Genomic DNA, 57155 nt, shown 5'->3' with positions numbered 1-57155 from the left:
CGCCGCCTGGCTGCTGGTTTTCTTTCCTGCAGAAAAAGTTTCCGAATCGGACTCGCTGATCAAGTTCCTGGAATCTGCCCGCAAAAACATGGCGGGATTAGCCATCGGACTTATCACCATGTTCAGTGCGATCCACTGGGGGGGACTGGATATTGCAGCCCTGGTGGCGGCCGCCCTCTACCTTGCCTTCCGGATTGGCCTGCAACGTGACTGTGCCTTCGCCATTCTGGCTTTTTTGACACTAGGCACAACCATTCTTTGCTACATGACACTCAATCTGGGGCCACGCAACATTCTGGCCTTTCTCGCTTTTTTTGAAATTGTCGGCCACGCCCAAGAGTTTGCCGTAAAGCGGGCCGAAACTTACTTCACTCTTCGCCAGCGCTACGACAATCGCAAAGACGGGAAGGAATCCGCACTACCCAGAAAATGGGTAGGGTGGGATTACGTTGTCAGCCATTTTTTCTCAATTTTCCATTCACCTGAAGACCATCAGTCGAAAGCTCAGCCATGCAAAAAATTGCCTACTTGATCGCCCTCGCCCTGATCACTGCCGTTGCGGCGCCAACCCACGCCGGTGAGTCTGTCAAAGTCACCAAGTTGCGTAGCGCCAAAGTCATCATTTTTGACGCGCCGGAAGGCACGCAGATTGGTGAAGTCTTCCGTGAACAATACACACCGGGCGCCTGGACAGTCCGTAGCGAACCACAGCGCGGCTACGTCCAGATCGCAGGCGATGGCACGACTTTCTGGGTCAAGAATTTCGCCATCGATACTGACCGCCGAATTTCCTCAAGTGCAGAGTGCGGCGTCAAACTGGCCGGCAGTGAGCGCAAGATGGGCGCTACTCGGGGTTTGGGTGAGGAATGCAAATGATTCGCCGCTTGCTGCCCCTACTCGCCGCTGTTTCACTACTCGGCTGCGCAGGAAATGGCGGAGGAAAAATTGAGATTCCGCTGCTTGATTCCCCCGGTAGCAAAGCCCCCATATTCACCCAACTCACCCCTGGCAAACATGAAGCTTCGATCATGGCCATCGGCGGAGACCGTGACCTGGCTCGTGGTCAAAATGGCAGCCATCACACCATGGGCTATATCAATAGCAAGGATATCGAAACCTACCTGAACACCATTCGAAATCGGTTTGTGGCTGTCTCAGGCGTCACCGATGTCCCCGGCAAGGTAAAACTGACAGCTGATCTGACGCATGGGGCCAAAGCAACGGCCGATGGCAACATTTTCATTCCCATTACCTGGCTGCTGGATACGGAATCCGAGGATGCCCTGGCTGCCGTCATTGCGCACGAACTCAGCCATGTCCTGCTAAAGCACCAAAGCACCAATATCGTTGGCAGCATCCAGAAGAAACTGCAGAGCGGCCACGAGATGCTGCTCGGCCTGAAAATGGATGTTCGCAAGACGACGCAGCTTGGCAAAAAAGACAATAAAGCCCTGTTGGCTGCCCAAGTTTCAGTCGCCTTGGTCGACAACCTGATCATGCCCTCCTGGAACCGGCGCCAGGAAACCGAGGCCGACCTCCTTGCCGTCGATTTGATGATCCGCGCCGGTTATACACCGGATGGCATGGATGACATGTTGCAAACCATGAAAACAAGCGAGGAGAAGCAACAAAAATCCAGGGCTGCTATTGAAACCCAACTAAAGGAATTGGCTCTCCAAAATCCTGAACTTGCCGTAAAAAAAGCTCTTAGCACATTGATCGAGGATTTAAGTAACACTCACCCAGAAACCGAGAAGCGGCGCGAGGCAATCACTGACTATCGCGATAAGCATTACGCCGAAGCCCCCATCCCGGACTATTCATCCAGTGCAATAAAAAAACTCAAGGCCATGCGCTCGGTCGGCCCACTACTAAACAATTATCGGCACACACTGAAAGCACGAAACCGTCTCGATGAAGGTAACGTTCAGCAGGCTTACAGTGAGGCCTTACTGGGGGTCAAAGCGCCAACCGCAAAAGACGCGATACCTAACTGGATACTCTGGAAAACCGCTCACGCTGCAGGTAAGGATAGACTCCATCAGGATGCTCTGAGAAATGTCTTAAACAATTCCGAACCAATAAAAGCAGTCTATGAGGAAATTATTACTTCCGAAGAACAGGCTGGGCGGCATCAAATCGCGCTGAATTACGTCATAAAGGCACAGAAGGTTTTCGGTGATGATCCTGAATGGACGCCCCACAAAATACGACTGTTAAGCAAGCTTGGCCGCAAGGATGAAGCAAAACTTGAAACGGCAAAGTGCATTCTTGACACGCCGGAGCAAAAGCACAAGTGTCGTGAAGCAGCCAAATCCTAGACCGCTCAAGATTAGCGCTATCATTCCGCTTCCCTGGTTTTACGACAGTTTCCAATGATGCTCAAACGCACCGTATTTTTCGTTTCCGACGGCACCGGCCTGACCGCCGAGGCCCTTGGTCACAGTCTTCTGACCCAGTTCGAGGAAGTCGAATTCCGGCAAATCCGGATTCCCTTTCTCGACAGCATCGAAAAGGCCCAGGATGCGCTGGCCCGGATCAATGCCCAGAGCGAAGCCGATGGCATGCGCTCCATCGTGTTCACGACACTGGTCAATCCGGAACTGGCCAACATCGTCCATCAGGCCGATGCTTTCTGCCTGTCGTACTTTGAAAGCTTCCTGGCTCCGCTGGAAGCCGAACTCGGGCTGAAGTCGAGCCATACAGTTGGCCGTTCGCATGGCTCGGCCGAAAGCTCCGAGTACAAAAAACGAATCGAGTCGATCAATTACACCCTGGCGCACGATGACGGCATCACCGATCGCGATCTTGAGGAAGCGGATGTCATTCTGGTCGCCGTGTCGCGCTGTGGCAAAACGCCGACCTCTCTCTACCTGGCCATGCAATTCGGTTTGAAAGCGGCTAATTTCCCGCTCATTCCGGAAGACTTCGACCGCGGTCGACTGCCGGGAACGCTCGAAAAGCATCGCACGAAACTGTTCGGCCTGACCATTCAGCCCGAGCGCCTCGCCCAGATTCGCGAAGAACGCCGTGCTGGCAGCAAGTACGCCTCACTGGCCAACTGCCGGTTCGAAATTGCCGAGGCTGAAAAGATGATGCGCCGTGAAGGTATTCGCTGGCTCGACTCCTCAACCAAATCGATCGAAGAGATTTCGACCACGATTTTGCAGGAACTCAATCTGCGCTGATTGTTGGTCGTTGATATGTCAGCCATAACGCCGGCCTTCAGTGCCGGCGTTTTTCATTCGGGCAGTCAGTCAAGCCGGCGGCGCAGAGCCTCGAAAAGACAAATCGCCGCAGCAGCGCCGACATTGAGCGATTCGACGGCACCCGGCATGGGAATCTTGATGCGCAGGTCGGCGGCAGCGATCAGTTCAGGACTGACGCCCTGGCCTTCGGCACCGAAGATCCAGGCCAGAGGCGTTTGCCAGCGAGTTTCGTAGAGAGAAACGGCGCCATCCAGGCAAGTCACGGCAACCGTACCGCGATAATCGCGGACAGTAGCCACAAGATCGGCATCCTCGACGATATCGAGCACAAAGTGAGCCCCTTGCCCGGCACGCAGGACTTTCGGCGACCAGGCTGCGGCGCAGGCACTCGACAGCAGCACTTGCCGGACCCCTGCGGCAGCGGCCGTGCGTAACAGCGTGCCAACATTGCCCGGATCCTGCACACCGTCGAGTAAAACAGCATCATTTTCGAGGTCGACCGCGGCACGCGATTTGGGCTGGGCAACAACAGCCAACAAGCCACTCGGGGTATCGACCAAGCCGATTTCGCGCATCAGGCTATCGGCCAGAACGACGGTGTCACGTCCTGCGGTCAACCGGGAAATCTCATCAGTTTCCAGAGCAGATTCGGCAACCACCAGCGTTTCCACCAGACCACGCGCAGCCTCAAAAGCCTGAACCAGATGTACGCCATCGAGCAACGTCAAGCCAGTTTTGCGTCTTTCCCGACCGGACTCGGCAAGCTTCTTGAGTTGCTTGAAAAAAACGTTGTCGCGTGACTGAATCAGTTTCATAGCAACGACAGTTGTTTGGCGACCGGCCCAAAACTCTTGCGATGTACCGGCGATGCGCCATGCGCTTCGAGCGCAGCAAAATGCGCAGCGGTCGGGTAGCCCATGTGCCGGTCGAAACCGTATTGCGGATATTGCGCGTGCAGAGCCAGCATTTCCCCATCACGAACGGTTTTGGCAAGAATCGAGGCGGCGGCAATCGAGGCAATCTTGCCATCGCCTTTGACGACCGCTTCAGCCGGAATATCGAGGGACGGACACCGATTGCCATCGACCATCGCGCTGCTTGGCCGCACAGTCAAACCCGCCACAGCCCTCTGCATCGCCAGCATGGTCGCATGCAGGATATTAAGGCGGTCGATTTCCTCGACCGAGGCCGAGGCCACACACCAGGCGACGGCACGCTCGCGAATCAGGATAGCCAAAGCTTCGCGCTTTTTCTCGCTGAGCTTTTTAGAGTCGTTCAGTCCAGGGATTGGTTTGGCAGGATCAAGGATCACGGCAGCAGCCACCACCGTCCCGGCAAGCGGCCCGCGCCCGGCCTCGTCAATGCCGCAGACAAGACCGGGTGGAATGATCAGCTCAGGCATGCGATGACGGCATTGGCCGCCTTTTCGGCCGTGTTCTGACGCAACTGGTAGTGAATGTCGGTAAACGCCTCGGCGACGGCTTCGGCATTCTCCTTGTCTTCATACAATTTGATCAGGGCCTCGGCCAGATTTTCCGGTGTTGCCTGGTTCTGAAGGATTTCCGGCACGACTTCACGACCGGCCAGCACATTCGGCAGGCCGACAAAGGGCTGGTAGGCCATGCGCTTCATGATCCAGTAGGAAAGCTTGGCAATTTTGTAGGTAATTACCATGGGCCGCTTGATCAAGGCTGCTTCCAGCGTTGCCGTGCCGCTGGCGACCAGCGAGACATCCGCCGCACCCAGTGCATCCTGAGCATGACCAAAAAGCAGGCGGAATGGCAAATCGCCCGCTTGCAGCTTGTAAATTGCCATTTCAAACTGCAATCGTGTTTCTCGCGTGGTCAACGGCACGACAAACTGTGCATTGGGCAAAAAACGTTCGCGAATGATGCGTGCCGTTTCGACGAAAGTCTCGGCCATTGCCTCAAGTTCGCCGCGACGACTGCCGGGCAGCAAGGCGAAGACCGGCACATCCTGCGGCATCTGCAGCTTTTCGCGGACAGCCCGTTTGTTGGTTTCCATCGGAATGATGTCAGCCAGCGGATGACCGACATAGGTCACAGGAATACGGGCTTTTTCGTAGAGCGGCGGCTCCATGGGAAAGAGCGCCAGGACACGGTTGACCGCACGACCGATTTTCTTGATGCGACCGCCGCGCCAAGCCCAGATCGAGGGACTGACATAATGAACAGTCGGTACCCCGGCAGACTTCAAGCTGCTTTCCAGACCCAAGTTGAAATCAGGCGCATCGACACCGATAAAAATATCCGGCCGCTGGTCGAGCAGACGCTTTTTGAGCTGGCGCCGGATGCCTGAAATTTCGCGATAGTTTTTCAAGGCATCGACATACCCCATGACCGACAGCGACTCCATCGGCCACCAGGCATCAAAGCCCTGCCCCTGCATTTTTGGCCCGCCGATACCGAAGAAAACAGCATTCGGCAGCTTGGCCTTGAGCGCAGCAATCAAATGGCTGGCCAGCAGATCCCCTGAGGGCTCTCCGGCCACCATCGCAATTCTCACTACGCCAGTCATCAGCGAATGATGCCGCGCTTCGACATCTCGAGGAAATCGACAAAACGCTGCACATCGGGCTGAGTCTTGGCATCCTCGAACAACTTGGCCTTGGCCTCTTCAAGCAACAGACCAGATTTGTAGAGCGTCCGGTAAGCCCGCTTCAAGGCAAGCAGTGATTCTGCCGTGAAGCCACGACGCTTGAGCCCTTCAACGTTGATGCCGTATGGCTGGGCGGTATTCCCAGCTGCCATCAGATAGGGCGGGACATCCTGGAGAATGACCGTGCCGACCGCCGTCATGACATGCGCCCCGACGCGACAGAACTGATGCACCCCGGTGTAGCCACCAAGAATCGCCCAGTCTTCGACAGTCACGTGTCCGGCCAGCTGCGCATTGTTGGCAAAAGTGGTTTTGTTGCCGACCTGGCAATCGTGCGCGATATGCACATAGGCCATGATCCAGTTATCGTCACCGATCTTGGTCACGCCTACGTCCTGGATAGTACCCAGGTTGAAGGTGCAAAATTCGCGGATCGTGTTGCGGTCGCCGATTTCCAGACGCGTCGGCTCACCGGCGTATTTTTTGTCCTGCGGCACTTCGCCAAGCGAGCAGAACTGGAAAATACGGTTGTCGCGACCAATCCGGGTATGCCCCTTGATCACGACATGCGAACCGATGACAGTGTTGTCACCGATCTCGACATTCGGACCGATCAGGGAAAAAGGACCGATCTCGACATTGGCGCCGATTTTGGCACCCGGATCGATGATGGCTGTCGGATGGATCATCTCAGACATCCCGCTTGGCGCACATCAAGGTTGCTTCGGCAACAACCTGGCCATCGACACGGGCTTCAGCCTTGTACTTCCAGATACCGCGCATCTGGCGAAGAATGTCGACATGCAGATGCAATTGGTCACCAGGCATGACCGGCTTCTTGAAACGGCATTCATCAATCCCGACGAAGTAGAAAACCGAATTGGGGTCAGGCTTCGACTCCATGGTTTTGAACGACAGGATGCCAGCTGCCTGAGCCAGCGCTTCCATGATCAGAACACCAGGCATGACCGGGTGATGCGGAAAATGGCCGACAAAATACGGCTCATTCATGGTGATATTTTTGTAGGCGTGAATCGATTTGCCGGCTTCCACGTTGACCACACGGTCAACGAGCAGGAAGGGATAACGATGCGGCAGGTGCTCTAAAATTTCATGAATATCCATTTAATCAACCCTCTACATTAATATTTTTAAGTTTTTCTCAAGTTCGGAGACACGCTCGGCCAACTTGGCGAGATGCCTGATCTGGGCTGCGTTGTGCAGCCAGTTGCCATGCTCTTCCAGCGGAAAAACGCTGGTGTATTGCCCAGGCCTGGTGATGTTCTTCATTACCAGGGAACCGCCGGAAATCACCGCACCGGAAGCAATCGTCACGTGCCCTGCAATCATCGCCGCTCCGCCAACGATTACCTTGTCCTGCAAGGTCACACTGCCGGCGATTGCCGCACAGGCAGCGATGACGCAGTGCTTGCCGATGATGCAGTTATGGCCGATCTGAATCTGGTTATCAATCTTGCAACCATCACCGATCACCGTATCGTCAAGCGCACCGCGGTCGACCGTGGTACTGGCCCCGATTTCAACATCATTCCCGATAATCACCCGGCCGATTTGAGGAATCTTGACCCATTCCCCTTTGTCCGGTGCAAAGCCAAATCCATCTGCCCCGATAACGACACCGGAATGGAGAATCGTATTGCATCCGATTTCACATCCCTGATAAATGCTGACATTGGGGTACAGCACACAGCCATCACCGATTTTCACGTCATCGGCAATCACACAACCGGCATGAATCGTCACGTTCTCGCCAAGTACCACACCAAGACCGATACTGACCTGCGGCCCAATGCTCGCCGAAGCCGGCACAGCAGACGCTGCGCATGCACTCGGATGAATGCCAGGCAAAAACGAGGAACGTGGATTAAGCAAGGTGGCAACGCGCGCATAGTAAGCGTACGGATTTGCCGTAACGATACGCGGCCGATCGATAGAATCGGCAAACTCGGGCGCGACAATGACGGCTGAAGCGCGCGTCGTCTGCAATTGGCTTTTGTATTTCAGGTTGGCCAGAAAGCCAATTTCGCCCTCACCGGCAGAGGCCAGTGTAGCAACCTGATGGATCACCGTTTTGGCATCACCAAATACATCGCCGCCCAAAAGGGCGGCGATTTCAGCCAGGGAAAGAGCAACACCCCGGGCTGCCGGCATTACTTGCCTTCAGCAAGTGCCTTGATCACGCGCTCGGTGATGTCCAGCTTGGGGCTAACCCAGACCACATCCTGAAGAATCAGGTCGTATTTATCGGATTCAGCGATCTGCTTGATGGCCTTGTTGGCCTTCTCGATCACCGCAGCGTTCTCTTCGTTCTGACGCAGATTCAGGTCTTCACGGAATTCGCGCTGTTTGCGCTGGAATTCGCGCGACAACTCGCCAAACTCTTTTTCCTTGGCGCGACGATCACTTTCCGCCATGGTGACAGAGTTTTTCTCGAGATTTTCCTGCAGCCCTTGCAATTGCTTGGCCATACGCTGCAAATCCTGATCCCGCTTGGCAAACTCACCTTCGAGCTTCTTGGCTGCCTTCTGTGCAGCTGGTGCATCACGGAAAATGCGCTGAGTATTGACGTAACCAACCTTCAACTCGGCTGCACTCGCACCCGTAACAAACAATGCAGACATCAACGATGCCAGAACAAGGCTTTTAACTTTCAACTTGAGACTCCTGAATCAAAAAGTGGTACCCAACTGGAACTGGAAAGATTCGGTCTTATCCGTATCCTGCTTATTGATGGGCATACCATAACTGAACTTTAACGGACCAATCGGCGAAATCCAAGCTGCAGAAAGACCTGTAGAGTAGCGCAAATCACTGATCGCCATGGTTTCTCCCTTACCGTACACTTGGCCAGCATCAAAGAACCAGCCCATACGGAAACTTTTTTCCATGCCAGGAATTCCCCAGAGCAATTCAGCATTACCAACCAAACGGCGGTTACCACCGATACGATATTGTGACCCATTGGAATCTGTCGTAATTGGACCGAGACTTGATGTCTTGTAGCCACGAACAGAACTGACGCCACCACCATAGAAATTTTTGTAAAACGGCAATCCATCCCCGGCAAACCCATCGGCATACCCGACTTCACCATTAAGCAAAATGGTGAACACCTTGTTCAATGGAATGTACCGCTGTAACTGGTAGTTGGCGCGGTAGTAGGTCAAATCACCACCGGGTACCGAAACCTCGACACCAGCTTTCTGGAAGGTTCCTTTGGTCGGAAAAAAATAACTGTCTTTTCCATCACTGACCCAATTGGCCGTAACCGGAATAGATATATTTGTATCCCCGAACTCCTTGACGAAATCCTTGTAGTACTGAGGACTGTCGCTATAGGTCGTGATTGATGTGGTGTCCAGCCCAACGCCAAAACTCAACGACTCTTTCTCGCCAATCGGAAAACCGAAGCGAAGTCCGCCACCAGTGGATGCTGAGCTGTAATTGGCAATTGCCGTTGATGTCGTATTCACCGTCCGGTGGTACACATCGAAGCCTTGACTGATGCCATCAAGTGTGAAATACGGATTAGTATATGAGAAAACGTAGGTTCTGTAGGATTTAGCTGAGTTAACCTGGATCGATACGTTATTCCCGCTCCCCAGAAAATTATTCTGTGCCACGGAAGCAGAAAGAATAATTTTATCTGTACTTGAGGTACCGAGCCCAAGCATCAGGTTTCCGGTCGGTTTCTCAACCACATTCAAATTGACATCAAGTTGATCAGCCGTTCCCTGAACAGCCGGGGTTTCAACTGCAACCTCGGTAAAGAAGCCAAGTTTATCAAGACGCTGCTTGGATGTGGTTACACGGTCTGAGTCATACCAACCACCTTCCATCTGACGGATTTCACGCCGAATAACTTCGTCGCGTGTTTTTGTATTACCCGTCACATTGATCCGGCGAACATAAACCCGCTTGCCCGGATCAACAAAAATGGTGAAAGCGACCTTGCGCTTTTCCTTGTCGATTTCCGGGGAGGCATTGACATTGGCGAAGGCATAGCCTTCCTTGCCCAGACGATCGGCAATAGCCTTGGTCGAATCATTCAGGCGTTCACGAGAAAAAACATCGCCCGCCTTGACTGTCACCAATTTGCGCAGTTCAGCTTCGCTCAGGGTGAAATCACCCGCCAATTTAACTGACGACACCTGGTAGCGATCGCCTTCGTTCAGATTGGCAGTGATGTATACATCCTGCTTGTCTGGAGAAATGGAAACCTGCGTTGATTCAACAGCAAATTCCAGATACCCCTGATTCATATAGAACGACTTCAGCTTCTCCAGGTCAGCAGAAAGCTTCTGGCGGGAATACTGATCATTCTTCGTGTACCACGTCAGCCAACCCGGCGTGGTCAGTTCAAATTGCTTGAGCAACTCTGTCTCGGTGAACGCCTTGGCACCGACAAAATTGATTTGTTTGATCTTGGCGGCAGCACCTTCTTCGATATTGAAGTTGATACCGACCCGGTTACGCTCAAGCGGCGTCACGGTGGTTGTGATATTCACACCGTACTTGCCGCGAGTCAGGTATTGCCGCTTCAGTTCCTGCTCGGCCTTTTCAAGCAAAGCACGGTCGAAAATTCGCCCTTCGGCAATCCCGGTTTCCTTGAGCGCCTTGACGATGACGTCCTTGTCGAATTCTTTCAGGCCGACAAAATCAAGTTGGGCAATCGCCGGTCGTTCCTGCAGGACGACGACCATAACGCTCCCATCGACCTCGATGCGAACATCCTTGAAAAATCCGGTCGCAAACAGAGCCTTGATCGACTGTGCAGCTTTTTCGTCATCCAGCGTATCGCCAACCTTGACCGGCAAATAGCTGAACACGGTACCAGCTTCGGTACGCTGTATCCCTTCAACACGGATGTCCTTGACCGCAAAGGGTTCGAATGCCAGCGCGGGCATGGCAAAAACGCTGGCGATCAGGACTGACAACAGGGATTTTTTCATCATTCAGCCGAAAAACAGGCGGTTCAGGTCGTTAAAAAATGCGAAAGCCATCAGGATAAAAAGAAGGGACATTCCAACTCGCTGCCCTATCTCCATCGCACGCTCGGATAACGGCCTGCGCCTGACGACTTCGATCATATGATACATCAAATGCCCACCATCAAGCACCGGGACAGGCAGCAGATTCAACACACCAAGACTGATGCTGACCAGCGCCATGAACTTGATGTAATAGTCGAATCCAAGCTTGGCTGACTGACCGGCGTAGTCTGCAATAGTGACCGGCCCGGAAAGGTTCTTCCACGAAACCTCCCCCGTCAACATTTTGCCCATCATAACCAGGCTGAATACAGACTTATCCCAAGTTTCAACCAGCGCCTTGCTTCCCGCCTGGAAGAAATCATAACGGACAAATGCACGCACCTCGCGATGCGCTTCCCCTGTCTCAGCTACACCAATACCAATTTTCCCTACGCTGCGGCCGCGCTCGGAAACCAGCTCCGGCTGGACATCAAGCATCAGTTGACCGGACGGCCGCTGGACTTCGAAATGCAGCAGACGGCCGTCGGAGTCACGAATTTTCACAACCAGTTCATACCAGGTTGAAATTGGCTGACCATCGACAGAGAGAATGCGATCTCCGCTGAGCAGACCGGCCCGCTCAGCAATACCGCCACCGAGCACCTTGCCAATCACCGGCGGCAACTTGGGACGATAAAAGTTAATTCCAAGGCGCTCAAGCGCGTCCCCTTCCCAGCCTTTATCGGAAGCTGCCGACAAGGCAAGACGGCGCACACTGATTTCCTGCTGCTCGTTGATGACTTCAAGTTCTACGCTTTCCTGCTCCACCGCCTTTTGCAGCAAAGCCCAGCGCAAATCATTCCAGGTGGCTACTGGCTGACCATCGAGCGCACGAACCTGATCGCCATTGTTGATGCCGGCCATGGCTGCTGGGGTTCCGACGGCAGGCATCCCGAGAACCGGCAACAACTCCTGGCTCCCGGTCATGAATATCACCCAGTAAAGCAGGATGGCCAGTACAAAATTCGCCAGAGGTCCGGCAACTACAATCAGACTGCGCCGACCGACTGTTTGGCGATTGAACGTACGGTGCAATTCGTCGGCAGGAACATCGCCCTCTCGTTCGTCAAGCATCTTGACGTACCCCCCCAGGGGGAAAATGCTGACAGCCCATTCGGTACGATCAGTCCCGCAGCGCTTTTGCCAGAGAACTTTGCCGAAACCAAGGGAAAAACGAAGAACCTTGACACCACAGAAACGCGCCGCCAGGTAATGGCCCAATTCGTGAACGGCAATCAGAACAGCCAGAACGAGCACAAAGGCAGCAAGATAAAACAGGAAATTACTCACGCGAAACGCTGTTCCAGAACCATTTTCGTTGCCAGCGAACGAGCATTGGCATCAGCCTCCAGCACATCAGCCAGACTTCCCTCCGGACCGGCCGGCAAGGCATTCAGCACAGCCTCATTGAGCCGGGCGATTCCCAGGAAAGGCAATTTCCGGGACAGGAAAGCGTCGACCGCAATCTCGTTGGCGGCATTCAGGATGGCGGATGCTGTTCCACCTTGATTGAGAACATCGTATGCCAGCTGCAAACAACGGAAACGCTGAAAATCGGGTTCGGAGAAATCCAGTCTGCCGATCTTGAATAAATCAAGAGGCTCGACGCCAGCGTCAATCCGCTCGGGGTATGCCAGCGAATAAGCGATCGGAGTCCGCATATCCGGATTCCCCAATTGAGCCAGCACGGAACCGTCGGCATACTCCACCGCCGAATGAATCACACTCTGCGGATGCACCACAACCTGGATGGATGCCGGTGAGGCAGCAAACAACCAATGCGCCTCGATGACCTCCAATCCCTTGTTCATCATCGTTGCCGAGTCGACTGAAATTTTCCGCCCCATCACCCAATTCGGGTGAGCACACGCCTGTTCGGGCGTGACATTCGACAGCGCCTCAAGCGGTGTATTACGGAAAGGCCCTCCCGAGGCGGTCAGCAAAATCCGGCGTACTCCACAAGCGTCCAGTCCTCGTGCAAAATCAGCCGGCAAGGCCTGAAAAATGGCATTGTGTTCGCTGTCGACCGGGAGAAGCGTCGCACCATGTTCGCGCACAGCACGCATGAACAACTCGCCGGCCATGACCAGCACTTCCTTGTTGGCCAGCATGATTTTCTTACCAGCGCGCGCAGCGGCCAGTGTTGGCTCAAGGCCCGCAGCACCGACAATCGCCGCCATGACGGCATCGACTTCGGGCAGCGAAGAAAGCTCGATCAGCGCATCAACACCGTGCAGCACTTCTGTGGCAAGCCCGGCCGCTTGGCAGCGCTGACGCAAGTCACCCGCCAGGGCTGCATCGCGCAATACGGCAAAACGCGGCTTGAACTCCAGACATTGCTCGAACAGCTTATCGACCTGCCTATGCGCACACAGCGCAAAGGCCCGATATCGGTCCGGATGGCGTCGAATGACGTCGAGCGTACTAACGCCGATCGATCCAGTGGCACCAAGTACAGTGATGTTCTGCATTTTCATGATGCGCCGTGACTGATTAGCAGCCAGAGCAATGCAACCACCGGCAACGTTGAAGTCAGGCTGTCAATCCGGTCAAGCACACCGCCATGGCCTGGCAAAACATTGCTGCTGTCCTTGATGCCAGCCTTGCGCTTGAGCAGCGACTCATAAAGATCGCCAATAATACTGATCGTGGTAATGCCGAGAAGGAGCAGAACCCATAGAGGCAGAGCTGGCGATTCGAGCGAAAAGGCAGCACGAACGACCAGACCGTAGATCACGACGCCGACAGCGGCCCCCACAGCCCCTTCCCAGGTTTTCCCCGGACTGATGGTGGGTGCCAGCTTGTGCTTGCCGAAAGCCTTGCCTGAAAAATAAGCAGCAATATCAGCCATCCAGACAACGGCAAAGATTGCCAACAATACCGCCGGGCCGAGAATGCGCAACTGGACCATGGCCAGCCATGTCGGCAACAGCACGACAGCCCCCACCAGCAAGCCGACCACGCCTCCCTGAAGCGCCCATTTGTTGTGCAACCAGAATGGCATGACCAGACACCAGAAGATGGCGGCAAGGCCATAAAACAGGAAAACCCAGGGTTGAGCGACGTCGACCGTAGCCCCCACCCCCATGGCCCCGGGAAAAGCAAACGAAACCGCGGCGCAGATCAGGGCGGTTGCGACGCCTAATGTGCGCCGTGCAGGCTCCTGCCAACCGAGCAAGGCGCCCCACTCCCAAGCAGCGACACCGATAAAGGCAGCAACCAGCAACGCCCAATCCGCCTGCGGCAACATGAAGATGCTCGGCAAAAGAAGCGCCATCAAAACCAGCGCCGTGATCACACGGGTTTTAAGCATTGTTTTTTTCCACCAGCTGCTCGCTGGTTCGACCGAAACGGCGTTCGCGCTGCTGATAGGAAGCTATCGCCTTGTCAAATTCAGCAGTGTTGAAATCCGGCCAGAGTGTCGGCGTGAAATAAAGCTCGGTGTACGCCAATTGCCAGAGGAGAAAATTACTGATTCGCTCTTCGCCGCCAGTGCGAATGAAAAGATCCGGTTCCGGCGCGTAGCTCATCGACAACCAAGGTTCCAGATCAGCCTCTGTCCAGCCAGCGTGTTTTTCCGGCTGCGCCGCAAGCATGCGATTAACTGCCTGCATGATGTCCCAGCGACCACCATAATTGGCCGCAATCGTCAGTTCAAGGCGAGTGTTAACTGCAGTCTTGTCCTGCGCATCGAGAATCAACTGCCGGAGGCGTGCATCAAAGGGCGAAAGATCACCAATAATCCGCAACCGGACACCATTTCGATCCAGCTTCTCGACTTCCTGCTCGAGCGCCTTGACGAAAAGCTGCATCAACAGGGAAACCTCGTCCTGCGGTCGACGCCAGTTTTCAGATGAAAATGCAAACAGGGTCAGGTGCTGGATGCCGCGCTCAAGACAGGCGCGAACCATTTCGCGAACCAGTTCGACGCCTTTGACATGACCGGCAACGCGCGGCAAAAAGCGTTTTTTGGCCCAGCGGCCATTGCCATCCATGATAACGGCGACGTGCCGTGGAACGGCAGCCGCCTCGGGAACCTGACGTGTCGAACTGGAGAATAGTGCCATCAAGTCGAAACCGACTGAGTCAGCAAACGACTCAAACCTGCATCAGCTCGGCCTCTTTCGCGGCGAGCATCTTGTCGACTTCAGCAATGGATTTATCGGTCAGCTTCTGTACGTCGTCCTGAGCGCGACGCTCGTCATCCTCAGGAATTTCGCCCTTCTTCAGCGCATCCTTGAGGTGATTGTTGGCATCGCGACGTAGATTGCGAATCGCCACCTTGGCAGCCTCGCCTTCGGTCTTGACAACCTTGATCAGGTCACGGCGACGCTCTTCGGTCAACGCCGGCATCGGGACGCGTATCAGATCGCCCTGCGATGACGGATTCAGACCCAGATCGGAGTCACGAATGGCCTTCTCGACCTTCTGTGCCATACCTTTTTCCCAAGCCTGTACGCCGATCGTACGTGCATCAACCAGGGTCACGTTGGCGACCTGATTTACCGGCACCATCGAGCCGTAGTAATCGACCTGAACGTGGTCAAGCAGGCCCACATGGGCGCGACCGGTACGGATTTTCTGGAGATCGTTCTTGAGCGACTCCAGGGTTTTGAGCATTTTGCCTTCGGCAGTTTTCTTGAGTTCAGCAATCATCTTGTTCTCCCTCAGCAATAGACCAGCGTACCTTCATCTTCACCGCAGACCACGCGCTTCAGCGCGCCGGACTTGAAAATGGAGAATACATTGATCGGCAATTTTTGATCGCGGCAAAGCGCGAAAGCGGTTGCATCCATCACCGCCAGATTCTTGGAGATCGCCTCATTGAAGCTGATCTTGTCATAACGCGTGGCCGATGGGTCTTTTTTCGGGTCAGCCGAATAAATACCGTCCACCTTGGTGGCCTTGAGCACGATTTCCGCGCCGATTTCCGAGCCGCGCAGTGCTGCAGCGGTATCGGTTGTAAAAAACGGGTTGCCGGTTCCAGCACCGAAGATGACGACCTTACCTTCTTCGAGATAGCGAATCGCCTTGCCGCGGATATAAGGCTCAACTACTTGTTCAATATTTAACGCCGACTGCACGCGGGCGTTCAAACCACCCTGGCGCATGGCATCGGACAAGGCCATGGCATTCATTACCGTGGCCATCATGCCCATGTAATCGGCGGTAGCGCGATCCATCCCGGTGGCCGTACCGGCCATGCCGCGAAAGATGTTGCCGCCGCCAATCACGACGCCAATTTCCACACCCATGTCAGACACCCCCTTGATCTCCGCGACAATACCCGCAATCACTTGCGGATTGATGCCGTAGGCGTCATTGCCCATCAGGGCCTCGCCGGAGAGTTTCAGGAGAATGCGCTTGTACTTGGGTGCGGTCATGGCGTTATTCCTTGATTACTTACTTCTTGGCAGCAGCGGCAGCAGCTTGAGCGGCAACTTCAGCAGCGAAGTCGTCAACCTTCTTTTCGATGCCTTCACCAACCAGGAACAGGCTGAAGCCAGCGACGGAAGCGCCCTTGGCCTTGAGCAGCTGCTCGATGGTTTGCTTGCCGTCTTCAGCCTTGACGAACACTTGACCCAGCAGGGTCACGTCCTTCAGGTACTTCTGAACGGTACCTTCGGCGATCTTTTCGAGCATCGCTTCCGGCTTGCCGGCTTCGCGGGCCTTTTCGATGGCAACGCGACGCTCGGTGTCGAGCAGGTCAGCGGAGACACCGGAGGCATCCAGGGACTTCGGCTTGGATGCAGCGATATGCATCGCCAGATCCTTGCCCAACTGTTCATCACCACCGATCACATCAACCACGACACCAACCTTGGCGCCACCGTGGATGTACGACTGCAGCTTGCCCTTGGCTTCGAAGCGGACAAAACGACGGATCGTCATGTTTTCGCCAATCTTGCCAACCAGAGCGGAACGGGTCGATTCGACCGTGCCTTCGCCCATCGGCAGAGCCGACAAAGCTGCGACGTCAGCCGGATTGTTGCTGGCAACCAGGGCGGCACTGCCGTTGGCCAGCGCGATGAATTCGTCGTTCTTGGCAACGAAATCGGTTTCGCTGTTAACTTCGATCATGGCACCGGTCTTGCCGTCAGCACTGATGCTGACTGCAACGATACCTTCAGCCGCGATACGGGCAGCAGCCTTGGAGGCCTTGTTGCCCAGCTTGACGCGGAGGATCTCTTCAGCCTTGACCATGTCGCCATCAGCTTCGGTCAACGCCTTCTTGCATTCCATCATGGGTGCGTCGGTCTTGCCGCGCAGTTCTGCCACCATGCCTGCGGTAATTGCTGCCATATTATTCTCCTGAGCTTTTAAAACAGGCGGAGCTTAGCGCCCCGCCATTGCAACCTTATTGCGCTGCTTCTTCCTGGACTTCGACGAACTCGTCGTCGCCACCAGCAGCAACAATTTCCTGAACCACCTGGTTACGGCCTTCGAGGATGGCATCAGCCACGCCGCGGGCGTACAACTGGATAGCGCGGGAAGAGTCGTCGTTACCCGGAATAACGTAGGAAACGCCTTCCGGAGAGTGGTTGGTGTCAACCACGCCGATGACCGGGATACCCAGCTTTTCAGCTTCGGTAATGGCAATTTTGTGGTAGCCGACGTCGATAACGAAGATAGCGTCCGGCAGGCCGGCCATATCCTTGATGCCGCCGATAGACTTCTGCAGCTTTTCCATTTCGCGACGGAAGGTCAGCGCTTCCTTCTTCGGCATACGTTCGATTTCACCGGCTTCAACGGCGATTTCCATATCCTTCAGACGCTTGATCGAGGTCTTGACCGTCTTGAAGTTGGTCAGCATGCCGCCGAGCCAACGCTGATCAACGAACGGTGCGCCAGCGCGCTGGGCTTCCTGAGCGAGGATTTCGCGAGCTTGACGCTTGGTGCCAACGAACAGGATGTTGCCGCGATTGGCGGACAGCTTCTTCACGAAAGCCATGGCTTCGTTGTACTTAGCCAGGGTCTTTTCGAGGTTGACGATGTGAATCTTGTTGCGGGCACCGAAGATATACGGGGCCATCTTGGGGGACCAGAAACGGGTTTGGTGACCGAAGTGGACACCGGCTTCCAGCATTTCGCGCATGGTAACGGACATAGTAAAACTCCTTAAGGGTTAAACCTCCACCCGCCAGAAACGCCTGCCAAATCAATAAATTGGCAAACACCCTTAATCGGCGGATGTGTGGATTTGATCGCATGCACCACGCATACGACCTGTTTTTTCGGGCATTCCCGCCCAGAAAAACCTGACGATTATAGCAGCAGAACCGTCGACTTTAAAGCTCAATAACCATTTTGCTTGAGTGCCAGCAACTGCAGCATGCGCGCCAGATAGGGCTGCCAGTCGGGCATCTGCAAGCCAAAGTCGGACTCCAGGCGAGCGCAGTCGAGCCGCGAATTGGCCGGCCGCACGGCTGGCGTCGGATATTCCGGCGTCGTAATCGCACGAATAGCATCCGGTTTGAGGCGCAAAACGAATCCTGGCATCTGCTCGGCCAACTGAAGAATCGTCGTCGCAAACGCATGCCAACTCACCGGATTCGCCGCGGCCAGATGATAAAGACGGTTTTCGCCCTTTTCGAGCCGTTGACCGCAACGCGTCATCGCCAAGGCAATACCAGTGACCGTAGCAATCAGCGCCGCCGGTGTCGGCGAGCCGACCTGGTCATCAACCACACCCAGGGAGTCACGCTCACGGGCGAGACGCAAAATCGTTTTGACGAAATTATTGCCGCGCGCGCCAAATACCCAGCTGGTACGAAAAATAAGTGACTTGCCTCCTGCCGCCCGAATTGCTTCCTCGCCAGCCAGCTTGGTATGTCCATAGACGCTTTGCGGTGCTGTCGGGTCGGACTCGACATAGGCGGAGCTCTTGCGTCCGTCGTACACGTAATCGGTCGAGTAATGGACCAACAACGCATCAAGCCGCAACGCCTCTTCTGCCAGAATAGCCGGCGCTTCGGCATTGATCCGGCGTGCCAGCGCAGGTTCGGACTCAGCCTTGTCGACTGCGGTATAGGCCGTCGCATTGACAATCACTCCCGGACGGACCGCCCGGACAACTGCGCGAATCTGCTCGGGATCTGCCAGATCGCACTCGGCACGACCGCAGGCAACAACCTTGCCGTGCGGCGCGAGCGAGCGCTGTAATTGCCAGCCGACCTGGCCATCCTTGCCGAGCAGCAGAATACTCATCGTCACCACCTGCGTTCTTGAAAGGCCGGAAGTATGCCATTACAAGGCGCCCCTTGCTTTGAGAAACAGGAGGCATCCTTTATCCTTGGGACTTCCCCAAACGTTTGATAGAACAGCCATGAGCATCAGCATCAAGACGCCTGAAGAAATCGAAAAAATGCGCGTCGCCGGGCGCCTCGCCTCCGAAGTTCTCGATTACATCGAGCCTTTCGTCAAGGTCGGCGTCACCACCGAAGAACTCGACCGCCTCTGCCACGACTACATGGTCAATGTGCAGGATTGCATTCCCGCACCACTCAACTACGCACCGTCAGGCTACGACCCTTATCCCAAGTCGATCTGCACCTCGATCAACCAGCAAGTTTGCCACGGTGTGCCGAGCGACCGCGTGCTCAAGAACGGCGACATCGTCAATCTCGACATCACGACGATCAAGAGCGGTTACCACGGCGACACCAGCCGGATGTTCATCGTCGGTGAAGGCTCGATCCAGGCCAAGCGGCTTTGCGAAATCACCTTCGAATGCCTGTGGCTGGGAATTTCGGTTGTCCGGCCCGGCGCCTTCCTGGGCGATATTGGCGCAGTCATCCAGAAGCACGCCGAGAAGAACGGCTACTCAGTCGTTCGCGAATTCTGCGGTCACGGCATCGGGGCCAACTTCCACGAAGACCCGCAGGTCGTGCATTACGGGAAGACCGGTACCGGCCCACGCCTTGAGGCCGGGATGATGTTCACCATCGAACCGATGATCAATGCCGGCAAAGCCGCCATTCGTGAGATGAATGATGGCTGGACCATTGTCACCAAGGATCGCAGCCTTTCGGCACAGTGGGAACACACCCTGCTGGTCACACCCACCGGCTACGAAATCATGACACTGTCGGCTGGCTGCCGCCCGAAACCGGACTGGATCGGCTAATGAGCATCGATGTCGGCGCCCTGCGCGAAGAAGTCAAAGCCTTTCGCAAAACCCTGCAGGAAAACTATGCCAGGGACGGCGACGCGCTCGCCTTGCTGCATGCTCGCAGCAACCAGGTCGATAGCGTACTGACCCGGCTGTGGCAGGCGCAGGATTTTCCGGCTACGCTGACACTGGCTGCCGTTGGCGGCTATGGCCGCGGAGAGCTCTACCCGGCCTCCGACATCGACTTGCTGATCCTGTTGCCGCAGGAACCCAATGCCCAACTCCAGGAAAAACTCGAACGCCTGATTGGCTATTTCTGGGACATCGGCCTGGAAATCGGCCACAGCGTCCGGACCATCCAGGAGTGCCTGGACGAAGCAGGCAACGACATCACCGTCCAGACCGCGCTGCTCGAAGCTCGCTTGCTGACCGGCAACGAAAAGCTGTTCTCGACCTTTCAAAAGCGCCTGCGCGGCAATCTCGATCCGCTGGTGTTCTTCGAAGCCAAGCGTCTTGAGCAGCAGGAGCGCTACCTGCGCTTCAACGAAACCCCCTACAGCCTCGAACCCAACTGCAAGGAGTCGCCCGGCGGTCAACGTGACCTGCAGGTCATTTTCTGGGTTGCTCAAGCCGCCGGTTACGGCACCACTTGGGCTGACCTGGAAAAATACGGCTTCCTGACCGCCGAAGAAATGGCACACGCCGAGCAGTGCGAGGAATATCTCCGCCACCTGCGCATTCACCTGCATTTCACCGTCGGCCGGCGCGAAGATCGCCTGCTCTTCGACTACCAGAATACGCTGGCCACCCAATTCGGCCTGGCTTCCAATGAAGCGCGGCGCGCCTCGGAACAGCTGATGCAGGGCTACTACCGCAATGCCAAGGCGGTCACGCTGCTCAACACCATCCTGCTGCAGAACATCGGTGCCGCCCTCGCGCCGGAAAACGAGCAGATGCCGCAAGGCCTGGACGATGATTTCCAGACCATCGGCAACCTGCTCGATATCCGTGACGAAACCCTGTTTGCCCGCCAGCCGGAATCGATTCTCGATTGTTTCCTGGTCATGCAGGAAAACACCGAACTGCACGGCATGACCGCCCGCACATTGCGCGCCCTGTGGCGTGCCCGCGAGCTGATCACCCCGGAGTTCCGGGCCGACCCGATCAACCGCTCGGCCTTCCTCAAGCTGTTCCAGAGCGAACGCGGCGTCGTGCACGAATTCCGCCGGATGAACCAGCTCGACATCCTCGGCGCCTATCTGCCGAACTTTGGCCGCATCGTCGGCCAGATGCAGCACGACCTGTTCCACGTCTACACCGTCGATCAGCACATTCTGCAAGTCCTGCGCAACATCCGCCGCTTCACGATGAGCGAATTCGCCCACGAATATCCACTCTGTTCGCGCGTCATGAGCGAACTCGACCGTCCCTGGCTGCTCTACATCGCCGCCCTCTTCCACGACATCGCCAAGGGCCGCGGCGGTGACCACTCGCTGCTTGGCACGGTCGACGCCGAAGAGTTCTGCAAATCGCACGGCCTCGACAACGAAGATACCGAACTGGTTGTCTGGCTGGTTCGCAGCCATCTGACGATGTCGCAAGTCGCCCAGAAAGAAGACCTCTCCGACCCGGACGTCATTGCCAATTTTTGCCGCCTGGTCGGCGATGCCCGTCACCTGGCCGCACTCTATCTGCTGACTCACGCCGACATTCGCGGCACCAGCCCGAAAGTCTGGAACCAGTGGAAAGGCAAACTGCTCGCCGATCTCTACTATCAAACGCTGCATCACCTCAGCCAGGGCGAAGCACCGGCACCGCAAGGCATCATCGCCGAACGCCAGGCCGAAGCGATGCGCCTGCTGCGCTACTTTGCCCTCTCGGCAACCGTGCATGAGCGCCTGTGGAAGCAACTCGACACGGTTTATTTCCTGCGCCACTCGGCTGAAGAAATTGCCTGGCACACCCGCGCCCTTCACTACCGGATATTCAACAACCAGCCCGTCGTCCGCGCCCGCCTGCACCAGGAAGGCGAAGGGCTGCAGGTCATGGTGTACACGCAGGATCAGCCTGACCTCTTTGCCCGCGTCGTCGGTTTCTTCGCCCGGGCCGGCTACAGCATCGTCGATGCCAAGATTCACACTACGGCACACGGCTACGCGCTCGACAGCTTCGTCCTGCTCGACATTGAAAAACGCGACAACAACCGCGAAATGCTGGCCTATATCGAGCACGAACTGGAGCAGCGCCTGATTCACCAGACGCCGCCCGAAGCCCCATCAAGCGGCCGGCTGTCGCGCCAGGTGAAGCACTTCCCGATCAAACCGGAAGCCGTCATCCGCAGCGATGAAAAAGGATCGCACTTCATCCTCTCGCTGATGGCTGCCGACCGCCCCGGCCTGCTCTACACCGTGGCCAATGCACTCGCCGCGCATGGTGCAAATCTGCACACCGCCAAAATCATCACGCTCGGCGAACGCGCCGAAGACGTTTTCCTGATCAGCGGCGGCGATCTGCAGGAAAGCGCCAGCCGCATCCGGCTCGAAACCGAACTGATGGAACAACTGAAGGTTTAAGAGGCGGCTGGTTCACGCTGGCGGGCTACTTGCGACAAGCCGCCCGCCAGATCATTCTTAAACCGACAAGCCGAGCGGCGTGCAGTTGTCCTGACAACCGACCAGACGTTCGATCACCGAACGGACGCGGCCCATCGCCTCTTGCAGGACGACTTCGAGGCTTTCGAAATGGATGCCGTTGGCACTGCTGCCGCGACCGGCAGCGTGATTGGCGATGACGTTGATCGCCGCGTAAGGCAGACCGAGTTCGCGGGCCAGCGCCGCTTCCGGCATGCCGGTCATGCCGACCAGATCAGCCCCGTCGCGCTCCAGACGGTTGATCTCGGCCGCGGTTTCAAGGCGTGGCCCCTGGGTGGCGGCATAGACACCGCCGACTTTCATTTCAACCCCCAGTTGCTCGCCAGCTTCGCGGATACGACGACAAAGTTCGCGGTCGTAAGGCTCGGTAAAGTCGATGTGGGTCACCGGCGTACCGACACCATCAAAGTAGGTCGATTTGCGACCCCAGGTGTAGTCGATGATCTGGTGCGGCAGAACGATATCGCCCGGCTCCAGATCACCGCGTATACCGCCGACCGAAGCGACGGAAATGACGCCGGTGGCCTTATGGTGATGCAGCGCCCACAGGTTGGCGCGGTAATTGACCATGTGCGGCGGAATGGTGTGACCATAGCCGTGGCGCGGCAGGAACATCGCCGGCTTGCCGCAGATTTCGCCGAAAACGACAGCCCCGGAGGGTTCGCCATAAGGCGTGCGGACGACTTCGCGATGCGAAACGTCGAGATTGGAAAGGGTCGTCAGACCGCTACCGCCGATAATTGCCAGCATATTATTTCTTCCTTTCAGCCAGCAATGAAGCCAGCACGGGCACCACATTCTTGAATGAAGGGTGCAGATGTCTCTGGGGTGCCAGATCGGTCACCTTATCGCCCAGCTTGCGATAGAGCGCGTTGTTGCGCGTACCGGCCAATGGCAGGTCGAGCAGGGTTTTGCTGCCATGGTAGCTGACCAGTGTATCGCGTCCGATGTCCTTGGCCTGCCAGGCAATTGCGGTGCGATCAACCAGATGCAGCGCCTGCACGCTCGGCAAGGCCGCGGCCAGTTCGGCAACGCTGCGGTGAATTTTTTCACGATAGGCTGCCACGGCCCGCCCGGCATCGCTTGCGCTGGCACCGGTCACATCGGCCGGTGCGCCCATCAGCCAGCAAACCACCGTTTCCGGGGCAAAGCTTTTGATCTGTTCGCATTGTTCGACGCTCAGGGCGGTCAAATCGACCTGCAGCAGCGTTGCCGCCCTGCCCTGTAGCCGGGCTTCGGTCGCGGACAGGCATTCCGGCAGAGAATCAATCGCCAGCACATCCAGCTTGCGGTCGACCAGCGCCTGTGTGCCAAAACCGATGCCGCAGCCAATTTCCAGAACGCGTTGCCCCGGCACCAGCGCGGCCATCCAGGCGTAATCGCCACGCCGGACGTAAGCCTGCCCCTCGCCTTCCCAATAGGCGATGAACTCGGCAACCGTCGCACCGCTCATCAGTCGTCCTTCATGGCGTAAATCGCCGGCAGATTGCGCCAGGCACCATCGACATCCATGCCGTAGCCAAAGACAAAGCGATCCGGCACGGTCAACCCGACAAAATCGGCTGAAATGGGTTTCTGCTTGCCGTTTTCCTTGTCGGCAAATACCGCCAGCATGACTTCGGCCGCACCGAGACGCATCAGGCTTTCCTTGACAGCGGCAAGCGTCACGCCTTCATCGAGAATGTCATCGATCACCAGCACCGAGCGGCCCTTGACCGAGGTCCACGGGGCCATGCGCCAGGAAATCTTGCCGCCCTGCGTTTCCGGGCCGTAGCGCGTCGCGTGGAGGTAGTCGAAATCGAGCGGAAAATCGAGCTTGGGCAGCAGTTGACCGCAAAAGATCACGCCACCGGTCATCACGCAGAGTACCAGCGGATTTTTCTCGGACAAACGCTGGCGAATGGCACCGGCCACCTCGACCAGCGCGCCTTGAATTGCCGCTTCGGAATGAATCAGTTCGGCATTGGCGAGCAGTGCACGGGCTTTGTTCGGCTCCATTTATTTCACCATGTTCTTCAGGTAAGCATCGAAAGCCGGGCCAACTTCTGGGTGGCGCTGGCCGAAAACCATGGTCGCCTGCAGATAGCCGAGCTTGGAGCCGCAGTCATAGCGGGTACCGTCGTAACGATAAGCCAGAACCTGCTCTTCGCTGAGCAGCGAGGCAATGCCGTCGGTCAGCTGGATCTCGCCACCGGAACCCGGCTTGACGTTTTCCAGATGATGGAAAATGCGCGGCGTCAGAATGTAGCGGCCAACAACGGCCAGCGTGGACGGCGCATCTTCCGGCTTCGGCTTTTCGACGATGGCATTGACCTGCTCCAAACGATCGGCGACACGACGCGCATCGACGATACCGTAGCTCTTGGTATCAGCGCGCGGCACATCCTGCACGCCGAGCACCGAGCAGCGGTAGTAATCGTAGGTATCGGTCATCTGCTTCATTACCGGCGTATCGCCATCGAGCAGATCGTCGGCCAGCAGTACGGCAAAAGGCTCGTCGCCGATCACCGGCTTGGCGCACAGCACGGCATGCCCGAGGCCGAGCGCTTCGGCCTGGCGGATGTAGATGCAGTTGATGTTCTTGGGAATCATGTTGCGCACGAAATCGAGCAACTCGCTCTTGCCGCGCGCTTCGAGTTCGCTTTCCAGCTCATAGGCCTTGTCGAAATGGTCTTCGATCGAGCGCTTTGAGCGCCCGGTGACAAAAATCATGTCGGTGATGCCGGCGGCAACCGCTTCTTCAACGGCGAACTGGATCAGCGGCTTGTCTACGATAGGCAACATTTCCTTCGGGCTGGCCTTGGTTGCCGGCAGGAAACGCGTTCCCATGCCAGCCACCGGGAATACCGCTTTGCGGACTTTTTTCATGATTCGACTCCCTCTTCGAGCAATTTCAAAAATTCTTTTTCATCGAGCACCGGAACACCCAGTTCGAGCGCCTTCTCCAGTTTCGAGCCAGCCTCTTCGCCGGCCACGACATAATCTGTTTTCTTCGAGACCGAACCGGCCACTTTGCCGCCGGCCGCTTCGATCATGGCTTTTGCCTGATCGCGCTTGAGCGTCGGCATGGTGCCGGTCAGCACCAAAGTCTTGCCTTCGAGCGGAGCCGCCACAGCCGCCTGGGCGCTTACCGGTGGCAAGGCGGCCAGCAGTTCCTTGCGCCGGTTTGCAACGGCAGCCAGCAACCCGCGATTGCCGCGCGCCAGCAACCAGTCGCCCAGCGCCGTGATCACTTCGCCCGGAATGCCTGCACTGGAGAGCGTTGCTGCGTTGATCCCCTGTGTTGCCAGGGCTTCACCATCAATCACCGAAGCCAGTTGCCTGGCTCGTACCGGCGTCAAGCGCGGCACGCCAAGCACGGCGTAAAGCTCGCTCCAGCCCAGACGATCGGCCAGCGTGGCACGCGGTGCGTGCTCATCAGCCGGTGCCACGCCGATTTCCGGGCAAAGCAACTCGTCGACCGCGAGAACGTTGCGTTCCTCGGCAAAGAAATCGGCAATTGCCGCCGCGACTGTCGCGCCGATATCAGGCAATACGGCAAGCAACGGCGCCGGGGCACGACGCACGCGTTCGACGCTGCCCAGCCAGTCGGCCAGTGTTTTCGCGGTCGACTCGCCGACATGGCGGATTCCCAGCGCAAACAGCAAACGGGCAAGGCTGGGCCGACGGCTGGCAGCAATGCCGTCGAGCAGGTTTTCAGCCCAACGGGTCGGTGCCTGGCCAGCCTTGACCGTTTCCGGCACCGTACCGTCGCGCTCGTCGGCCCGACGCTTCATTTCAAGCAGATCGTCCAGCTTGAGACGGTATAGGTCGGCAATGCCATGCACATAGCCGAACTCAACCAGACGCTCGACATAACGTTCGCCCAGCCCGTCGATATCCATCATCCGCCGCCCGGCAAAATGCAGGATCGCCTGGGTACGCTGCGCACTGCAGGCAAAGCCGCCAGAGCACCGCGTCACCGCCTCGCCCTGCTCACGCACGACATGCGAACCACACACCGGGCAGGCTTCAGGCATCACGAACGCCTGCGCCTCGACCGGCCGACGTTCGGCAACGACGCCAACCACCTCGGGAATGACATCGCCGGCACGGCGCACGATCACCGTATCGCCGACGCAGATACCGCCCTTGCGCTCGACCTCATCGGCATTGTGCAGCGTGGCATTGGTCACCGTCACGCCGCCGACAAAGACCGGCGCCAGACGGGCCACCGGCGTCAGTGCCCCGGTCCGGCCGACCTGGATGTCGATAGCCTCGACCACGGTCAACGCCTCTTGCGGCGGATATTTGTGGGCCACGGCCCAGCGCGGCTCGCGGGTACGAAAACCGAGACGGGCCTGCAAGGCCAGGCTGTTCACCTTGTACACCACACCATCGATATCGAAAGGCAGGCTGTCGCGCAACTCGGCAATCCGGCGGTGAAAACCGGCCAGTGCCTCGCCCCCCTGCAGCACAGCGCGATGCTCGCAGACTGGCAAACCGAAAGCGGCCAGGGCATCGAGCACGCCAGCGTGGGTTTCGGGCATATTCCAACCGTCGACCGCACCCAGGCCATAAGCGAAGAAACACAAGGGCCGGCTGGCGGCAATTGCCGGATCAAGCTGGCGGATACTGCCGGCCGCAGCGTTACGCGGATTAACCAGCGTCTTTTCGCCACGCGCCAAGGCCGCTGCGTTGTAGCGTTCGAGATCGTCGCGCCGCATGTAGGCTTCGCCGCGTACTTCGAGCAAGGGCGGCGCCTCGCCGCTGAGACGCAGGGGAATCTGGCGTAACGTGCGCAAATTCTGCGTCACATCCTCGCCGTTCACGCCATCGCCGCGCGTCGCACCACGCACCAGCACACCGTGCTCGTAGCGCAAGCTGATCGCCAAACCATCGAATTTCAATTCAGCCGCGTAATCGATAGCCGGTGCCGAACCGGGCAATTCGAGCTCGCGTCGGACGCGCGCATCGAAATTCAGCGCGCCGGAAGACTCGGTGTCAGTTTCAGTCTGGATCGACAACATCGGCACGTCATGGCGCACCGAGGCGAACTCAGCCAGCGGCCGACCGCCAACCCGCAGCGTCGGGGAATCGGCGGTCTGCAATTCGGGAAACTGCTGTTCCAGTGCCTGCAATTCGCGAAACAGCTTGTCGTATTCGGCATCCGGAATGCTCGGCGCATCCTGAAGGTAATAGGCCTCGTTGTGACGTTCGATTTCAGCGCGCAGAGCGGCTGCGCGCTGAATATCCTGCTGCACTGCGGACATCAGGAAAACAGCCGGAGCGCCTGGGCCGAACCGGCGGACAGGCCGAAGCTGGCCATCGTCGCCTGCGGTTTGCCAATGAATTCGCGGCGGATGTGTTCGAGCTGCGAATCGGAAAGCGGCTGCCGGTTGTCATCGACCAGCGCACCTTGCAGGGTTTCGGCAAAACGCTTGGCCAGCTCGGTCATCTGCATGAAAACACGTTCGCCGTGGTCAACACGCGGCACATCAAGCAGGAAGGTCAGACCGTGCGTGCTCAGGGTACGCACCGTATCCGGCGTGAACTGGGCTGTTTCGTAATTCTGCAGGCTGAATTGCGGCCGACCTTCGTCGTCATAGCGGGTAAACAGGCCATCAATACCGAGCACCATGCCGGCGGCTTCAGCCAGGGCGCGAATCTTGGTGCCGGAAAAGGCGCTGGCCCGGCTGACCAGATTGATGCCGATTTCGAGGTCGACCGCAGCACAGAAACGATCGATCTCGGCGGCCTGATCGAGCACACGAATATCCGGCATATCGGCCACGGCCATCAGTTCGTCGGCCAGGGCCTGCATGGCGTTGGTGAATAGCGTGAAATCGCCTTCGGAAACCGGCCCCAGGCGATTGACCAGTTGCAGGCCGACGCGCAGACGGCGCACCGGCAAATTGCTGTCCGGCGGCAGGCGCTCCCATTCCCGGGTACGCTCGTTGAAGCCCAGCCAGTGCACCGGCTTGCTCAGACGCTGCAGATACTCGCGCTGCGAATGCAGAATCTGGCTGGCCGAAACGGCTTCGACCATATCCATTGCAACGACAAACTCAAGGCGCGGATCAAGCAACTCGGCCGGTACAGGTACCGACTGCAGGGGCTGTTCTTCCTCGACGACGGGCAGCGGCTCGGGTTCCTGATCGGCCGCAAAGGGCGAGTCAATTTCCGGAGACGGTGCCGGTGCGGGATCAACCGCTGGATAGCGAGGCTCCGACTGAGGTTCCGGTTCCGGCTCGGTTGCTTGTGGCGCATCGACGAACATCGGTTCGATGCGTTCAACAGGCGCCACAGGCTCGTCGACACGAATTTCCGGCTCGTGCCGCACGGCAGCTTCGACCTTGCGTGCCGGCTTCGGTGCATCACCGAGCAGGACATCATCGTGGTGCGGCTGGAAAACCGCTTCCGCCAGCTTGCGATGGCGATATTCCTGCCATTTGTTGTACGCGAACACGCCGACCACGGCGGTGCCCCCCAAAGCGATCAATCCAATCTGAAGCTCGGTCATTTAAGCCGCATCCCTCATTTTCAAGGCTTCCTCAATATCGACTTCCACCACACGGGAAACGCCGGACTCCTGCATCGTAACGCCGACCAGTTGCTCGGCCATTTCCATGGCGATTTTATTATGGGAAATAAATAAGAACTGCGTATTGGCTGACATTTTCTTCACCATGCCGCAAAAACGCTCGGTGTTGGAATCATCCAGCGGCGCATCGACTTCGTCGAGCAGACAGAATGGCGCCGGATTCAACTGGAACATCGAAAAAACCAGCGCAATGGCGGTCAGCGCCTTCTCTCCGCCGGACAGCAAATGGATGGTCGAATTTTTCTTGCCCGGCGGCTGGGCAATGACCTGCACGCCGGAATCGAGAATTTCGTCGCCGGTCATCACCAATTCGGCCCGACCGCCACCGAACAATTCGGGGAAAAGCTGGCCAAAATGGCCGTTGACCGTGTCAAAGGTCGATTTCAGCAAATCGCGGGTTTCACGGTCGATTCGGCGAATGGCGTTTTCCAGCGTTTCCATGGCTTCGGTCAGGTCGGCCGACTGGGCATCGAGATAGCCCTTGCGCTCGGTCGCCGTTTCCAATTCCTGCAAGGCAGCGAGGTTGACCGCGCCAAGCTCGGTGATGGCGTTGCCAAGGCGGGTAATTTCGCCCTGCAGGCTGGCCGGCCGGGCATTGCCCAGTTCGGGCAGCAAGGCAGCTTCGTCAGCCCCGGCCTCAAGCAATTGCTGGGCGTATTGCTCGGTGTTCAGTGCCGCTGCCTGCTCCTTGAGTTTCAAGTCGCCGATCCTGACCCGTAAAGGCTCCAGACCCTGCTCGATTTTCAGACGCTGCTCTTCGAGAGCGCGCAAGGCATTGGTGGCCGCTTCCAGCGCATCACGCTGGTCGGCCAGGGCCTTTTCCTTTTCCTGGCGCAACTCAAGCGCCGCCTGGAGGTTGTCTTCCATGACATCCGGCGGCGCCGCTTCAACCTGCTCGGCGCACTGGCTGCGATCCTTTTCGATGCGGTTCAACTCACGTTGGGCGGTGGCTTGCTGGACGAACACATCCTGCAGCTTGCTGTCGCACTCACGCAGCGAATACTGAGCCTCGCGCAAGGCCCGGTCGAAATCGGAATTGCGCTCACGCTCGGCGCGTACCGCCCGCTCGGCTTCATCCAAACGGGACTGGGCGCCAGCGACCAGCACGCGAATCCGCCCCAGGCCGTCGCGTACTTCGGCGATTTTTTCCTCGGCCGCCATGTCTCGTTCGCGCTCGGTTTCTTCTTCCTCGGCGAGTTCGGCCAGTTGTTCCTGCAAGCGCTCTTTTTGCTCGCGGTAGCGGTCAATCGCCTGACTCAGCTTGAGCACATCGAGTTGAACGGTGTGAATGCGCTGCTGACGGTCAGTGATGTAATGCCGGGTTTCGGTCATTTCCTCACGTTTGTCGTCAAGCTGTTCGTCGAGCATCTGCAACTGTTCGCGGATGCTTTCGGACTTTTCCTCGAAGGCGGCGATGCCTTCAGCCAGCGTTTCGATTTCGCGCTGACGCTCAAGCAAGCCGTGTTCGCCCTTGTCCGGTGCAAAAAAGGTCAGGCTGGAGCGTGTCAGCAGATCGCCGCTCCGCGTTACAACAACGGCGTTCGCCGCCAGCGTCTGGCGCATGGCCAGCGCGGCATCCAGCCCTTCGGCCGTCAGGACATTGCCCAGCCACTCGGCCAGAACACCCTGCAGTGCCGGATTATCCGTCCGTATCCGCCCGGCCAGCGTTGCTGCGGTCGACGTATCGTTTTCGGCCGAAATGCCCCCCGACAGCACAACGCTCAATCGCGCATCCGGCCGATCATGCAGCCATTCTTCAAGCTTGGCCGGATCATCGCAGGCGATGGCACTGAGGCGTTCGCGCAACACCGCTTCGACAGCTGACTCCCAACCTGCGTCGACATGAATTTGCTGCCAGAGCGGTGCCGCACTTTCCAGCCCGTGCCGGCGCAGCCATTCGGGCAGTTTGCCGCTTTGCTGAGTGCGCGCCTGCATTTGCTCAAGCGCCGAGCGCCGCGCCTGTCCGGCAGCCAGTTCGCGTTCGATGAGCTGCAAGTCAGCCTGCACCTGCTTGCGGCTGGTTTCGAGTTGCGGCAATTCCTGCTGCAGTTGCTGCAAATGGTCTTGATCGCCCGCCAGTTCCTCGCGCAGCATGGCGAGTTCTTCTTCCTTCTCGGCCAGGTCCATCGCATCCGGCGCATCAGCCCCACCGCCCTCCTCGCGCAAGCGTTCACGGCGCTGGATTATGGCTTGCAAGGCACGCTGGGCATGCGTCTTGTTGGTCAGTTCGACCTCCAGTCGCTGCTCGCCGTTGGTTGTGCGGGCTTTCAGACGCTGCAGTTCCTCGAGCGCCTGGGCATGGCTTTCCTCGACCTGCGGGGCAATGTTCATTTGCTGGTCGAGCCGCTCTTCAGCCTCCTCGACGCGCATCTTCGCCATTTCCTGCGACTCTTCCCAATGCAGACGATCGGCCGCCAGCTTTTCGGCCATCTCGCTCCAGTGAGCCAACTCACCCTCCAGTTGGGCGAGACGCGACTCAAGCTGACGTTGCGATTCACGGCGATGACGAATCTCGGCCTCCAGCCGCGCCACTTCGGCATTGGCCGCGTACATTTCGCTTTGCGCCTGATGCAGGGCATCACCGGCAGCGAAATGTGCCTCGCGCATTTCTTCGGCCCGTGCTTCCGTTTCACGCAAGGCAGCACTCTGTGCTTCAAGCTCAGTGACCGCCCGCTCAACCTCAAGGGCAACGCGCTGGCGCTCAGCTTCGGCCTCGCGTTTGCGCAACAGCCAAAGAATCTGCTGGCGCTGGACCAGTTGTTCGTTCAAGGCGTGATAGCGCCGGGCAACCTCGGCTTGAGCTTCAAGCTTTTCCATCTGGTTGCCGAGTTCGAGACGAATGTCCTCGACGCGCGTCAGATTTTCACGCGTATCTTCCAGGCGACCCTGCGTTTCCTTGCGGCGCTCCTTGTAGCGGGTAACACCTGCCGCTTCTTCAAGAAAAACCCGCAGATCATCCGGTCGCGCTTCGATGATGCGCGAAATCATGCCCTGCCCGATGATGGCGTAAGCACGCGGCCCCAAGCCGGTACCGAGAAACAGGTCGGTAATATCCTTGCGCCGGACTTTCAGGTTATTGATGAAGTAATCCGACTGTCCCTGGCGGGTCAGCGTGCGCTTGACCGACAACTCGGCATACTGCGACCACTGCCCCAGGGCGCGACCGAGCAGGTTTTCAAAAATAAGTTCGACGGAGGCACGCGATACCGGCTTGCGATTGGATGAGCCATTGAAAATGACGTCCATCATCGACTCGCCACGCAGTTCGGATGCCTTGGATTCGCCCAGCACCCAGCGCACGGCATCCATGATGTTGGATTTGCCGCAGCCATTCGGCCCGACAACACCGACCAGTTGCCCGGGAAGGGAAACAGCGGTGGGGTCGACGAAAGATTTGAAGCCGGCGAGTTTGAGCTTGGTCAGTCGCATGTAAATGATCCGGCAGGCAGGCGCCGCCACTGGCGACATCCCGCGCCGTGACGGGGGTCGTATAATATCACCGACCTACTTTGGTCGATTACTTCGGCATGAACGGCAATCGTACAGGCATGCAAAGGAGGACCCGCACATGGATCACGATCGTTTATTCCTGACTCGTGCAGTCGAGCTTGCCATGCATAACGTTGAAACCTGCCATGGCGGCCCATTTGGCGCCGTCGTCGTGTGCAACGGGAAAATAATCGGTGAAGGATCGAACCTTGTTGTTCCCAGCCATGACCCAACCGCGCATGCCGAGATTCTTGCCATCCGCTCAGCCTGTGCCGCGACAGGACATTTTCATCTGCCGGAAGCAACGCTGTATGCCTCGAGCGAACCCTGCCCCATGTGTCTGTCAGCCGCTTACTGGGCCAAAATCAGTCGGATCGTTTTTGCCAATCCGCGCTGCGATGCGGCAGCCATCGGTTTCTGTGACGCCGAACTCTACGCAGAGTTGAACCTGCCGCTGGCTGCACGCCAGATCAGAATGGAACACCATTCGCTACCCAATGGGAATCTTCCACTGGTGCGCTGGTTTGAACACCCCTGCCGCCAACCCTACTAGAGTTGGCAACGAGCAAGGGCAAAATTCGCTTTACTTCTCTTCTTTTTCCGGCGTGTATTGAAAGCCGGTAAACATGTTGCGCGTCTGGCTCTGCAGCTGATCCTGCATCGACTGGAACATTTTCTTTGACTGATCCATATAGGCAGTCATCATGCTCTGCATGGCAGGTTGCTGAAAGTTCAGGAACTGCGCCCAGAAATCGGCCTGCATGTGAGCGTTGTCACTGCCGGCATACATGCCGCCCGTTTGCTCCTGCAGCTTGGACTGAAAATCAACAAAAGTCTTCATGTTGTTTTCAAGGTATTTACCCAACATACCCTGCATTGCGCTGCCATAGAAACGAATGAAGCCGGAAAGCAACTCGCTCGAGAACATCGGCATGCCACCGGTCTCTTCTTCAAGAATAATTTGGAGCAGAATGCTGCGGGTCAGATCTTCAGAACTCTTGGCATCCAGAACCTTGAAAACCTCGAACTTCAGGACCAGATCCTTGACGTCACCCAGGGTGATGTAGGCGCTTGTCTTGGTATCGTACAGACGACGATTGGGGTATTTCTTGATCAGGCGTACCGGTTCGGTCATGCAGCGATCCTTGAGAAATTTTATGTGCAGTGCAACATTATAGCCAAAAAAACAGGCGCCCGCAGGCGCCCGTTCGTGATGCAGTGCAGAAAGCCCCGATCTTTATGGACTTTCGCGACACATGTTACGGATTACTGGTAGTACAAGCCACCGTTGATGTTCATCGTTGCGCCGGTCATGAAGGCAGCAATGTCAGAAGCCAGGTAAGCACAGGCGCCACCGATTTCTTCCGGCTTGGCCAGACGCTTCATCGGGACGGAGTCAACGATGGTCTGCAGAACTTCCGGCTTGATGGCCATGACCATCTTGGTAGCAACGTAGCCCGGGCAGATGGCGTTAACGGTCACGCCCTTGGCGGCCAGTTCGGCAGCCAGTGCCTTGGTGAAGCCGATCACACCAGCCTTGGCAGCGGAGTAGTTGGTCTGGCCAGCCTGCCCCTTGACGCCGTTGACGGAGGAGATGTTGATAATACGACCCCAGCCACGCTCGGCCATCTTGGCAGAGACTTGCTTGGTCATGTTGAACAGCGAGGTCAGGTTGGTGGCGATAACAGCATCCCAGCCATCCTTTTCCAGCTTGGCAAACATGCGGTCACGGGTGATACCGGCATTGTTCACCAGGATGTCGACCTGACCGAGAGCGGCTTCGGCTTCGGCAACCATTTTTTGACAATCTTCGAGCGAAGAAACGTCGCCCGGAACACAGACGAAATCGCTGAAACCGGCAGCAGCCATTTCCTTCAGCCATTCTTCCTTGTTGTCGAACTGTGGGTGATAAGAGGCAACCACCTTGTGACCAGCCTTGGCCAGTTCCTGGCAAATTGCGGTACCCAGACCGCCCATAGCGCCGGTAACGAGAGCAACACGTTGCGTCATAGTCTTTCCTTCCTTATTGTTGATACTGCTAAAAAAAACACCGGTCAGAACATGTGCTGGCCGCCGTTAATGGAAATATTGGCACCGGTCACGAACGCTGCCTCATCGGAAGACAGGTAAGCCACCAGGCCGGCGATTTCTTCCGGCTTGCCCAGTCGATTGACCGGAATCTGCGGAAGAATTTTTGAATCCAGAATTTCCTGCGGGATAGCCGTCACCATTTTGGTGCCGATATAGCCCGGCGAGATGGTGTTGACCGTGACACCCTGCTTGGCCACTTCCAGCGCCAGAGCCTTGGTAAAACCATGCATCCCGGCTTTGGCCGCAGAATAATTGGTCTGCCCGAAAGCACCTTTCTGGCCATTGACCGAAGAGACATTGATGACGCGGCCCCACTTGCGCTCCAGCATGCCATCCATGACCTGCTTGGTCATATTGAAGACTGAATCGAGATTGGTGTGCATGACGGCATCCCAGTCTCCTTTGGTCATTTTCTTGAAGGTCATGTCGCGGGTGATGCCTGCGTTATTGACCAGAACATCGACCGGCCCGACCTCTGCGGTGACGATCTCGACGCAGGCACGCGCCGAATCGAAATCGGTGACATCGCACGGATATGCCTTGAAACCATAACCCATGCTGTTCATCGACTTGAGCCAGTCATCCACCTTGGTATTGCCCGGCGAATACGTTGTCACCACCTTGTAGCCCAGCGCCGCAAGCTTGATGCAGACCGCTTCCCCCAAGCCACCCATACCACCCGTAACCAGTGCAACTCTCGACATTGTTTTTACCCTCCTCCAGAAGACTTAAACAGCGCGTTCCTTGACGTAGCGACCCGGTGCCGGCTCGATCGGCTTGTACTTTGTATTTCCCGGTTTGCGCGGCGCACGAAGATCGCCAGCCAGCGGCTTGAGCCAGGCAGCCCAGTCATTCCACCAGCTTCCCTTTTGCTCGGCTGCTGCGGTCAACCACCCTTCAGCATCCGATTTGACATCATCGTTGGTCCAGTAGCTGCGCTTGTTCTTGCTGGCCGGATTGATCACGCCGGCGATATGCCCGGAAGCGCCAAGTACAAAACGGATTTTACCGCCGAGAATCCGGGTACTCTGATAAGCCGACTGCCAGGGAACAATGTGGTCTTCACGCGTAGCGAGCAGATAAACCGGCATGTCCAGCGTACCCAGATCGAGCTTGGTGCCGCACATTTCAAGCTTGCCGGCAACACGCAGACTGTTGTCGTTGTACAGATTGCGCATGTACCAACAGGCGAACGGGCCTGGCAGGTTGGTCGAATCGGAATTCCAGTAAAGCAGGTCGAATGCCTGTGGCTTCTGACCCTTGAGGTAATTGCCGGTCACATAATTCCAGACCAGATCATTGGCTCGCAGGAAAGAGAAGGTATTAGCCAGATCACGCGCCGGCAACAGCCCTCCCTGGCCAATCGATGCCTCACGGGCAGCCAGGCCCTGCTCATCGATGAACAGGCCGATTTCACCGGTATCGCTGAAGTCGAGCAAGGTGGTCAGCAGGGTCAAGGAAGCAACGATATCTTCGCCGCGCGCCTTCAGGACACCAAGCGCCGAAGTCAGAATAGTGCCGCCGACGCAGAACCCCAGCGCATTGGCCTGCTTGACCTTGCAGATATCCTGAACGACATGCAAGGCCGCAATCGGGCCATGCTCGAGGTAGTCATCCCAAGTCAAATGACCATGATCCTCCTGAGGATTGCGCCAGGAAACGAGGAATACGGTATTACCCTGCTCGACCATGAAGCGGATCAGCGAATTCTCCGGCTGCAGGTCCATGATGTAGAACTTGTTGATGCACGGCGGAACAACCAGCAGCGGACGCGTTCCCACTTTTGGTGTCAGCGGCGTGTATTGAATCAACTGCATCAATTCATTTTCAAAGACCACCGCACCTTCGGTATTGGCGATATTGCCGCCCACCTCAAAAACCGACTCGTCGGTCATCGAGATACGGCCTTTTTCAAAATCCTTGATCAGATTATTGATGCCGTCGGTAATGCTCTGCCCTTTGGTATCGAGCGCGCGCTGAATGAATTCTGGATTGGTTGCAGCAAAATTCGAAGGTGCCATTGCATCGGCTACCTGACGCGCCAGAAAGCGCATGCGATTCTTTGCCTTGGTATCTTCAGCCGGGATAACCTCAACCAATTCCTTCAGGTATTGGGTATTGAGCAGGTAAGCCTGGTGCAGGTAGTCATAAATCGGGCTATCACGCCACTCCGGCGCAGAAAAACGACGATCGCCGGGTTCCGGGGAAACCTTGAACGACTCCCCCTGCCCTTGCTGCCTGGTCAGCACCGACTGCCACAACGACATCTGCTGATCCATGAACTGCTTCTGCAATGCCGTCAGCGCCTGGGGATCAACGGCGGGAGGAACTGCTGCCGCCGGATTGCCTGCCTTGCCGAGATAATCCATGAACTGCTGCGTCATGTTCTGCCCGGCCTGCATGAACTGCATTGCGGAGCCAAAAAACGCATCGTTACTGTTCGATCCCTGTGCCATGGGCAGTCTCGTTTCTCTGTTGATCGGGGTTTGAGCTTCTGGATTCTGCATACCGACCTGAACGCTGTCAATGTTTAATCGGCATATTGCAAACCTCGCAACGACGCGGTGTTTGGCTGAACTGGCGAATGCGGATTAAAAATTGACGGTCGGTCACCGTCCGAACTGACGACAGTACTACGACTCAACCCCAAAAGACAATCATCATGACAAGCAGCGACACAATGTACGCCAGTGAAACAAAACCATCACCCCGGACAGCGCTGCTTCGGCGCGCATTTACATGCATAATCCGGATTTTTCCGGGCATCAGGCTCAGAAAAACAACGCCCTATTTGCCGGATTACATTTCGCTACCATGTCTTTTGTGCTGATCATTGTCATCGGATGGCTGTACGTAACCATCCTGGTCGCCGCCAACGAACCCACCGCTGTTTCAGGCATCATTTCTTTTCTGTTTTATGGCGCACTACCTTGCAGCGTTTTCATCTGGATGGCGGGAACCAAAGTTCGGCGTCAACGCCAGCGTTACCGGGAAGCAATGGAAAAACGCAATGCGGAAAATCAGGCTGATCAGACGCAGCCCTGAGGACAGAAACTACTCGCCGACCAACGCCCTGGCCAGGGCGATCGAAGCAATCCCAAGACCGATCAACAGCACCTGCTGTACCGTTGCTTTGAGCTCGGTCCGCTTATGCAAGCCGGGAATCAGGTCAGCCACCGCAACATAGATCATGCTGGCAGCAGCCAGGCCGAGCAGATAAGGAATCCACTCCGACAAGCCGGCAAGTGCAAAGTAGGCCAGCATGGCGCCAAGCAAGGTCGCCAGACTGGAAAGCAGATTGAAGACAATTGCCTTGGTCTTGCTGTAGCCGGAATGCAGCAAAATCAGATAGTCGCCGACTTCCTGCGGGATTTCATGCGCGATGATGGCCAGCGCAGTCACGATCCCCAGCTCGGTGCTTTCGAGAAAAGCGGCAGCAATCAGGATGCCGTCGACAAAATTGTGGAAGGTATCGCCGACCAGAATCAGCAAACCTGAGCGGCCATGGTCATGGCCACCTGCGTGTGGCTCATGCGCCTCGCAGTGATCGTGATGACAGTGACGCCACAAAACCAGCTTCTCGAGCACAAAGAAAGCCAGGATGCCAAACAGCACCGTGGCAGCCATTCGATGGGGTTCCCCATGCTCTAGCGCATGCGGCAATATTTCAAGAAAAGCTGCACCAAGCAGCGCACCGATGGCATATGAAATCAGGACATTAACGCGGTTCGTACCGGCAGCAAAGGTCATTGCAGCGGCTGCAAGAACGCTCAATGCACCACCGGCCAGCGAAACGACAATAATCCAGGAAAGAGTGCTCACAAAATTCTGCTGCTCGGAGAAAGGCGCGGATTATACGCCCGAACCCGATGGTGCCAGCCAGATCAGACTTGCCATTCGTCCGGTCACACCATCGCGGCGATAAGAAAAAAACTGCTGCGCGTCACTAACCGTGCACAAGTTGCCGCCACTGATCGACAACACACCTGCCGCATGCAATCGCTGGCGGGCCAAAAGATAAATATCTGCCAGCCACTTGCCGGGCGAACTCACGTTGAATGCTTGCGCCGCCTCGACATGATGCAAAACAAAAGCGGCGCGCACTTCATCACCCACCTCGAAACAGTCAGGGCCAATTGCCGGCCCGAACCAGGCCAGAATCTCAGAAGGGGGCACGGCCATCCTGGCCAGCGTATTTTCCAACACCCCTCCAAGCAACCCGCGCCAGCCGGCATGAGCCGCAGCAACAACGGTTCCGGCCTTGTCGCAAAACAAGACCGGCAGGCAATCGGCCGTCATGACGGCACAAACATATCCTGGCAAACGGGCATAGGCAGCATCGGCTTCGGGCAATTTTGCCCCAAAATCAGTGTCGACCGCAGTTATGCCATGCACCTGCCGCAACCAGAGGGGCTCAGCAGGCAAACGGTTACGCAATATCGCCCGATTTTCGGCGACATGCGCCGGCGCATCACCAACGTGATCGCCAAGATTCAGCGTCATCCAGGGGGCTTCGCTCACCCCACCCAGCCGGGTTGTCTGCAATGCGCAGACATTAACCGGTGCCGGCCAGTCGGGGATTAGAAAATCAGCCATAACGCAGGGTATCGAGCAGATTGCGCATATCTTCAGGCATCGGCACTTCCCATTGCACTTTCAACCCGGTCAGCGGATGCACCAGGCCCAGGCGGGTTGCATGCAAAGCTTGCCGGTGAAACGCCGGCAAGCGTGGATTTGGCTTGCCATAGACCTGATCACCCACCAGCGGATGACCGATGGAGGCCATGTGCACGCGAATCTGGTGCGTCCGGCCCGTTTCAAGCGAGCACTCGACGTAGGTACAGTAAGGGAAGTTTTCCATGACCCGGAACCACGTCAAGGCTGGCTTTCCGCCACGATTCTCGGGCACGACCGCCATTTTGGTCCGTTGCACAGGGTGCCGGCCAATCGATGAGTCGATACCGCCATCACGCTTGATGACGCCTGCAGCAATCGCCTGATACTGCCGACGCACAGTACGTGCCTGAAGCTGCCGCACCAGGTCGGTCTGTGCCTCCAGTGTTTTGGCAACCACCAGCAAACCGCTCGTTTCCTTGTCGAGCCGATGCACGATACCGGCTCGTGGCACCTCGGCCAGCGCGGGCGCATGATGCAGCAAGGCATTCATCATCGTTCCGCTCCAGTTACCGCTTCCCGGATGCACCACCAGCCCGGCGGGCTTGTTGATGACGAGCAGGGTTTCATCTTCGAAAACAATGTTTAAGGGAATATCTTCCGGCTGCTCGGCACTTGTCCGGGCATCATGCGGTTCGTTGATGGTCAGCCGTTCGCCACCGAGCAATTTACGCTTCGGCTCGGCTTCCAGCTTGCCGTCAACTTCGACGCAACCTTCCCGCACCCAAGCCTGCAAGCGGTTACGTGAGTGCTGCGGCAAAAGCTCAGCCAGTACTTGATCGAGACGACGGCCATAAGACGCGTCAGGAACCGTCAGATGGAGCGGCTCAGTTCGGCTATAATCGCCGGAATCTTCAATAGGATCGTTCATGATGCGAAGTTTACCCGCATTCCAGTCATTCCCGGCCCACTTCCGTGGCTTGCTGGCAATTTTCATTGCAATACTGATTTCCGGTTGCGGCCTTCTTCCGGCCGAACAGGACCTGACTACAGGTTGGTCGGCTGCAAAACTCTATGCTGAATCCAAGGAGGCACAATCCGATGGCACTTGGGATAAGGCTGCCAAGTACCTTGAAAAACTTGAGGCGCGCTATCCCTATGGCCGATATGCCCAGCAAGCACAACTGGAATTAGGCTATGTCTATTGGAAAGGCAATGAGCCGGCCTCTGCCCTGGCAGCCTGTGATCGCTTCATCAAGCTGCATCCGAACCATCCATCGGTCGACTACGTGTATTACCTCAAGGGTCTGATTAATTTCAATGAAGATCTCGGCCTGATGGGCTACATCAGCACTCAAGATCCTGCCGAACGCGACCCCAAGGCGGCACGCGAAGCGTTTGATGCCTTGCGCGAACTGGCCACCCGTTTCCCGCAAAGCAAATACACACCGGATGCGCTCAAACGCCTGAATTACCTGGTCAACTCAATGGCAGCCCAGGAAGTCAATGTAGCCCGCTACTACGCCCGCCGCGGTGCGTATATTGCTGCTGCCAACCGGGCGCAACAAGCCATCAAGACTTATCCGCAAGCTCCGTCGATCGAAGAGGCAATGTTCATCCTGGTCACCTCCTACGACAAACTGGCGATGAATGACCTGCGCGACGATGCTGATCGCGTCATGCGCCAGAACTACCCGACCAGCCGCTATTACAAGGATGGCCTGGAACGCAAGGTTCCGTGGTGGCAGCTCTGGTAATCAGCCGCCCTGTTTGATCGCCAGCACAGCCTGGTTACGCAAGGTGCGCAACAGGGACAATTCCTTCTCGGGAATTGAAATCCCGCTAGGCTCATCCCGGTCGGCATAAATCAGTGCCACCGGGCTTCCCTTGATGTTCAGGGGAAGCAGAATAAAAGAATGCGCCGGGACAGCCTTCCGGTACCAATCAGGAATTCGTTCTGCAATTTTTGGGTCGTTGATATCGCTGATCAGGATATCAACCCCTTTCGATGTCGCCGCATGGAAAATATCCGGCGTAAAAGTCAGCGGAAAACGGAATGCCTTGGCAATTTCATTGGCTTCCGGGCCGAAACCGAATCGGCCCTGCATGCAACCGGCCTTGGCATCGCGAATACAAAGCACAACACGCTTGAAGCCCATTGCCCGGTACATCGTCTCCAGAATGATGCGCAGGATATCGTTCAGCTTGTAGCCTTCGACCAAGGTATTGCTGATGTCCTGGATGCCTGCGGTCAACACGGCCTGGGCATCGATTTTCGGCACGCCATCAGCGTCGACGCTCTCCACCATGGCAGCCAGCGGGTCACTTTCACCTAGCAGTGTCCCGATCATCGAATCAGTGCCGACATCGGCCTTCACCGGAGCGGCGCCGCTCTGGGCGAACAGGCGCATTTGCTTGCCGAAAGTGGTTTGCCCAAGATTCAAGTGAATGATGCGAGCAAAATCGGCAGCCTCTTCAACCGCACGCCGAACCGTCTGCTCGATTTCACGCTGATCGAGCGACACGGCATTGGCGAAACGGGCCATCAGCTTCTTCATTTCCCGGTCACGCGCATCGGGTGTCGCCTGGGCAATCACCGAACACAATTCATTGGACATGCTCGACAGGACACGCAAGCGATCTTCCTGGCTGACCGGCTTTTTCAGTTCGCCATCAGGCAAGCGCCGCAGGGTACCGACGATCAACGGCGGAAAGCCCCACTGCCGGGCAATGGCAATGCCCATATCCTCATATGAAATCCCCAGCACCTGCAAAGCGGCCTTGTCCTCACTGCAGTTCTTCTGGGCCATCACCCGCCGGACTTCGTCACTTTCTTCCGGGAAATAAAACTGCGAAAGCAACCGTCCAAGACTGTGGAACAGGGAGCAGATAAACGTCTGCTCCAGATCGCGCATCTGGGCAACGGCGCTGATATCCTTGGCCAGGATGCCGGCCAGGTTGGCGCGCAGAAAATCTTCTTTCAGTTGATTGGCATTTGCCTTGTTCTGCAAGTGCTCGAACAGCAGGACGGTGATGGCGATATTGCGCACGGCCTCAAAACCCAGGACGACAACTGCGCGCGAAACTGTGCTGATATTGCCTCCCCCTGCCGGCCGAAAGTAAGCCGAATTGACCAAGCGCAACAATTTGTTGGTCAGGGCAAAATCCTTGAGGATGGAATTTGAAAGCTTGTTGATGCTTTCCGTTTCACTGTTGGCGATCTTGTTGATCGCGCTGACCGATTCCGACAAGGCTGGGAAATCGCTCTTGTGGCGCATCCGGCGCAACAGGAAATCGAGCGTTGCCTGCTTTCCCTCCCCCAGCCTGGAAGCATCCTCTTCGGGCGAAAGATAGTTGTCGAGCGCCTCGGCCAGTTGCTGTGCAGTCTGATAGCGCACCGCCGGATCGCGGGTCAATGCTTTGTACAAAACGCTGGTCAAACGCTCGTCGACCGCGACATTGCCGGGCAAGCGGAGATCGTCGTTGGCAATCCGGTGCATCACTTGGAAAAGATTGTCTCCCGCCACCGCCCGCTGGCCGGTCAGCATTTCGAAAAGCACCAGGCCGGCTGCAAAAACATCGGAACGCTCGCTAATCTCGCGCCGTTCGATATATTCGGGCGCCATGTAGGCCGGCGTCCCGGTGTATTCCCCCGCCACATCGCTCGGGCCGTCAATGCGCGCCGCGATACCGAAATCCATGACCCGCGGCACGCCGTTTTCATCGAGCAGGATATTGGACGGCTTCAGATCGCGGTGAATGATGCCTTGCTGATGCGCCTGCGACACGGCATCAAGAATCGGCCGGATGATGCTGACCGCCTTGACCGGCGAAAGCGCACCGCTATCGCGCAGGAACTCAGCCAGATTCTTGCCCGGCACATATTCAAAAACCAGATAGAGATCGCCCCCCTCTTCCCCGGCTTCAAAAATAGGCACGATATTCGGATGGTGCAGATTACTGACCATCCTTGCCTCATCCAGCAGCACTTTGTTCTGCACCGGATCGGGCCGGCTGAAATGCAGTGTCTTGATCGCAACCTGACGTTGCAACTGCGGATCGAAGCCGAGATAGACCACACTCTGGGCGCCACGCCCGAGTTCGCCGCGAACTTCAAAACGGCCGATTTTCTTGTTCATTGTGCTGTTGGTTCAATCCAGAGCAAATGTGCCACGGCATCAGAGCCACCGACTACGACTGCATTCTGCCCGTATTCCTCGCCAAGCGCACAGGCATCTTCCGGCGCGATATCGGGAATGAAACAGGTTTCCTCAGCCAGCCATGCCGGATCGTCAGCCAGATTCTCGCCGGCATAAGGTTCGTAATTGCCTTCCAGCAAATCACACTCCAGTTGTGCCTGACGTTCGGCATTCAACGTCGGATCCAGTTTTTGCGAACCGGGGTTGTAAGCTGTCACGATGGCAAATTCGCGGCAGCCATTTTCCTCCATCCAGCCCGCCAGGACCGGGCAAGGCTGCCCCAGCCGCAAGCGGACCACGCCGCCGGGCAGGTAAACCTGATAAGTCGTTGCTTTATAAAGTGCGTCCAGTTCAGTCGTCTTCGCCATCAAATTCCACCACACCAATCAATTGTTCGGATTCCGCCACCGGCAGCGCCTCGACTTCCTTCAGCTTGCGCGTCAGCTGACGCGTCCGTGTTTCAGCCTTGGCAATACTGTTGCTGGCCTCATCGAGTTTTTTCTTTGTATGCGCCAGCGCCTCGCCAAATTTGCCGAATTCAGTCTTGACCGCCCCCAGCACAGCCCAGACCTCCGCCGAACGCTGTTCGATCGCCAAAGTACGGAATCCCATTTGCAAGCTGTTCAGCATCGCGGCCAGCGTCGTCGGCCCAGCCAGGCTGATGCGCCAGTCGCGCTGCAGCGTTTCGGCAAGACCGGGACGGCGCAGAACCTCGGCATAGAGCCCCTCGACCGGCAAATAGAGCAGCGCGAAATCGGTCGTATGCGGCGGCGAGACATATTTTTCGTGAATACTGCGAGCTTCGCTTTTCAAGCGTAGCTCGATGGCCCGCGCAGCATCCTCCATGGCAGCCGGATCAACCCGATCCTGGGCTTCGAGCAAACGCTGGTAATCCTCGATCGGGAATTTGGCATCGATCGGCAACCAGACGACAGCGCCATCGCCTTTGCCCGGCAGGCGAATGGCAAAATCAACCCGTTCATTGCTCCCCGGCCGGGTCACGACATTGGCGGCAAACTGTTCGCTGGTCAGCAGTTGCTCAAGCAAGGCCGACAGTTGAACCTCGCCCCAGGTACCGCGCGTTTTAACGTTGGTCAGGACGCGCTTGAGATCACCGACCCCGGCGGCCAGCGTCTGCATTTCACCCAGACCGCGATGGACTTGCTCAAGGCGATCGCTGACCAGCTTGAACGATTCGCCGAGACGCTGTTCAAGCGTGGCATGAAGCTTTTCATCGACCGTTCGGCGCATTTCTTCGAGCTTGATCGCGTTGTCCGCCTGTATCGCGGTCAACCGGCTTTCGACGGCCAATTTCAACCGTTCGAAACGCTCATCGAGCCCGAGTGAAAAGCGATTCAGCTGACTGGCAAAGGCTTCCAGGCGCTCAGCCTGCATGGCGCCGAACTGGGCCACCTGGGTCGTTACCGTCTGGCTGAGCAAAGTGGACGATTGCGCCCGCTCCTCCCGATCATGAAAGGCTTCCTCGGCATCCTCGCGCCGGCTGCGCGCCAGTTCCTCGCGCAATTCGCGCTCCAGCCTGGCCATGCCTTTTTCCTGGGCTTCCTGCAGCAGGCGGAAGCGCAACTCATCATCCGGCCGCCGGTTGCCACGCATCAAGATCGCCATCTGCAACAGGATGGTGACGATGAGCCCGGCCAGCAGGGCCAGTCCCATGCTTTCGCTCATGACCGGCTTATCTCAGCGAGAAATCGACACGGCTGGCCTTGGCTTTTTCATCAGCCTCAACCTTCGGAGGAACAAGGAAAACACGCCCAGCCGGCACTTTGCCCTGCTCGGTCAGCCAAACCTGAACGTTCTCGGCTCGCTGCTTGGCGAGCAGCCGAATATCGTCTTCCGTCGCCGGCAAATTGGCCAACATCAGTTTTTCCATTTCCTCGACCGGCAATTCCTTCTGCATCCCGACCATATTGCGCGGCTTCGGGAACTTGGCTTCCTTGTAGGCGCGCTGCAAATAGGTTTTGTATTCCTCGGGTGCAATGTCGACATTATCGAGAGAAGCGCCCTCGCCGCTCTTCTTGATCGTATCCTTGAGCTTTTCAGCCTTCATGGCTCGCTCGATGGCAACACGCTTGACCCCTTCCTTGTCGCCTTCCGGATCGGCCCGACCAGTAATTTCGAGCTTCAAGGCATCGCGCGAGTTGAGCGCCTTGGCCAGCGTTTCGAGTTTTTTGCCGGCGGCATCGCTGATATTCGACCGGCCCGGCGCAAATTCGACATTCGACAACTCTTCGCCGTTGCCGAACATCGAACCGAGCAGCGCAAACGGCGAAGTCACGGCTTTAATGAAGAGATTGCCGATCACCTTGAGAATCAGGCCACCGACCGAGAACTGCGGATCGTCGAGCGAACCCGAAATCGGCAGATTGAGGTCAATTTCGCCCCGGTTGTTCTTGAGCAGCGAGATGGCCAGATTGACCGGCAATTTGGTGGCATCAGGGCTTTCGACCTTGTCGCCGAACGTGAATTGGTCAATGAACAGCTTGTTGTCGGCCGTCAGCTGATTGTTTTCCAGCTTGTACGCCAGGTTCAGCGAGAGCTTGCCCTTCTCGATGTTGTAGCCGGCGTATTTCCCGGCATAAGGCGAAAAGCCGACCAGATCGACGCCATTTACATCGGCTTTGATATCGAGGAAAGACTTGGCGGCCAGGGGATTCAGCTTGCCGGCAATCTGAATCGGTGCCAGGTTGGCATAACTACCGCGCAAATCCATATCGGCCACGCTGTCAGCCGATGACGACAGGCCGGTAACACGTCCGCCCAGCTTGGTCAGATTGACCGTGTAATTCGGCTTGACGAAGAAATCGGAAAAATTGACCGTGCCATTTTGCAGGGTGATCTTGGCAATTTTGAGCGGCAGCGGCGCCTTGGCAGGCTCAGCCGGCACAACCGCCGGTGCGGCTTTCGTATCGGTCACCGAGACAGCCTCGGCATCCGGCTTGCGAACGATATCCTGAACATTCAACCGGCCGGCCGAGTTGAGGATCAGTCGTGAGTAAAAATCGCTCAGCGCAATTTCACCAATGTTGATCGCCATCGGATCGAGACGGAAATCAATCGCCCCCAGATAGAGAGATTTCCATTTCAGGAAATCGGCACTGTTTGCCTTGTCGACCGCGAGAAAGTCGCCCAGCGTCAGCGATCCCTTATAGGCAGCCTTGAATCCGTCCTTGTCGATCAGCGCAGTCGCTTCACCCTTGTTGGAAAGCTGGCCGCGTGTCAGGGCGATGTTCAGCTGCTCGGCAAAATAAGGTTGCAAGGACATCAGCGGAATGGCCAGTGTTTCGATCTTGAGGGCAACGTTGAGCGGCATCAGCTGAACAGCGCCATCGACATTCAGGCTGCCCTTCTTGTTCACCTTGCTCTTGAGCGACAAGGCCCCTTTTTTACCCGGTTCGTTACCGATATTTTCGGCATTCAGCGTGAAACCCTCAAGCTCATGCACTGCCGCCGGTCGAGTCGACTGATCCTCGAAACGGAAAGCCAGATCCTCGATCTTCAACTTGGCTACATTGCCGACCCACGGACGTTCATCCTGAACCTTGGCATCGGTTGCCCGAATGGTCTTGAGGACAGGCGAACTGACCCATTCGATCTTGCCAGCCTTGTTGCGCGACATGCGGGCTCGCGTCTGGGTATTGATCACCTCGGCGATATCGATGCGATGCCCCGGCAAATCGACGCGTATGCCGTGGGCAGCCATTTTGGCGACCCGGAAACGCTCGCCCAGATCGATCTGGTAAGCCACTTCGCTGAGTTCGATCGGATCGCTCAGCTTGCTATCCACCTTGCCCAGCCGGGCATGCAAGTCACGCAACTCGCCCATGACCGGCACCTGCGTCGATTCGTCTTTCCAGCGCACCAGCCCGTGATTCAACTCAAAGCCGGCCAGCGACCATTCGAGTGGCTTGCCTGTGCTTGCTGGCTTGGTATCGGCCGAAGAAGCCCCGGACCGCGCCATTTTCTCAAGCAGGCGCAGCACATTGAACTCACCTTGCCGATTGACCGACAGGGCAAGGTCGAGCCCATCCAGGGCGACATGCCTGACCGCCACTTTCTGGTTGATCAGATCGGCGTTTTCCAGATCGACATCGAGCTTTTTCCAGCCGACAAGGTGCTGCCCGTCGCGCTCATTGACGACCAGACCCGAGACATGCGCACTGCCGACCACGGAAAGGGAGAAAACCTGGTCAGCCAATTCCTTGAAAACGACCTTCAATTCGGAGTCGACCGTACCAGCAGCCAAACTGACGGGAATGCTATCCGGCAAATAAGCTTGCACGCCCGCCAGATCAAAACGATCCAGATCGAGATCCAGCTCACTTTCGTGCGAGCCGGTAAACGGCTTGCTGCGCCCCTTCAAGGCCAGTTGCGACTCGTTGATCTTGGCTGAAAAACTCGGCTCGACCAGCACTTCAGCCTGATACGGCAGGCTGGACACGAAAGGCAATGCCAGGTTGATGTCGCTGATCGTGTGAGTCTTGCCCTTGGGCTGATCGTCGAACACAATTTTGCCATTCAGCAACTGGATATTGTTTAGCGAAAAACGAGGTGTCCCGGTCTCCGGCTCATCCTTGGGTTTCATCCACTCATCGAGCAGGTCGGAAATATCGTAGCGCCCGTCGGCAACCCGTGCCACAGCCAGACGCAAGCCCTGCAGCCGAATTTCATCGACCACCGCCGCCATCTTGAAAATCGATGCGGTCGACAAATTGATGAACAACTCATCAAAACCGGCAACCTCCTTGCCGTCCCCTGCCTTGATCGACAAGCCGCTGACTTTGGCCGACAAGGCATAAGGATTGATGTCGATCCGCTCGATGCTGACATCCCGGTGCAACTCTTTCGAGAGTTGGCTGAGCAAGACCGATTTGAGCAGTGGCGGCGCGGCAAAATAGCCAAAAAGTCCAAAAACCAGCAAAAACACGCCCAGCCAACGGGCAATTTTCCGACTACGCGGTGATTTGATTGCGGCGCCGAGCATGGCGGCATTGACCGAGCCGCGTGGAGTTTGTGCTGTCATGATAATCTACCGTCGAAATTCGTCATTTCCGGCGAATTTAGCACAGACATCACCATGAAACGCGGCAGAAATACATGAAGTGGATTATTCACGACCTGAAAGAAGCGTTAGCCCAACTCAAACGCAAGGAAACCTGGCTGGTCATCACGCTTCTCGTCGGTTTCGGGATCATTACCTACACGATTCTTCAATTCGCCCTGAAAACAGACTCGGTGCTGATGTATCTGCGCCATACCGCATCGGCTTGCCGGCAATTATCAAACGGGCCGATCATTTTCCTGTTTTGCGGCATGATCTTTTTTGTTTTCTCTTGCGCCATTACCTTTGGCGAAGTTCAACGCTATTTCCATTTCAAGCAACGAGGCGGTCACTTCCAGGCAAGCCAGTCTTTCCGAGCCGCCTTTTTCTGGCTGGCCGTTGCGATTGCCATTTCGACTGCCGGCCTGCTCTTTTTCAATGAGTACTGTCGCTGATACCGACCCGACACATCGCCTAACGATATTCGAGCAATCCCATGGCTACAAGACGCACCTCCATAATGATCGTCGACGACAACGACATGATGCGCAGCATTCTGCGCAGCATCTTGCGCGGCGAGGAATACGACGTAATCGGGGAAGCGCGCAATGGCAGCATTGCCGTCGAAATGGCCGAAAGAATCAAACCCGACATCATTTGCCTGGATGTCGTGATGCCGGAAAAGGACGGCCTTGAAGCATTGTGCGAAATCAAGGCTGCACGCCCTGAAACGGAAATCGTCATGGTGACCAGCAACGCCGACCCCGAGACCGTTCAGGAGGCGATTCAGAATGGCGCCAGCGGTTTCATCATCAAGCCATTCAATGCGGCACGCGTACTCGACACCCTTGAAAAAGTCGCCGCTCGCTGCCGCAAATAAGGCTGCGCCCTAGAAAACGTTCCGCCAGCCGCGAATGGCTGCGAAAACAGCTGTTTTTGAGCGGTCGACCGCAGCATCCCGGGACAATGCCGCTTCAATCACCGGCAACTCGGCGCAACGCAAAAACGGATTACTTGCTTTCTCTTCGGCCAACGATGAAGGCACGCTCGATTTGCCAGCCGACCTCATCTCGGCAACGCGTTGCACACGCGCCCGAATTTGAAGATTCTCCGGCTCGACCGCCTGCGCAAAGCGCAGATTGGCTTCGGTGTATTCGTGGGCGCAGTAAATCTGCGTCTCATCCGGCAAGCCGGCGATCTTGTCCAGCGACGCTGCCATTTGTGCCGGCGTCCCTTCGAACAGCCGTCCACAACCTGCGCCGAACAGCGTGTCGCCACAAAACAAGACGCCGGGTGCGTAGTATGCAAGGTGTCCGAGCGTATGGCCGGGAACAGCCATGACGCTGACCGCCTGACCCAGCACCGAGATCGTCTCGCCGCCACTCAAGGGGCTTGTGCAGCCTGTGATAGACTCGCTGCCGGGTGCGAATACCGTGGGATGCCAGCGTTCGGCCAAGGCGGCAATACCGCCCTGATGATCGGCGTGATGGTGAGTGATCAGGATGCTTTCCAGCACCAGCCCTGCAGCCTCCAGGCGGGCAATCACCGGGGCCGGATCGCCAGGATCGACGACCGCAGCACGCTGGCCAAGGGTCAGCAACCAGATGTAATTGTCCTTGAATGCAGGAATGAGCGATATCGTAAACATGCCGGAACTATCGAGCCAGGGGCGCCGGATGTCAATTCCCGGATTTGAAAGATGGCTGGGCAGCGCCCAGGGAAACTATGTGCTCGATTGGGAGCAAGCGACGCTCGATGCGACGGTCGCCGATGTCTTCGGCTTCAACGCCTTGCAGCTCGGCCTGCCGCAATTCGACTTTCTGCGTGCCAACCGCATACCACTGCGCCAGAAAGCGGGTCCTGCAGGTGCCGTCGATACTTTTTGCGAATTCGACGCCCTGCCCTTTGCATCGCACAGCATAGATCTCGCCATCCTGCCCCATGTCCTGGAATTCCACGATGACCCGCACGGCATCCTGCGCGAAATCGAGCGCATGCTGATTCCCGAGGGACAGATCATCATCACCGGTTTCAACCCGCTCTCGCTATGGGGCTTGAACAATCGGCTGAACCGCTCCGGCGAATACCCCTGGAATGGAAGCTACTTGTCGATCCAGCGCCTGAAGGACTGGCTGAAACTGCTCGATTTCGAGGTCGACCGCATCACGCTGGGTTGCTACGCCCCACCTTTTTCTCAACACAAATGGCTGCAACGCAGCCATTTCATCGAAACAGCCGGGCAACGCTGGTGGCGCTTTTCCGGTGGCGTCTATTTATTGCGCGCCATCAAACGGACACATGCCATGCGGCTGATCACCCCAGCCTGGCGAAAATCACGGGTCGGCGCCAAGGCGCTGCGCCCGGTTGCACACAAGGAAGGCCATGGCCACTGAAGAAATGATCGAAATTTTCACCGACGGCGCCTGCAAGGGCAACCCCGGCCCCGGCGGCTGGGGAGCCATCCTGCGCGTCGGGCAGCACGAGAAGGAAATGTGGGGCGGAGAAAAGGAAACCACCAACAACCGGATGGAGCTGATGGCTGCCATTCGCGCCATTGAAGCGCTCAAGCGCCCGGTTGCCGGCAAGATTTACACCGACTCGCAATATGTCCTGAAAGGGATCAGCGAGTGGATACATGGCTGGAAGCGGAACGGCTGGAAAACAGCGGACAAGAAGCCGGTCAAGAATGCTGACCTGTGGCAATTACTCGATGCAAAGACCAAGCTGCACAAACTCGAATGGATCTGGGTCAAGGGCCATGCCGGCCACCCGGAAAATGAACGCGCCGATGCACTCGCCAACCGCGGCATCGAAGAACTGAAAAACAAGGAAGCGGCATGAGACAGATTGTTCTCGATACCGAAACCACCGGCCTTGACCCTCGTTCGGGCCACCGCATTATTGAAATTGCCTGTATCGAGATGGAAAATCGCCGTCTGACCGGCCGCCATCTGCATAAATACGTCAATCCGGAACGCGAGATCGATGAAGGCGCCCAGGCAGTACACGGTATTTCGCTCGAGTTTCTCGCCGACAAACCAAAATTTGCCGATATCGTTGATGAATTCCTTGAATTCATCAACGGTGGGGAATTAGTCATCCATAACGCCCCTTTCGACATCGGCTTCCTCAATGCCGAACTGCGTCGCCTCGATCGGGTGCCGGTTGAAACCGTTTGCAACGGCGTGGTCGATACGCTGCGCATGGCCAAGGATCTGCACCCGGGCAAGCGGAACAGCCTCGATGCGCTGTGCGAACGCTACGAAATCGATAATTCGACACGCACCCTGCACGGCGCCCTGCTGGATACCGAATTGCTGGCCGACGTTTTCCTGGCCATGACGCGCGGCCAGAACTCGCTGATGATCGAACCGGATTCAGCCCCCCGCCCCCAACTCGGCAAAGGCGGCCTGAAGATCGAGCGTAAACCGCTCCTTGTGCGCCGAGCCAGCGACGAAGAGCTCGTCGACCACCAGCGGGTTCTTGCTGCGATCGACAAGGAATCCAAAGGCGCCTGCATTTGGCTGCCGAAACCCGAAACGGCAGCCTGAGCCATGGTCCCGCTCTCGCTACTGATCTGGATTGCGCTCGAAACCGCGCTCTACCTGGCCATTGCCCGACTCGGCCTGCAGGCCGACTGGGCTTATGCCGCAGCTGGAGCAGTCGGCGGGATACTCGGCATGCGGGCCGGCATTGTCGCCATTACCTGGATGTTCGGCATGGCCTTTGCCTCGCCCGCCCCGCGGCTTGGCGCAGGACAGACCGCTCGCCTGATGCTTGAGGAATATCTCGCCTTCCTGTTCACTTTCATCATTGTTTTACCGTTTGAGCGTTTGTGGATGCCGGCTGATCGCCCACGTGCCGGCCAAGAACCAATCCTGCTGGTACACGGCTATGGATGCAGCCGAGGTGTCTGGTGGCTGCTGCGTCGACGGCTTGAAGCCGCCGGCCACAGCGTTGCCAGTCTGAGCCTGACGCCCCCCTATGCTTCGATGGGCAAGCTGGAACCGCTGCTCAATGCCCGTATCGAAGCGCTCTGCAAGGCCACCGGCAGCCCGCAGGTTCAACTGCTGGCGCACAGCATGGGCGGCCTGATTTGTCGTTCCTACCTCGCCCGGCATGGCCGCGATCGAGTCAGCCGCCTGCTGACGCTCGCCACACCGCACCATGGAACTGAACTCGCCCGTCTCGGTTTCGGCCGCAATGCACGTGAAATGGAAGCCGGTTCGCTGTGGTTGAGCGACATGGCCGGCGAGCCGCTCAATGTGCCGACAATCAGTCTGCGCAATGCCTACGACAATTACATCATGCCGCAGGATAACCAGCGCCTGGCTGGCGCACGCGACATCGAACTGCCGCCGGTCGGTCATCTGGCGATGCTCTACGACCGGCAAGTCGCAGCCCTTCTGATTGACTGCTGTACCGAAGGAAAAAAGACCCAATGAACATTCCCGCTGCCACACGTACCCAAGCCGAAGATCTGCTGACTTTTATCGATGCCAGCCCCAGTCCCTGGCATGCCGTGCAAACCTGCGAACAGCGCCTGCTGGCTTCCGGTTTTTGCCGTCTGGACGAAGTCGACCGCTGGCAACTTACCCCCGGCGGCCGTTACTTCGTCATCCGTGGCGGCTCGTCGATCATCGCCTTCATCATCGGCCACCAACCAGCAGCCGAAACCGGCCTGCGCCTGATCGGCGCCCACACCGATTCGCCCGGCCTGCGCATCAAGCCCAAGCCGGCGGAAGACGCTGCCGGCATGATCCGGCTGGGGGTCGAAGTCTATGGCGGTCCGATTCTCGCCACGTTTGCCGATCGTGACCTGTCGCTTGCCGGGCGCGTCAATGTCCGCACGGCCGAGGGCTTTACAACCCATCTCGTACGATTTGACGAAGCCCTGCTGCGCCTGCCCAATCTCGCCATTCACATGAATCGCGACGTCAACGAAAGCGGTCTCAAATTCAACAAACAGACCGAACTCCCCCTTATTCTCGGTGTTGCCGACGGGAACAAGGCAGATGATCGCTTCCGCCAGCCGATTGCCGACGCACTCGGTGTCTCCCCACAGGATTTGCTGACTTGGGAGCTGAATGCCTACGACACGCAAAAAGGCGCTTTTTGGGGCGTCGACCGCGAATTCGTGGCCGACAGCCAACTCGACAACCTGGCCTCCTGCCACGCCGCACTGAGCGCCCTGCTTGCCACGAAAAACCCCGCAGCCAGCTGCATCTGCGCCTTTTTCGATCACGAGGAAGTCGGCAGTGAAAGTGCCGGCGGCGCCAGCGGCAGTTTCGCCGGCGATGTCATCAGTCGTATTGCGGGCTGCGCCGGACTGGATGCCGAAGATCAGCGCCGCATGCTGGCACGCAGTTTTTTCATCAGCGCCGATATGGCACACGCCTGGAACCCGAATTTCCCGGGCGCTTACGAACCCTGCCACCGTGCCACGGTCAACGCCGGCCCGGTCATCAAAACCAACGCCAACCAGCGCTACAGCACCAACGCCGATACCGCCGCACGCTTCATGGCAATTTGCGCCAAAGCCGGTGTTCCCTGCCAGCAGTATGCACACCGTACGGACCTTGGCTGCGGCAGCACGATCGGACCGATTCTCGCGGCACAACTGGGCATCCCCAGCGTCGATGTCGGTGCCCCGATGTGGTCGATGCACAGCATTCGCGAAAGTGCCGGCGTACTTGATCATGGCTACATGATTGCAGCCATGACGACAGCACTGGCGGACTGAAATGATGCGTGATCTGCTTACTTTTCTGGTCGGTTCAGCCATTCTGCTCTGGCTGTCGCGCAAGGCCATCGTCAAACCGGGTCGGCATGGTTTCTACCGTTTTTTCGCCTGGGAGGGCATCCTGGCCCTGCTAGTTCTCAATCATGAACCCTGGGGAGAATCTCCACTCTCGCCCCACCAGATAGTTTCCTGGCTGCTGATGCTCGGCAGCATTCTCCTGGTCGCCCACGGCTACGCCGTTCTGAAAGAAGAAGGCAAGGCCGGAGAACAACGCGAGGACACGGCACTCTACGATTTTGAAAAAACGACCAAGCTGGTCGATTGCGGCGTCTTTGCCTACATCCGCCACCCGATGTACGCCTCGCTGCTGGCGCTGGCCTGGGGCGCTTTTTTTCAGGACCCGGGCTGGGCTGGCGGTGCCATTGCCAGCCTGACCTCGTTTTTCCTGTTTCTCACCGCCAAGGCTGACGAACAGGAATGCCTGCAATTTTTCGGTCCTGCCTACGCTGACTACATGAAGCGTACCCGGATGTTTCTTCCCTGGCTTATTTAGCCTCGCCCTGCGGCACCTCGAATTTGGTGCCCATCATTTCATTGCAGGTTGCCCGACCAAAGGTTTCGGCCTTTTTCGGGCTGGAAATCTGGGGCTCATCGTAAATTCGCTTGATCACGTAATTGGTGATACGCGCTCCATCGCCGCCATCTTCGACAAAGACCTTGGCCGGACGACCTTTTTCACGATCGTAGTAGGACTGCAGGGCAAAATCGCGCACCCGCTCGCAAAAACGGATTTTCTGGGCATCCGGCATGCTGTCATCGATTTTCCCGGCATGGGCATGTGGCCAGGCACTCTGCGCCACCAGCAAAGTGCAAGCAATCAGACTCAAACGCTTCATTCTCCGGTCTCCTGAATCGAGGTCAGATAAGCCAGCACATCCTGGATATCGTCAGCCTTCAACTGGGTGAGCAAACCGCCCGTTCCTTCCTCGTCGTGCGGACGATCGCCCTTGAGGTAAAGGTCAATCTGCCGTTTGAGGTAGTTGGAGTATTGCCCAACGAGCATCGGGAACATGCCCCGGCCCTTGCCGGCCTTGCCATGACAAGCCGCACACTGCTTCTGGTAGATTTTTTCACCATGCTCGATATTGCCCTCGACGCGCGGCACGATCATTACCTTGTCGACCATCTGCAAGCGGGTCAGCGCATCTTCATGGCCGGCGAAGGTCGGCATCTTGGTCGATAGTTCGATGCCGGAAAGATAGGCGGAAATGTCACGGATATCTTCATCGGACAATTCGCGTTCCTGGGTGTAGGGATACATCGGAATGTTGATCCGCGTCCGCGCCCGGAAGCTCTTCAACTGGCTTGCCAGATAGCCGGGACGCTGCCCGGCAATACGCGGATATTCTCCCTTTTTGCCGCCGGCCCCCTGGTCGCCGTGGCACGCCGCACAGGTTCCATTGATTTCCTTGCCTTTTTCGAGGTCGACCGCAGCAGCCGGCAAGCCGAATAGCAAGCCCGCGCAAAGCACAGGGAAAAGTAAACGAAAACGCATGCGACACCACTCCAGAATCCGATGCGACGAATTGTCGCACGCTGTTAGCAACAGAAAATTGACTCAAATCACGCATAATTCGCCCCATGCCATTTATCTCCTGCACCGCCGACGGCACCGACCATCTGGCCAACTTGCGTCGCCTGGTCGCCAGCCGATGGGTTGTTCTCGCCAGCATGGCGCTGCTCGTGATGATCGTTCCCGGCGCACTGAACATCCCACTGCCACAATGGCCGTTGCTCGCCATTGTTTCTGTCGCAGCCGTCCTCAACAGCATGATCCAGTGGCGCGTCCTCAAGGCAGGCAGCGCAACACCCGGCGAGTTGTTTTCCCAGTTGCTGCTGGATATCGGCGCCCTGAGCGCGATTGTTTTCTTTAGTGGCGGAGCAACGAATCCACTGGTTTCCCTCCTTCTGCCGCCGGTCGCCATTGCGGCACTGACCCTGCCGGTGCGTTGCGTCATGGCCATCGGCGCTATCGCCGTCGGCAGTTACTCCGCGCTGATGGTCTATTACATCCCCCTGGCCATGCCGGATGCGACCCGGGCAACCCGATTGCATCTGGTTGGCATGTGGCTGACCTTTTCGGTTTCGGCACTGATGATTGCGTGGTTTGTCGTTCGCATGACACGCCTGATTCGACAGCGCGACGCCGAGCTGGCCACTGCCCGCGAACAAGCCCTGCGCGACGAGCGCATCACGGCCATGGGAACGCTGGCCGCAGGAGCTGCCCATGAACTCGGCACACCGCTCGCCACCATGTCGCTGATTGCCGGCGAACTGATCCACGACAACTCGCTTTCCGAGGCTTGCCGTGAAGATATTGCCCTGCTCCGCCAGCAAATCGCCACTTGCAAGCAGATCATCACCGGCCTGTCGCGTAAAGCAGGCGCCGAACGACTGGAAAATGCCCATTTCCAGCCGGTCGACCGCTGGATCAATGGCCTGCGCCAGCAGTGGCACGCCACCCGGCCAAATGCCAGCAGCCGCATGACCCTCGCCAGCGACGGCCCGGCCCCTGAAATATTTGCCGATCCACGGCTCGAACAAGCTCTTCTCAACCTCTTGAACAATGGCGCAAATGCAAGCGATGAACCGCTTGAAATCCGGCTCGGCTGGTCGCCTGGCAGCTTGACTATTGATATTTGCGACCACGGCCCCGGCTTTCCGGATGCCGT

Annotated in this window: 56 protein-coding genes (2 of these 56 only partly in view); 18 read left to right on the top strand and 38 right to left on the bottom strand. The window is 57.2% G+C overall.

Going from position 1 to position 57155, the window contains the following annotated elements; genetic code table 11:
• The 4 genes in view from KI614_RS07525 to KI614_RS07510 are tightly spaced (at most 54 nt apart) and all read left to right on the top strand, a layout consistent with a single transcriptional unit that may run on beyond the window.
• Nucleotides 1-532, top strand: partial view of a CHASE2 domain-containing protein gene (locus KI614_RS07525; protein WP_226409002.1) — the 3' end only. Its footprint begins 1013 nt before the window's first position; only the last 532 of its 1545 coding nucleotides appear in the window; its start codon lies beyond the left edge, outside the window; the stop codon is at nt 530-532.
• Entirely contained in the window at nt 511-876 is a 366-nt protein-coding gene (locus KI614_RS07520; RefSeq protein ID WP_226409000.1) for a hypothetical protein, read from the top strand. The genes KI614_RS07525 and KI614_RS07520 overlap by 22 nt, the downstream gene beginning before the upstream one ends.
• On the top strand, nt 873-2321 hold the full coding sequence (locus KI614_RS07515) for a M48 family metallopeptidase (RefSeq protein WP_226408998.1): 1449 nt from the start codon (nt 873-875) through the stop codon (nt 2319-2321). Before KI614_RS07520 ends, KI614_RS07515 begins: the two co-directional genes overlap by 4 nt.
• A gap of 54 nt (nt 2322-2375) precedes the next feature.
• The gene (locus KI614_RS07510) at nt 2376-3188 is read left to right on the top strand and encodes a pyruvate, water dikinase regulatory protein (protein WP_203466476.1); all 813 of its coding nucleotides are present in this window, start codon (nt 2376-2378) and stop codon (nt 3186-3188) included.
• Between the two features lie 65 nt (nt 3189-3253).
• Here the strand turns inward: KI614_RS07510 and KI614_RS07505 are convergent, their stop codons facing one another.
• The 17 genes from KI614_RS07505 to rfbD all read right to left on the bottom strand — a co-directional run bounded on the left by KI614_RS07505 (nt 3254) and on the right by rfbD (nt 19090).
• Nucleotides 3254-4024 (bottom strand): TrmH family RNA methyltransferase, encoded by a 771-nt coding sequence (locus tag KI614_RS07505; RefSeq protein WP_226408996.1) that lies wholly within the window; start codon nt 4022-4024, stop codon nt 3254-3256.
• The gene (gene rnhB, locus KI614_RS07500; RefSeq protein ID WP_226408994.1) at nt 4021-4611 is read right to left on the bottom strand and encodes a ribonuclease HII; all 591 of its coding nucleotides are present in this window, start codon (nt 4609-4611) and stop codon (nt 4021-4023) included. The genes KI614_RS07505 and rnhB overlap by 4 nt, the downstream gene beginning before the upstream one ends.
• A complete protein-coding gene (lpxB, locus tag KI614_RS07495; protein ID WP_226408992.1) occupies nt 4599-5747 on the bottom strand; it encodes a lipid-A-disaccharide synthase in 1149 nt (382 codons plus the stop codon). The genes rnhB and lpxB overlap by 13 nt, the downstream gene beginning before the upstream one ends.
• A complete protein-coding gene (gene lpxA, locus KI614_RS07490) occupies nt 5747-6517 on the bottom strand; it encodes an acyl-ACP--UDP-N-acetylglucosamine O-acyltransferase (RefSeq protein WP_226408990.1) in 771 nt (256 codons plus the stop codon). The genes lpxB and lpxA overlap by 1 nt, the downstream gene beginning before the upstream one ends.
• Before the next feature lies 1 nt (nt 6518).
• Entirely contained in the window at nt 6519-6953 is a 435-nt protein-coding gene (fabZ, locus tag KI614_RS07485; RefSeq protein ID WP_226408987.1) for a 3-hydroxyacyl-ACP dehydratase FabZ, read from the bottom strand.
• Nucleotides 6954-6965: 12 nt separating this feature from the next.
• Nucleotides 6966-8000, bottom strand: coding sequence for a UDP-3-O-(3-hydroxymyristoyl)glucosamine N-acyltransferase (gene lpxD, locus KI614_RS07480; RefSeq protein WP_226408985.1), 1035 nt, complete (start codon nt 7998-8000; stop codon nt 6966-6968).
• Nucleotides 8000-8470, bottom strand: coding sequence for an OmpH family outer membrane protein (locus KI614_RS07475; RefSeq protein ID WP_203469355.1), 471 nt, complete (start codon nt 8468-8470; stop codon nt 8000-8002). The genes lpxD and KI614_RS07475 overlap by 1 nt, the downstream gene beginning before the upstream one ends.
• 48 nt (nt 8471-8518) lie before the next feature.
• Nucleotides 8519-10801, bottom strand: a complete 2283-nt coding sequence (bamA, locus tag KI614_RS07470) for an outer membrane protein assembly factor BamA (protein WP_226409273.1) — start codon at nt 10799-10801, stop codon at nt 8519-8521.
• Between the two features lie 3 nt (nt 10802-10804).
• Nucleotides 10805-12172 carry an RIP metalloprotease RseP gene (gene rseP, locus KI614_RS07465; RefSeq protein WP_226408983.1) on the bottom strand — a complete coding sequence of 456 codons (1368 nt, stop codon included), beginning with the start codon at nt 12170-12172 and terminating at the stop codon, nt 10805-10807.
• Nucleotides 12169-13359, bottom strand: coding sequence for a 1-deoxy-D-xylulose-5-phosphate reductoisomerase (gene ispC / locus KI614_RS07460; protein WP_226408980.1), 1191 nt, complete (start codon nt 13357-13359; stop codon nt 12169-12171). The genes rseP and ispC overlap by 4 nt, the downstream gene beginning before the upstream one ends.
• Nucleotides 13356-14195, bottom strand: a complete 840-nt coding sequence (locus tag KI614_RS07455) for a phosphatidate cytidylyltransferase (protein WP_226408978.1) — start codon at nt 14193-14195, stop codon at nt 13356-13358. Before KI614_RS07455 ends, ispC begins: the two co-directional genes overlap by 4 nt.
• The gene (gene uppS, locus KI614_RS07450; RefSeq protein ID WP_226408976.1) at nt 14188-14949 is read right to left on the bottom strand and encodes a polyprenyl diphosphate synthase; all 762 of its coding nucleotides are present in this window, start codon (nt 14947-14949) and stop codon (nt 14188-14190) included. Before uppS ends, KI614_RS07455 begins: the two co-directional genes overlap by 8 nt.
• A gap of 31 nt (nt 14950-14980) precedes the next feature.
• Nucleotides 14981-15538, bottom strand: a complete 558-nt coding sequence (gene frr / locus KI614_RS07445) for a ribosome recycling factor (RefSeq protein ID WP_203466465.1) — start codon at nt 15536-15538, stop codon at nt 14981-14983.
• A gap of 11 nt (nt 15539-15549) precedes the next feature.
• A complete protein-coding gene (pyrH, locus tag KI614_RS07440; RefSeq protein ID WP_203466464.1) occupies nt 15550-16266 on the bottom strand; it encodes a UMP kinase in 717 nt (238 codons plus the stop codon).
• A 19-nt stretch (nt 16267-16285) separates the two neighbouring features.
• Nucleotides 16286-17185 (bottom strand): translation elongation factor Ts, encoded by a 900-nt coding sequence (tsf, locus tag KI614_RS07435; protein ID WP_226408974.1) that lies wholly within the window; start codon nt 17183-17185, stop codon nt 16286-16288.
• 55 nt (nt 17186-17240) lie between these two features.
• Nucleotides 17241-17990 (bottom strand): 30S ribosomal protein S2, encoded by a 750-nt coding sequence (rpsB, locus tag KI614_RS07430; RefSeq protein WP_203466462.1) that lies wholly within the window; start codon nt 17988-17990, stop codon nt 17241-17243.
• Between the two features lie 188 nt (nt 17991-18178).
• Entirely contained in the window at nt 18179-19090 is a 912-nt protein-coding gene (rfbD, locus tag KI614_RS07425) for a dTDP-4-dehydrorhamnose reductase (protein ID WP_226408972.1), read from the bottom strand.
• Nucleotides 19091-19208: 118 nt separating this feature from the next.
• Between rfbD and map the strand changes: the two genes are divergently transcribed.
• The gene (map, locus tag KI614_RS07420) at nt 19209-20009 is read left to right on the top strand and encodes a type I methionyl aminopeptidase (protein WP_226408969.1); all 801 of its coding nucleotides are present in this window, start codon (nt 19209-19211) and stop codon (nt 20007-20009) included.
• Nucleotides 20009-22567 carry a [protein-PII] uridylyltransferase gene (locus KI614_RS07415; RefSeq protein WP_226408967.1) on the top strand — a complete coding sequence of 853 codons (2559 nt, stop codon included), beginning with the start codon at nt 20009-20011 and terminating at the stop codon, nt 22565-22567. Before map ends, KI614_RS07415 begins: the two co-directional genes overlap by 1 nt.
• 57 nt (nt 22568-22624) lie before the next feature.
• On the opposite strand, the gene KI614_RS07410 is transcribed toward KI614_RS07415, so the two are convergent.
• From KI614_RS07410 to smc, 7 genes are read right to left on the bottom strand one after another with little or no spacing between them, the layout of a single operon-like run.
• Complete coding sequence (locus KI614_RS07410; RefSeq protein WP_203466456.1) at nt 22625-23395, bottom strand: S-methyl-5'-thioinosine phosphorylase; 771 nt, start codon at nt 23393-23395, stop codon at nt 22625-22627.
• A gap of 1 nt (nt 23396) precedes the next feature.
• Nucleotides 23397-24098 (bottom strand): class I SAM-dependent methyltransferase, encoded by a 702-nt coding sequence (locus tag KI614_RS07405; RefSeq protein WP_226408965.1) that lies wholly within the window; start codon nt 24096-24098, stop codon nt 23397-23399.
• Nucleotides 24098-24643 (bottom strand): hypoxanthine-guanine phosphoribosyltransferase, encoded by a 546-nt coding sequence (locus KI614_RS07400; protein WP_226408963.1) that lies wholly within the window; start codon nt 24641-24643, stop codon nt 24098-24100. The genes KI614_RS07405 and KI614_RS07400 overlap by 1 nt, the downstream gene beginning before the upstream one ends.
• A complete protein-coding gene (gene galU, locus KI614_RS07395) occupies nt 24644-25513 on the bottom strand; it encodes a UTP--glucose-1-phosphate uridylyltransferase GalU (RefSeq protein ID WP_226408961.1) in 870 nt (289 codons plus the stop codon).
• Nucleotides 25510-27897 (bottom strand): NAD-dependent DNA ligase LigA, encoded by a 2388-nt coding sequence (gene ligA, locus KI614_RS07390; RefSeq protein ID WP_226408959.1) that lies wholly within the window; start codon nt 27895-27897, stop codon nt 25510-25512. Before ligA ends, galU begins: the two co-directional genes overlap by 4 nt.
• A complete protein-coding gene (locus tag KI614_RS07385; protein WP_226408957.1) occupies nt 27897-29147 on the bottom strand; it encodes a cell division protein ZipA C-terminal FtsZ-binding domain-containing protein in 1251 nt (416 codons plus the stop codon). The genes ligA and KI614_RS07385 overlap by 1 nt, the downstream gene beginning before the upstream one ends.
• On the bottom strand, nt 29148-32657 hold the full coding sequence (gene smc, locus KI614_RS07380) for a chromosome segregation protein SMC (protein ID WP_226408955.1): 3510 nt from the start codon (nt 32655-32657) through the stop codon (nt 29148-29150).
• Nucleotides 32658-32796: 139 nt separating this feature from the next.
• Between smc and KI614_RS07375 the strand changes: the two genes are divergently transcribed.
• Nucleotides 32797-33270, top strand: a complete 474-nt coding sequence (locus KI614_RS07375; RefSeq protein ID WP_226408953.1) for a nucleoside deaminase — start codon at nt 32797-32799, stop codon at nt 33268-33270.
• A 30-nt stretch (nt 33271-33300) separates the two neighbouring features.
• On the opposite strand, the gene phaR is transcribed toward KI614_RS07375, so the two are convergent.
• From phaR to phaC, 4 genes are all read right to left on the bottom strand, one after another.
• Entirely contained in the window at nt 33301-33852 is a 552-nt protein-coding gene (phaR, locus tag KI614_RS07370; protein ID WP_203466448.1) for a polyhydroxyalkanoate synthesis repressor PhaR, read from the bottom strand.
• A 131-nt stretch (nt 33853-33983) separates the two neighbouring features.
• Entirely contained in the window at nt 33984-34727 is a 744-nt protein-coding gene (gene phbB / locus KI614_RS07365; protein WP_203466447.1) for an acetoacetyl-CoA reductase, read from the bottom strand.
• Nucleotides 34728-34771: 44 nt separating this feature from the next.
• Nucleotides 34772-35512 (bottom strand): acetoacetyl-CoA reductase, encoded by a 741-nt coding sequence (gene phbB, locus KI614_RS07360; protein WP_226408951.1) that lies wholly within the window; start codon nt 35510-35512, stop codon nt 34772-34774.
• A 24-nt stretch (nt 35513-35536) separates the two neighbouring features.
• Nucleotides 35537-37264, bottom strand: a complete 1728-nt coding sequence (phaC, locus tag KI614_RS07355) for a class I poly(R)-hydroxyalkanoic acid synthase (protein ID WP_226408949.1) — start codon at nt 37262-37264, stop codon at nt 35537-35539.
• 283 nt (nt 37265-37547) lie between these two features.
• On the opposite strand from phaC, the gene KI614_RS07350 reads away from it, so the two are divergent.
• Nucleotides 37548-37853: a hypothetical protein gene (locus KI614_RS07350; protein WP_226408947.1), complete on the top strand. Its 306-nt coding sequence runs from the start codon at nt 37548-37550 to the stop codon at nt 37851-37853.
• Nucleotides 37854-37862: 9 nt separating this feature from the next.
• Here KI614_RS07350 and KI614_RS07345 read toward each other — a convergent pair whose 3' ends face one another.
• From KI614_RS07345 to rluD, 3 genes are read right to left on the bottom strand one after another with little or no spacing between them, the layout of a single operon-like run.
• Nucleotides 37863-38630 carry a ZIP family metal transporter gene (locus KI614_RS07345; RefSeq protein WP_226408945.1) on the bottom strand — a complete coding sequence of 256 codons (768 nt, stop codon included), beginning with the start codon at nt 38628-38630 and terminating at the stop codon, nt 37863-37865.
• Nucleotides 38631-38660: 30 nt separating this feature from the next.
• Entirely contained in the window at nt 38661-39404 is a 744-nt protein-coding gene (pgeF, locus tag KI614_RS07340; protein WP_226408943.1) for a peptidoglycan editing factor PgeF, read from the bottom strand.
• Nucleotides 39397-40353: a 23S rRNA pseudouridine(1911/1915/1917) synthase RluD gene (gene rluD / locus KI614_RS07335; RefSeq protein ID WP_226408941.1), complete on the bottom strand. Its 957-nt coding sequence runs from the start codon at nt 40351-40353 to the stop codon at nt 39397-39399. The genes pgeF and rluD overlap by 8 nt, the downstream gene beginning before the upstream one ends.
• Here rluD and KI614_RS07330 point away from each other — a divergent pair.
• Nucleotides 40352-41179 carry an outer membrane protein assembly factor BamD gene (locus tag KI614_RS07330; protein ID WP_226408939.1) on the top strand — a complete coding sequence of 276 codons (828 nt, stop codon included), beginning with the start codon at nt 40352-40354 and terminating at the stop codon, nt 41177-41179. The two genes, rluD and KI614_RS07330, sit on opposite strands and share 2 nt — an antisense overlap.
• On the opposite strand, the gene KI614_RS07325 is transcribed toward KI614_RS07330, so the two are convergent.
• The 4 genes from KI614_RS07325 to KI614_RS07310 are packed head-to-tail and all read right to left on the bottom strand — an operon-like array spanning nt 41180 to nt 48662.
• Nucleotides 41180-43561 carry a serine/threonine protein kinase gene (locus KI614_RS07325; protein WP_226408937.1) on the bottom strand — a complete coding sequence of 794 codons (2382 nt, stop codon included), beginning with the start codon at nt 43559-43561 and terminating at the stop codon, nt 41180-41182. It lies immediately after the preceding gene.
• Entirely contained in the window at nt 43558-43989 is a 432-nt protein-coding gene (locus KI614_RS07320) for a DUF3293 domain-containing protein (protein WP_226408935.1), read from the bottom strand. Before KI614_RS07320 ends, KI614_RS07325 begins: the two co-directional genes overlap by 4 nt.
• Nucleotides 43973-45307, bottom strand: coding sequence for a DNA recombination protein RmuC (locus tag KI614_RS07315; RefSeq protein ID WP_226408933.1), 1335 nt, complete (start codon nt 45305-45307; stop codon nt 43973-43975). The genes KI614_RS07320 and KI614_RS07315 overlap by 17 nt, the downstream gene beginning before the upstream one ends.
• A gap of 7 nt (nt 45308-45314) precedes the next feature.
• The gene (locus tag KI614_RS07310; protein ID WP_226408931.1) at nt 45315-48662 is read right to left on the bottom strand and encodes a DUF748 domain-containing protein; all 3348 of its coding nucleotides are present in this window, start codon (nt 48660-48662) and stop codon (nt 45315-45317) included.
• A gap of 74 nt (nt 48663-48736) precedes the next feature.
• Here KI614_RS07310 and KI614_RS07305 point away from each other — a divergent pair, with 74 nt between their 5' ends.
• On the top strand, nt 48737-49135 hold the full coding sequence (locus KI614_RS07305; RefSeq protein WP_226408929.1) for a hypothetical protein: 399 nt from the start codon (nt 48737-48739) through the stop codon (nt 49133-49135).
• 65 nt (nt 49136-49200) lie between these two features.
• Nucleotides 49201-49560, top strand: coding sequence for a response regulator (locus KI614_RS07300; RefSeq protein WP_264178115.1), 360 nt, complete (start codon nt 49201-49203; stop codon nt 49558-49560).
• A 9-nt stretch (nt 49561-49569) separates the two neighbouring features.
• Here the strand turns inward: KI614_RS07300 and gloB are convergent, their stop codons facing one another.
• On the bottom strand, nt 49570-50328 hold the full coding sequence (gloB, locus tag KI614_RS07295; RefSeq protein ID WP_226408924.1) for a hydroxyacylglutathione hydrolase: 759 nt from the start codon (nt 50326-50328) through the stop codon (nt 49570-49572).
• A 28-nt stretch (nt 50329-50356) separates the two neighbouring features.
• On the opposite strand from gloB, the gene KI614_RS07290 reads away from it, so the two are divergent.
• The 6 genes from KI614_RS07290 to KI614_RS07265 are packed head-to-tail and all read left to right on the top strand — an operon-like array spanning nt 50357 to nt 54976.
• Nucleotides 50357-51073 carry a class I SAM-dependent methyltransferase gene (locus KI614_RS07290; RefSeq protein WP_226409271.1) on the top strand — a complete coding sequence of 239 codons (717 nt, stop codon included), beginning with the start codon at nt 50357-50359 and terminating at the stop codon, nt 51071-51073.
• Nucleotides 51063-51521 (top strand): ribonuclease HI, encoded by a 459-nt coding sequence (rnhA, locus tag KI614_RS07285; protein ID WP_226408922.1) that lies wholly within the window; start codon nt 51063-51065, stop codon nt 51519-51521. The genes KI614_RS07290 and rnhA overlap by 11 nt, the downstream gene beginning before the upstream one ends.
• Nucleotides 51518-52231: a DNA polymerase III subunit epsilon gene (dnaQ, locus tag KI614_RS07280; RefSeq protein ID WP_226408920.1), complete on the top strand. Its 714-nt coding sequence runs from the start codon at nt 51518-51520 to the stop codon at nt 52229-52231. Before rnhA ends, dnaQ begins: the two co-directional genes overlap by 4 nt.
• A gap of 3 nt (nt 52232-52234) precedes the next feature.
• Nucleotides 52235-53125, top strand: coding sequence for a lipase family alpha/beta hydrolase (locus KI614_RS07275; RefSeq protein WP_226408918.1), 891 nt, complete (start codon nt 52235-52237; stop codon nt 53123-53125).
• Nucleotides 53122-54423, top strand: coding sequence for a M18 family aminopeptidase (locus KI614_RS07270; RefSeq protein WP_226408916.1), 1302 nt, complete (start codon nt 53122-53124; stop codon nt 54421-54423). The genes KI614_RS07275 and KI614_RS07270 overlap by 4 nt, the downstream gene beginning before the upstream one ends.
• A gap of 1 nt (nt 54424) precedes the next feature.
• Nucleotides 54425-54976 (top strand): methyltransferase family protein, encoded by a 552-nt coding sequence (locus KI614_RS07265; RefSeq protein ID WP_226408914.1) that lies wholly within the window; start codon nt 54425-54427, stop codon nt 54974-54976.
• On the opposite strand, the gene KI614_RS07260 is transcribed toward KI614_RS07265, so the two are convergent.
• Together KI614_RS07260 and KI614_RS07255 are read right to left on the bottom strand one after the other, a co-directional pair.
• Nucleotides 54969-55319 (bottom strand): hypothetical protein, encoded by a 351-nt coding sequence (locus tag KI614_RS07260; RefSeq protein WP_226408912.1) that lies wholly within the window; start codon nt 55317-55319, stop codon nt 54969-54971. The two genes, KI614_RS07265 and KI614_RS07260, sit on opposite strands and share 8 nt — an antisense overlap.
• The gene (locus KI614_RS07255) at nt 55316-55978 is read right to left on the bottom strand and encodes a c-type cytochrome (protein ID WP_226408910.1); all 663 of its coding nucleotides are present in this window, start codon (nt 55976-55978) and stop codon (nt 55316-55318) included. The genes KI614_RS07260 and KI614_RS07255 overlap by 4 nt, the downstream gene beginning before the upstream one ends.
• 86 nt (nt 55979-56064) lie before the next feature.
• Here KI614_RS07255 and KI614_RS07250 point away from each other — a divergent pair, with 86 nt between their 5' ends.
• A protein-coding gene (locus KI614_RS07250) for an ATP-binding protein (protein WP_226408908.1) crosses the window boundary here: on the top strand, nt 56065-57155 show its 5' portion. 169 nt of this gene lie beyond the right edge of the window; 1091 of the gene's 1260 nt are visible here — the first part of the coding sequence; the start codon lies at nt 56065-56067; its stop codon lies beyond the right edge, outside the window.

Origin of the sequence: Dechloromonas denitrificans, from assembly GCF_020510665.1 — a bacterium.
Lineage (GTDB): Bacteria > Pseudomonadota > Gammaproteobacteria > Burkholderiales > Rhodocyclaceae > Azonexus > Azonexus denitrificans_B.
This window is presented reverse-complemented; position numbering and strand designations above follow the sequence as displayed.

Bases quoted from the DNA above. Each gene is read 5' to 3' on its own strand.
- KI614_RS07520 (WP_226409000.1), top strand. From the start codon at position 511: ATGCAAAAAATTGCCTACTTGATCGCCCTCGCCCTGATCACTGCCGTT.
- KI614_RS07515 (WP_226408998.1), top strand. From the start codon at position 873: ATGATTCGCCGCTTGCTGCCCCTACTCGCCGCTGTTTCACTACTCGGC.
- KI614_RS07510 (WP_203466476.1), top strand. From the start codon at position 2,376: ATGATGCTCAAACGCACCGTATTTTTCGTTTCCGACGGCACCGGCCTG.
- KI614_RS07505 (WP_226408996.1), bottom strand. From the start codon at position 4,024: ATGAAACTGATTCAGTCACGCGACAACGTTTTTTTCAAGCAACTCAAG.
- rnhB (WP_226408994.1), bottom strand. From the start codon at position 4,611: ATGCCTGAGCTGATCATTCCACCCGGTCTTGTCTGCGGCATTGACGAG.
- lpxB (WP_226408992.1), bottom strand. From the start codon at position 5,747: ATGACTGGCGTAGTGAGAATTGCGATGGTGGCCGGAGAGCCCTCAGGG.
- lpxA (WP_226408990.1), bottom strand. From the start codon at position 6,517: ATGATCCATCCGACAGCCATCATCGATCCGGGTGCCAAAATCGGCGCC.
- fabZ (WP_226408987.1), bottom strand. From the start codon at position 6,953: ATGGATATTCATGAAATTTTAGAGCACCTGCCGCATCGTTATCCCTTC.
- lpxD (WP_226408985.1), bottom strand. From the start codon at position 8,000: ATGCCGGCAGCCCGGGGTGTTGCTCTTTCCCTGGCTGAAATCGCCGCC.
- KI614_RS07475 (WP_203469355.1), bottom strand. From the start codon at position 8,470: ATGTCTGCATTGTTTGTTACGGGTGCGAGTGCAGCCGAGTTGAAGGTT.
- bamA (WP_226409273.1), bottom strand. From the start codon at position 10,801: ATGAAAAAATCCCTGTTGTCAGTCCTGATCGCCAGCGTTTTTGCCATG.
- ispC (WP_226408980.1), bottom strand. From the start codon at position 13,359: ATGAAAATGCAGAACATCACTGTACTTGGTGCCACTGGATCGATCGGC.
- KI614_RS07455 (WP_226408978.1), bottom strand. From the start codon at position 14,195: ATGCTTAAAACCCGTGTGATCACGGCGCTGGTTTTGATGGCGCTTCTT.
- uppS (WP_226408976.1), bottom strand. From the start codon at position 14,949: ATGGCACTATTCTCCAGTTCGACACGTCAGGTTCCCGAGGCGGCTGCC.
- frr (WP_203466465.1), bottom strand. From the start codon at position 15,538: ATGATTGCTGAACTCAAGAAAACTGCCGAAGGCAAAATGCTCAAAACC.
- pyrH (WP_203466464.1), bottom strand. From the start codon at position 16,266: ATGACCGCACCCAAGTACAAGCGCATTCTCCTGAAACTCTCCGGCGAG.
- tsf (WP_226408974.1), bottom strand. From the start codon at position 17,185: ATGGCAGCAATTACCGCAGGCATGGTGGCAGAACTGCGCGGCAAGACC.
- rpsB (WP_203466462.1), bottom strand. From the start codon at position 17,990: ATGTCCGTTACCATGCGCGAAATGCTGGAAGCCGGTGTCCACTTCGGT.
- rfbD (WP_226408972.1), bottom strand. From the start codon at position 19,090: ATGAGTATTCTGCTGCTCGGCAAGGATGGCCAGGTCGGCTGGCAATTA.
- map (WP_226408969.1), top strand. From the start codon at position 19,209: ATGAGCATCAGCATCAAGACGCCTGAAGAAATCGAAAAAATGCGCGTC.
- KI614_RS07415 (WP_226408967.1), top strand. From the start codon at position 20,009: ATGAGCATCGATGTCGGCGCCCTGCGCGAAGAAGTCAAAGCCTTTCGC.
- KI614_RS07410 (WP_203466456.1), bottom strand. From the start codon at position 23,395: ATGCTGGCAATTATCGGCGGTAGCGGTCTGACGACCCTTTCCAATCTC.
- KI614_RS07405 (WP_226408965.1), bottom strand. From the start codon at position 24,098: ATGAGCGGTGCGACGGTTGCCGAGTTCATCGCCTATTGGGAAGGCGAG.
- KI614_RS07400 (WP_226408963.1), bottom strand. From the start codon at position 24,643: ATGGAGCCGAACAAAGCCCGTGCACTGCTCGCCAATGCCGAACTGATT.
- galU (WP_226408961.1), bottom strand. From the start codon at position 25,513: ATGAAAAAAGTCCGCAAAGCGGTATTCCCGGTGGCTGGCATGGGAACG.
- ligA (WP_226408959.1), bottom strand. From the start codon at position 27,897: ATGTCCGCAGTGCAGCAGGATATTCAGCGCGCAGCCGCTCTGCGCGCT.
- KI614_RS07385 (WP_226408957.1), bottom strand. From the start codon at position 29,147: ATGACCGAGCTTCAGATTGGATTGATCGCTTTGGGGGGCACCGCCGTG.
- smc (WP_226408955.1), bottom strand. From the start codon at position 32,657: ATGCGACTGACCAAGCTCAAACTCGCCGGCTTCAAATCTTTCGTCGAC.
- KI614_RS07375 (WP_226408953.1), top strand. From the start codon at position 32,797: ATGGATCACGATCGTTTATTCCTGACTCGTGCAGTCGAGCTTGCCATG.
- phaR (WP_203466448.1), bottom strand. From the start codon at position 33,852: ATGACCGAACCGGTACGCCTGATCAAGAAATACCCCAATCGTCGTCTG.
- phbB (WP_203466447.1), bottom strand. From the start codon at position 34,727: ATGACGCAACGTGTTGCTCTCGTTACCGGCGCTATGGGCGGTCTGGGT.
- phbB (WP_226408951.1), bottom strand. From the start codon at position 35,512: ATGTCGAGAGTTGCACTGGTTACGGGTGGTATGGGTGGCTTGGGGGAA.
- phaC (WP_226408949.1), bottom strand. From the start codon at position 37,264: ATGGCACAGGGATCGAACAGTAACGATGCGTTTTTTGGCTCCGCAATG.
- KI614_RS07350 (WP_226408947.1), top strand. From the start codon at position 37,548: ATGCATAATCCGGATTTTTCCGGGCATCAGGCTCAGAAAAACAACGCC.
- pgeF (WP_226408943.1), bottom strand. From the start codon at position 39,404: ATGGCTGATTTTCTAATCCCCGACTGGCCGGCACCGGTTAATGTCTGC.
- KI614_RS07330 (WP_226408939.1), top strand. From the start codon at position 40,352: ATGATGCGAAGTTTACCCGCATTCCAGTCATTCCCGGCCCACTTCCGT.
- rluD (WP_226408941.1), bottom strand. From the start codon at position 40,353: ATGAACGATCCTATTGAAGATTCCGGCGATTATAGCCGAACTGAGCCG.
- KI614_RS07325 (WP_226408937.1), bottom strand. From the start codon at position 43,561: ATGAACAAGAAAATCGGCCGTTTTGAAGTTCGCGGCGAACTCGGGCGT.
- KI614_RS07320 (WP_226408935.1), bottom strand. From the start codon at position 43,989: ATGGCGAAGACGACTGAACTGGACGCACTTTATAAAGCAACGACTTAT.
- KI614_RS07315 (WP_226408933.1), bottom strand. From the start codon at position 45,307: ATGAGCGAAAGCATGGGACTGGCCCTGCTGGCCGGGCTCATCGTCACC.
- KI614_RS07310 (WP_226408931.1), bottom strand. From the start codon at position 48,662: ATGACAGCACAAACTCCACGCGGCTCGGTCAATGCCGCCATGCTCGGC.
- KI614_RS07305 (WP_226408929.1), top strand. From the start codon at position 48,737: ATGAAGTGGATTATTCACGACCTGAAAGAAGCGTTAGCCCAACTCAAA.
- KI614_RS07300 (WP_264178115.1), top strand. From the start codon at position 49,201: ATGATCGTCGACGACAACGACATGATGCGCAGCATTCTGCGCAGCATC.
- gloB (WP_226408924.1), bottom strand. From the start codon at position 50,328: ATGTTTACGATATCGCTCATTCCTGCATTCAAGGACAATTACATCTGG.
- KI614_RS07290 (WP_226409271.1), top strand. From the start codon at position 50,357: ATGTCAATTCCCGGATTTGAAAGATGGCTGGGCAGCGCCCAGGGAAAC.
- rnhA (WP_226408922.1), top strand. From the start codon at position 51,063: ATGGCCACTGAAGAAATGATCGAAATTTTCACCGACGGCGCCTGCAAG.
- dnaQ (WP_226408920.1), top strand. From the start codon at position 51,518: ATGAGACAGATTGTTCTCGATACCGAAACCACCGGCCTTGACCCTCGT.
- KI614_RS07275 (WP_226408918.1), top strand. From the start codon at position 52,235: ATGGTCCCGCTCTCGCTACTGATCTGGATTGCGCTCGAAACCGCGCTC.
- KI614_RS07270 (WP_226408916.1), top strand. From the start codon at position 53,122: ATGAACATTCCCGCTGCCACACGTACCCAAGCCGAAGATCTGCTGACT.
- KI614_RS07265 (WP_226408914.1), top strand. From the start codon at position 54,425: ATGATGCGTGATCTGCTTACTTTTCTGGTCGGTTCAGCCATTCTGCTC.
- KI614_RS07260 (WP_226408912.1), bottom strand. From the start codon at position 55,319: ATGAAGCGTTTGAGTCTGATTGCTTGCACTTTGCTGGTGGCGCAGAGT.
- KI614_RS07255 (WP_226408910.1), bottom strand. From the start codon at position 55,978: ATGCGTTTTCGTTTACTTTTCCCTGTGCTTTGCGCGGGCTTGCTATTC.